63 protein-coding genes (2 of these 63 cut by a window edge) are annotated in these 52,806 nt (G+C 66.1%); 30 read left to right on the top strand and 33 right to left on the bottom strand.

Annotated features, from left to right (window positions below):
* The 5 genes in view from pstC to phoB are tightly spaced (at most 20 nt apart) and all read left to right on the top strand, a layout consistent with a single transcriptional unit that may run on beyond the window.
* Nucleotides 1-898 carry the 3' portion of a phosphate ABC transporter permease subunit PstC gene (gene pstC, locus ACP7BH_RS00265; protein WP_425984668.1) on the top strand. 533 nt of this gene lie to the left of the window's left edge, so 898 of the gene's 1,431 nt are visible here — the last part of the coding sequence; the start codon falls outside the window, past its left edge; its stop codon occupies nt 896-898.
* Nucleotides 891-2,195: a phosphate ABC transporter permease PstA gene (pstA, locus tag ACP7BH_RS00270; protein WP_425984666.1), complete on the top strand. Its 1,305-nt coding sequence runs from the start codon at nt 891-893 to the stop codon at nt 2,193-2,195. Before pstC ends, pstA begins: the two co-directional genes overlap by 8 nt.
* A 4-nt stretch (nt 2,196-2,199) precedes the next feature.
* Nucleotides 2,200-3,150 (top strand): phosphate ABC transporter ATP-binding protein PstB, encoded by a 951-nt coding sequence (gene pstB, locus ACP7BH_RS00275; protein WP_409715866.1) that lies wholly within the window; start codon nt 2,200-2,202, stop codon nt 3,148-3,150.
* Nucleotides 3,151-3,154: 4 nt separating this feature from the next.
* Nucleotides 3,155-3,880, top strand: coding sequence for a phosphate signaling complex protein PhoU (gene phoU, locus ACP7BH_RS00280; protein ID WP_346496427.1), 726 nt, complete (start codon nt 3,155-3,157; stop codon nt 3,878-3,880).
* A 20-nt stretch (nt 3,881-3,900) separates the two neighbouring features.
* The gene (gene phoB / locus ACP7BH_RS00285) at nt 3,901-4,593 is read left to right on the top strand and encodes a phosphate regulon transcriptional regulator PhoB (protein ID WP_135195153.1); all 693 of its coding nucleotides are present in this window, start codon (nt 3,901-3,903) and stop codon (nt 4,591-4,593) included.
* 4 nt (nt 4,594-4,597) lie between these two features.
* Here phoB and ACP7BH_RS00290 read toward each other — a convergent pair whose 3' ends face one another.
* From ACP7BH_RS00290 to ACP7BH_RS00300, 3 genes are read right to left on the bottom strand one after another with little or no spacing between them, the layout of a single operon-like run.
* Nucleotides 4,598-4,897 (bottom strand): type II toxin-antitoxin system RelE/ParE family toxin, encoded by a 300-nt coding sequence (locus tag ACP7BH_RS00290; RefSeq protein ID WP_425984664.1) that lies wholly within the window; start codon nt 4,895-4,897, stop codon nt 4,598-4,600.
* A complete protein-coding gene (locus ACP7BH_RS00295) occupies nt 4,894-5,175 on the bottom strand; it encodes a ribbon-helix-helix domain-containing protein (protein WP_425984662.1) in 282 nt (93 codons plus the stop codon). The genes ACP7BH_RS00290 and ACP7BH_RS00295 overlap by 4 nt, the downstream gene beginning before the upstream one ends.
* 40 nt (nt 5,176-5,215) lie before the next feature.
* Complete coding sequence (locus ACP7BH_RS00300; RefSeq protein ID WP_425984660.1) at nt 5,216-6,139, bottom strand: Hsp33 family molecular chaperone; 924 nt, start codon at nt 6,137-6,139, stop codon at nt 5,216-5,218.
* A 237-nt stretch (nt 6,140-6,376) separates the two neighbouring features.
* Here ACP7BH_RS00300 and ACP7BH_RS00305 point away from each other — a divergent pair, with 237 nt between their 5' ends.
* The 3 genes from ACP7BH_RS00305 (at nt 6,377) to ACP7BH_RS00315 (ending at nt 10,843) form a co-directional block, all read left to right on the top strand.
* Entirely contained in the window at nt 6,377-6,916 is a 540-nt protein-coding gene (locus ACP7BH_RS00305; RefSeq protein ID WP_425984659.1) for a hypothetical protein, read from the top strand.
* Nucleotides 6,917-7,037: 121 nt separating this feature from the next.
* A complete protein-coding gene (serA, locus tag ACP7BH_RS00310) occupies nt 7,038-8,930 on the top strand; it encodes a phosphoglycerate dehydrogenase (RefSeq protein ID WP_425984657.1) in 1,893 nt (630 codons plus the stop codon).
* Between the two features lie 110 nt (nt 8,931-9,040).
* A complete protein-coding gene (locus ACP7BH_RS00315) occupies nt 9,041-10,843 on the top strand; it encodes an autotransporter domain-containing protein (RefSeq protein ID WP_425984655.1) in 1,803 nt (600 codons plus the stop codon).
* Nucleotides 10,844-11,027: 184 nt separating this feature from the next.
* Here the strand turns inward: ACP7BH_RS00315 and ACP7BH_RS00320 are convergent, their stop codons facing one another.
* Nucleotides 11,028-11,591 (bottom strand): GGDEF domain-containing protein, encoded by a 564-nt coding sequence (locus ACP7BH_RS00320; protein WP_425984653.1) that lies wholly within the window; start codon nt 11,589-11,591, stop codon nt 11,028-11,030.
* A gap of 183 nt (nt 11,592-11,774) precedes the next feature.
* On the opposite strand from ACP7BH_RS00320, the gene purE reads away from it, so the two are divergent.
* The 3 genes from purE (at nt 11,775) to ACP7BH_RS00335 (ending at nt 13,873) form a co-directional block, all read left to right on the top strand.
* Entirely contained in the window at nt 11,775-12,266 is a 492-nt protein-coding gene (gene purE / locus ACP7BH_RS00325; RefSeq protein WP_425984651.1) for a 5-(carboxyamino)imidazole ribonucleotide mutase, read from the top strand.
* A complete protein-coding gene (locus ACP7BH_RS00330) occupies nt 12,267-13,349 on the top strand; it encodes a 5-(carboxyamino)imidazole ribonucleotide synthase (protein WP_425984649.1) in 1,083 nt (360 codons plus the stop codon).
* A gap of 272 nt (nt 13,350-13,621) precedes the next feature.
* Nucleotides 13,622-13,873: a hypothetical protein gene (locus ACP7BH_RS00335; RefSeq protein ID WP_425984647.1), complete on the top strand. Its 252-nt coding sequence runs from the start codon at nt 13,622-13,624 to the stop codon at nt 13,871-13,873.
* Here the strand turns inward: ACP7BH_RS00335 and ACP7BH_RS00340 are convergent.
* Complete coding sequence (locus ACP7BH_RS00340) at nt 13,870-14,517, bottom strand: COQ9 family protein (protein WP_425984645.1); 648 nt, start codon at nt 14,515-14,517, stop codon at nt 13,870-13,872. The genes ACP7BH_RS00335 and ACP7BH_RS00340 overlap by 4 nt on opposite strands.
* 187 nt (nt 14,518-14,704) lie before the next feature.
* Between ACP7BH_RS00340 and rpsU the strand changes: the two genes are divergently transcribed.
* Nucleotides 14,705-14,965, top strand: a complete 261-nt coding sequence (rpsU, locus tag ACP7BH_RS00345) for a 30S ribosomal protein S21 (protein ID WP_135195633.1) — start codon at nt 14,705-14,707, stop codon at nt 14,963-14,965.
* Between the two features lie 94 nt (nt 14,966-15,059).
* Here rpsU and ACP7BH_RS00350 read toward each other — a convergent pair whose 3' ends face one another.
* The 7 genes from ACP7BH_RS00350 to ACP7BH_RS00380 form a co-directional block, all read right to left on the bottom strand.
* Nucleotides 15,060-16,418: an ABC transporter permease gene (locus ACP7BH_RS00350; protein ID WP_425984643.1), complete on the bottom strand. Its 1,359-nt coding sequence runs from the start codon at nt 16,416-16,418 to the stop codon at nt 15,060-15,062.
* Nucleotides 16,415-17,362, bottom strand: coding sequence for an ABC transporter ATP-binding protein (locus ACP7BH_RS00355; protein WP_425984641.1), 948 nt, complete (start codon nt 17,360-17,362; stop codon nt 16,415-16,417). Before ACP7BH_RS00355 ends, ACP7BH_RS00350 begins: the two co-directional genes overlap by 4 nt.
* Before the next feature lie 78 nt (nt 17,363-17,440).
* Nucleotides 17,441-19,327 carry a CocE/NonD family hydrolase gene (locus ACP7BH_RS00360; RefSeq protein ID WP_425984639.1) on the bottom strand — a complete coding sequence of 629 codons (1,887 nt, stop codon included), beginning with the start codon at nt 19,325-19,327 and terminating at the stop codon, nt 17,441-17,443.
* 68 nt (nt 19,328-19,395) lie between these two features.
* Nucleotides 19,396-20,037 (bottom strand): M23 family metallopeptidase, encoded by a 642-nt coding sequence (locus ACP7BH_RS00365; RefSeq protein WP_425984638.1) that lies wholly within the window; start codon nt 20,035-20,037, stop codon nt 19,396-19,398.
* A gap of 169 nt (nt 20,038-20,206) precedes the next feature.
* Nucleotides 20,207-20,431, bottom strand: a complete 225-nt coding sequence (locus ACP7BH_RS00370) for a YdcH family protein (RefSeq protein WP_425984636.1) — start codon at nt 20,429-20,431, stop codon at nt 20,207-20,209.
* 36 nt (nt 20,432-20,467) lie between these two features.
* Nucleotides 20,468-20,932, bottom strand: a complete 465-nt coding sequence (locus tag ACP7BH_RS00375; RefSeq protein WP_425984634.1) for a TIGR02444 family protein — start codon at nt 20,930-20,932, stop codon at nt 20,468-20,470.
* Complete coding sequence (locus ACP7BH_RS00380) at nt 20,932-21,531, bottom strand: UbiX family flavin prenyltransferase (protein ID WP_425984632.1); 600 nt, start codon at nt 21,529-21,531, stop codon at nt 20,932-20,934. Before ACP7BH_RS00380 ends, ACP7BH_RS00375 begins: the two co-directional genes overlap by 1 nt.
* 116 nt (nt 21,532-21,647) lie before the next feature.
* Here ACP7BH_RS00380 and ACP7BH_RS00385 point away from each other — a divergent pair, with 116 nt between their 5' ends.
* Complete coding sequence (locus ACP7BH_RS00385) at nt 21,648-21,821, top strand: YdcH family protein (protein ID WP_159845273.1); 174 nt, start codon at nt 21,648-21,650, stop codon at nt 21,819-21,821.
* Between the two features lie 73 nt (nt 21,822-21,894).
* On the opposite strand, the gene ACP7BH_RS00390 is transcribed toward ACP7BH_RS00385, so the two are convergent.
* The gene (locus ACP7BH_RS00390; RefSeq protein ID WP_135195170.1) at nt 21,895-22,560 is read right to left on the bottom strand and encodes a DUF1013 domain-containing protein; all 666 of its coding nucleotides are present in this window, start codon (nt 22,558-22,560) and stop codon (nt 21,895-21,897) included.
* A gap of 220 nt (nt 22,561-22,780) precedes the next feature.
* Between ACP7BH_RS00390 and ACP7BH_RS00395 the strand changes: the two genes are divergently transcribed.
* Nucleotides 22,781-23,395, top strand: coding sequence for a beta/gamma crystallin-related protein (locus ACP7BH_RS00395; RefSeq protein WP_425984630.1), 615 nt, complete (start codon nt 22,781-22,783; stop codon nt 23,393-23,395).
* A 3-nt stretch (nt 23,396-23,398) separates the two neighbouring features.
* On the opposite strand, the gene ACP7BH_RS00400 is transcribed toward ACP7BH_RS00395, so the two are convergent.
* Complete coding sequence (locus tag ACP7BH_RS00400) at nt 23,399-24,370, bottom strand: NAD(P)H-quinone oxidoreductase (RefSeq protein WP_425984628.1); 972 nt, start codon at nt 24,368-24,370, stop codon at nt 23,399-23,401.
* An 87-nt stretch (nt 24,371-24,457) separates the two neighbouring features.
* On the opposite strand from ACP7BH_RS00400, the gene ACP7BH_RS00405 reads away from it, so the two are divergent.
* On the top strand, nt 24,458-24,661 hold the full coding sequence (locus ACP7BH_RS00405) for a DUF1192 domain-containing protein (protein ID WP_425984626.1): 204 nt from the start codon (nt 24,458-24,460) through the stop codon (nt 24,659-24,661).
* Nucleotides 24,662-24,770: 109 nt separating this feature from the next.
* Nucleotides 24,771-25,271: a DUF1465 family protein gene (locus ACP7BH_RS00410; protein WP_346496463.1), complete on the top strand. Its 501-nt coding sequence runs from the start codon at nt 24,771-24,773 to the stop codon at nt 25,269-25,271.
* Nucleotides 25,272-25,280: 9 nt separating this feature from the next.
* Here the strand turns inward: ACP7BH_RS00410 and ACP7BH_RS00415 are convergent, their stop codons facing one another.
* Both ACP7BH_RS00415 and rpmE read right to left on the bottom strand, forming a co-directional pair.
* Complete coding sequence (locus ACP7BH_RS00415) at nt 25,281-26,843, bottom strand: L,D-transpeptidase family protein (RefSeq protein WP_425984624.1); 1,563 nt, start codon at nt 26,841-26,843, stop codon at nt 25,281-25,283.
* A gap of 160 nt (nt 26,844-27,003) precedes the next feature.
* Entirely contained in the window at nt 27,004-27,228 is a 225-nt protein-coding gene (gene rpmE / locus ACP7BH_RS00420) for a 50S ribosomal protein L31 (protein WP_267516044.1), read from the bottom strand.
* A 134-nt stretch (nt 27,229-27,362) separates the two neighbouring features.
* Here rpmE and ACP7BH_RS00425 point away from each other — a divergent pair, with 134 nt between their 5' ends.
* Nucleotides 27,363-29,234 (top strand): ABC transporter transmembrane domain-containing protein, encoded by a 1,872-nt coding sequence (locus ACP7BH_RS00425; protein WP_425984622.1) that lies wholly within the window; start codon nt 27,363-27,365, stop codon nt 29,232-29,234.
* 13 nt (nt 29,235-29,247) lie between these two features.
* Here ACP7BH_RS00425 and ACP7BH_RS00430 read toward each other — a convergent pair whose 3' ends face one another.
* From ACP7BH_RS00430 to ACP7BH_RS00455, 6 genes are all read right to left on the bottom strand, one after another.
* Nucleotides 29,248-30,276 carry a glycerophosphodiester phosphodiesterase family protein gene (locus tag ACP7BH_RS00430; RefSeq protein WP_425984620.1) on the bottom strand — a complete coding sequence of 343 codons (1,029 nt, stop codon included), beginning with the start codon at nt 30,274-30,276 and terminating at the stop codon, nt 29,248-29,250.
* Between the two features lie 216 nt (nt 30,277-30,492).
* On the bottom strand, nt 30,493-31,299 hold the full coding sequence (locus tag ACP7BH_RS00435) for an inositol monophosphatase family protein (RefSeq protein ID WP_425984618.1): 807 nt from the start codon (nt 31,297-31,299) through the stop codon (nt 30,493-30,495).
* Between the two features lie 103 nt (nt 31,300-31,402).
* Nucleotides 31,403-31,969 carry an elongation factor P gene (gene efp, locus ACP7BH_RS00440; protein WP_409715796.1) on the bottom strand — a complete coding sequence of 189 codons (567 nt, stop codon included), beginning with the start codon at nt 31,967-31,969 and terminating at the stop codon, nt 31,403-31,405.
* Between the two features lie 100 nt (nt 31,970-32,069).
* Entirely contained in the window at nt 32,070-32,630 is a 561-nt protein-coding gene (locus tag ACP7BH_RS00445) for a tryptophan-rich sensory protein (RefSeq protein WP_425984616.1), read from the bottom strand.
* A 69-nt stretch (nt 32,631-32,699) separates the two neighbouring features.
* Complete coding sequence (gene bfr / locus ACP7BH_RS00450) at nt 32,700-33,200, bottom strand: bacterioferritin (RefSeq protein WP_425984614.1); 501 nt, start codon at nt 33,198-33,200, stop codon at nt 32,700-32,702.
* A gap of 144 nt (nt 33,201-33,344) precedes the next feature.
* Entirely contained in the window at nt 33,345-33,530 is a 186-nt protein-coding gene (locus ACP7BH_RS00455; protein ID WP_135195182.1) for a (2Fe-2S)-binding protein, read from the bottom strand.
* A 119-nt stretch (nt 33,531-33,649) separates the two neighbouring features.
* Here ACP7BH_RS00455 and thiE point away from each other — a divergent pair, with 119 nt between their 5' ends.
* The 4 genes from thiE (at nt 33,650) to ACP7BH_RS00475 (ending at nt 36,946) form a co-directional block, all read left to right on the top strand.
* Nucleotides 33,650-34,303 carry a thiamine phosphate synthase gene (gene thiE, locus ACP7BH_RS00460; RefSeq protein ID WP_425984612.1) on the top strand — a complete coding sequence of 218 codons (654 nt, stop codon included), beginning with the start codon at nt 33,650-33,652 and terminating at the stop codon, nt 34,301-34,303.
* Nucleotides 34,304-34,366: 63 nt separating this feature from the next.
* A complete protein-coding gene (locus ACP7BH_RS00465) occupies nt 34,367-36,052 on the top strand; it encodes an ATP-binding protein (protein WP_425984610.1) in 1,686 nt (561 codons plus the stop codon).
* A 32-nt stretch (nt 36,053-36,084) separates the two neighbouring features.
* Nucleotides 36,085-36,594: a hypothetical protein gene (locus tag ACP7BH_RS00470; protein ID WP_425984608.1), complete on the top strand. Its 510-nt coding sequence runs from the start codon at nt 36,085-36,087 to the stop codon at nt 36,592-36,594.
* A 118-nt stretch (nt 36,595-36,712) separates the two neighbouring features.
* Entirely contained in the window at nt 36,713-36,946 is a 234-nt protein-coding gene (locus ACP7BH_RS00475; RefSeq protein WP_425984606.1) for a hypothetical protein, read from the top strand.
* 4 nt (nt 36,947-36,950) lie between these two features.
* On the opposite strand, the gene ACP7BH_RS00480 is transcribed toward ACP7BH_RS00475, so the two are convergent.
* The 3 genes from ACP7BH_RS00480 to ACP7BH_RS00490 form a co-directional block, all read right to left on the bottom strand.
* Nucleotides 36,951-37,292 carry a VOC family protein gene (locus ACP7BH_RS00480; protein ID WP_425984604.1) on the bottom strand — a complete coding sequence of 114 codons (342 nt, stop codon included), beginning with the start codon at nt 37,290-37,292 and terminating at the stop codon, nt 36,951-36,953.
* A gap of 246 nt (nt 37,293-37,538) precedes the next feature.
* Nucleotides 37,539-38,624, bottom strand: a complete 1,086-nt coding sequence (aroC, locus tag ACP7BH_RS00485) for a chorismate synthase (RefSeq protein WP_425984602.1) — start codon at nt 38,622-38,624, stop codon at nt 37,539-37,541.
* Nucleotides 38,625-38,632: 8 nt separating this feature from the next.
* The gene (locus tag ACP7BH_RS00490; RefSeq protein ID WP_425984600.1) at nt 38,633-39,367 is read right to left on the bottom strand and encodes a DnaJ C-terminal domain-containing protein; all 735 of its coding nucleotides are present in this window, start codon (nt 39,365-39,367) and stop codon (nt 38,633-38,635) included.
* A gap of 109 nt (nt 39,368-39,476) precedes the next feature.
* Here ACP7BH_RS00490 and pdxH point away from each other — a divergent pair, with 109 nt between their 5' ends.
* Nucleotides 39,477-40,151, top strand: coding sequence for a pyridoxamine 5'-phosphate oxidase (pdxH, locus tag ACP7BH_RS00495; RefSeq protein ID WP_425984598.1), 675 nt, complete (start codon nt 39,477-39,479; stop codon nt 40,149-40,151).
* 7 nt (nt 40,152-40,158) lie between these two features.
* Here pdxH and queA read toward each other — a convergent pair whose 3' ends face one another.
* Entirely contained in the window at nt 40,159-41,364 is a 1,206-nt protein-coding gene (gene queA, locus ACP7BH_RS00500) for a tRNA preQ1(34) S-adenosylmethionine ribosyltransferase-isomerase QueA (RefSeq protein ID WP_425984596.1), read from the bottom strand.
* A gap of 34 nt (nt 41,365-41,398) precedes the next feature.
* Nucleotides 41,399-42,685 carry a D-amino acid dehydrogenase gene (locus tag ACP7BH_RS00505; RefSeq protein ID WP_425984594.1) on the bottom strand — a complete coding sequence of 429 codons (1,287 nt, stop codon included), beginning with the start codon at nt 42,683-42,685 and terminating at the stop codon, nt 41,399-41,401.
* Nucleotides 42,686-42,817: 132 nt separating this feature from the next.
* On the opposite strand from ACP7BH_RS00505, the gene ACP7BH_RS00510 reads away from it, so the two are divergent.
* From ACP7BH_RS00510 to ACP7BH_RS00535, 6 genes are all read left to right on the top strand, one after another.
* Entirely contained in the window at nt 42,818-43,267 is a 450-nt protein-coding gene (locus tag ACP7BH_RS00510) for an Lrp/AsnC family transcriptional regulator (RefSeq protein WP_425984592.1), read from the top strand.
* Between the two features lie 30 nt (nt 43,268-43,297).
* Nucleotides 43,298-43,774, top strand: coding sequence for a hypothetical protein (locus tag ACP7BH_RS00515; RefSeq protein WP_425984590.1), 477 nt, complete (start codon nt 43,298-43,300; stop codon nt 43,772-43,774).
* Nucleotides 43,775-43,835: 61 nt separating this feature from the next.
* Complete coding sequence (locus ACP7BH_RS00520; RefSeq protein ID WP_425984589.1) at nt 43,836-44,192, top strand: RidA family protein; 357 nt, start codon at nt 43,836-43,838, stop codon at nt 44,190-44,192.
* 52 nt (nt 44,193-44,244) lie between these two features.
* The gene (locus ACP7BH_RS00525) at nt 44,245-45,921 is read left to right on the top strand and encodes a lysine--tRNA ligase (RefSeq protein WP_425984587.1); all 1,677 of its coding nucleotides are present in this window, start codon (nt 44,245-44,247) and stop codon (nt 45,919-45,921) included.
* A 66-nt stretch (nt 45,922-45,987) separates the two neighbouring features.
* Nucleotides 45,988-46,377, top strand: a complete 390-nt coding sequence (locus ACP7BH_RS00530) for a hypothetical protein (protein ID WP_425984585.1) — start codon at nt 45,988-45,990, stop codon at nt 46,375-46,377.
* A gap of 77 nt (nt 46,378-46,454) precedes the next feature.
* The gene (locus tag ACP7BH_RS00535; protein WP_346496507.1) at nt 46,455-46,928 is read left to right on the top strand and encodes an SH3 domain-containing protein; all 474 of its coding nucleotides are present in this window, start codon (nt 46,455-46,457) and stop codon (nt 46,926-46,928) included.
* Between the two features lie 64 nt (nt 46,929-46,992).
* Here the strand turns inward: ACP7BH_RS00535 and ACP7BH_RS00540 are convergent, their stop codons facing one another.
* From ACP7BH_RS00540 to ACP7BH_RS00560, 5 genes are all read right to left on the bottom strand, one after another.
* Nucleotides 46,993-47,628, bottom strand: a complete 636-nt coding sequence (locus ACP7BH_RS00540; RefSeq protein ID WP_425984584.1) for a S24 family peptidase — start codon at nt 47,626-47,628, stop codon at nt 46,993-46,995.
* Between the two features lie 42 nt (nt 47,629-47,670).
* Nucleotides 47,671-48,114, bottom strand: coding sequence for a hypothetical protein (locus ACP7BH_RS00545; protein ID WP_425984582.1), 444 nt, complete (start codon nt 48,112-48,114; stop codon nt 47,671-47,673).
* Nucleotides 48,115-48,204: 90 nt separating this feature from the next.
* On the bottom strand, nt 48,205-48,555 hold the full coding sequence (locus ACP7BH_RS00550) for a hypothetical protein (protein WP_425984580.1): 351 nt from the start codon (nt 48,553-48,555) through the stop codon (nt 48,205-48,207).
* Between the two features lie 174 nt (nt 48,556-48,729).
* A complete protein-coding gene (locus ACP7BH_RS00555; protein WP_425984578.1) occupies nt 48,730-49,125 on the bottom strand; it encodes a PaaI family thioesterase in 396 nt (131 codons plus the stop codon).
* Entirely contained in the window at nt 49,122-49,574 is a 453-nt protein-coding gene (locus ACP7BH_RS00560) for a PaaI family thioesterase (protein WP_425984576.1), read from the bottom strand. The genes ACP7BH_RS00555 and ACP7BH_RS00560 overlap by 4 nt, the downstream gene beginning before the upstream one ends.
* Before the next feature lie 84 nt (nt 49,575-49,658).
* Between ACP7BH_RS00560 and ACP7BH_RS00565 the strand changes: the two genes are divergently transcribed.
* Nucleotides 49,659-50,690 (top strand): ligase-associated DNA damage response exonuclease, encoded by a 1,032-nt coding sequence (locus ACP7BH_RS00565; RefSeq protein ID WP_425984574.1) that lies wholly within the window; start codon nt 49,659-49,661, stop codon nt 50,688-50,690.
* 4 nt (nt 50,691-50,694) lie between these two features.
* Here the strand turns inward: ACP7BH_RS00565 and ACP7BH_RS00570 are convergent, their stop codons facing one another.
* On the bottom strand, nt 50,695-52,332 hold the full coding sequence (locus tag ACP7BH_RS00570) for a response regulator (RefSeq protein WP_425984572.1): 1,638 nt from the start codon (nt 52,330-52,332) through the stop codon (nt 50,695-50,697).
* 199 nt (nt 52,333-52,531) lie between these two features.
* On the opposite strand from ACP7BH_RS00570, the gene queC reads away from it, so the two are divergent.
* Nucleotides 52,532-52,806 carry the 5' end (the start) of a 7-cyano-7-deazaguanine synthase QueC gene (gene queC, locus ACP7BH_RS00575; RefSeq protein WP_425984570.1) on the top strand. Its footprint extends 469 nt past the window's final position, so 275 of the gene's 744 nt are visible here — the first part of the coding sequence; the start codon lies at nt 52,532-52,534; its stop codon lies beyond the right edge, outside the window.

The following is a 52,806-nucleotide window of genomic DNA, read 5'->3' on the forward strand; positions in this document are numbered from 1 at the left end:
CCTGACGACGCTTGGCATCATCGCCTCTCTGGCCTTCGACAGCTTCCGCTTCTTCCAGAAGGTGCCGATCCTCGACTTCCTGTTCGGCACGCAATGGAGCCCCCAGATCGCCATCCGCGCCGATCAGGTCGGGTCGTCGGGCGCCTTCGGGGCCGTGCCCCTGTTCGCCGGCACCCTGCTGATCATGGTGATCGCCATGTGCGTCGCCGCGCCCATCGGCCTGTTTTCAGCCATCTATCTGTCGGAATACGCTGGCCGCACGACGCGCGCGGTGATCAAGCCGCTGCTGGAGATTCTCGCCGGCGTGCCGACCGTCGTCTACGGCTTCTTCGCCGCCCTGACGGTGGGGCCGCTGCTGCGGGTCTTCTTCAACGAGATCGGGCTGTTCCTGATCGGCGGGCCGCTGGACGGCTTGGGCCAATATCTGGCGCTGGTTCAGAACCAGATGGCCCTGACGGCCGGCGCCGTGATGGGCATCATGCTGATCCCCTTCGTGTCGTCCCTGTCCGACGACATCCTGAACGCCGTGCCTCAGTCTCTGCGCGACGGCTCGTTCGCCATGGGCGCCACCAAGTCCGAGACGGTGAAGCGGGTTCTGCTGCCCGCCGCCTTGCCGGGCATCGCCGGCGCCCTGTTGCTGGCCGTGTCGCGGGCGATCGGCGAGACCATGATCGTGACCATGGCCGCAGGCCTGGCCGCCAACCTGACCTTCAATCCTCTCGACACCGTGACGACCGTCACCGTGCAGATCGTGACCCTTCTGACCGGCGACCAGGAGTTCAACAGCGCCAAGACCCTGTCGGCCTTCGGCCTGGGCCTGACCCTGTTCCTGGTGACTCTGGTGCTGAACATCATCGCCCACCGGATCGTCCAGACCTATCGGGAACAATATGACTGACGCGACCCCCGATCGGATCGACGGCGTGGCCGCCAAGGGGCGGCTGGATCGTCTGCGCGCGGGCCTGAAGCGTCGGCACGCCAAGGAAACCCGCTTCAAATGGTATGGCCGTCTGGCCATCGCCGCCGCCATGCTGTTCCTGGCGGTCCTCCTGGTCCGCATCGTCGAACAGGGCCACACCGCCTTCTACACCCACACGGTGACGGTGCCGGTCTATATGGACCCGGCGCGCGTCGATCGCACCTATCCCCAAGGCTCCAACTTCGAACAGTTGGCCGCTGAGCAGCAACTGGCCCGTATGGGCATTCAGGACGACGCGGCTGGGACGAGGGCTGCACAGATGAAGCGGCTGTTCTCGTCGGAACTGAAGTTCGTGGCCGCCGATCTGGTCGCCAAGCGCAGTGAAGTCATCGGCGAAACGGTGCCCTTGGCCGTGCCCCTGTCCGACGACGCCGACCTGTATCTGAAGGGCGAAATCTCCAGGGATACGCCCGAGGATCAACGCCGCCTGACCGACCAGCAGATCGCCTGGCTGGACCGGATGCAGACCGAGGGCGTCATAGGCTCGCACTTCAACACCGCCCTGTTCACCAACGGCGACTCGACCCAGCCGGAACTGGCAGGCGTGCTGGGCGCCGTGGTCGGCTCGGCCCTGATGCTGATGGTCACGGCCCTTATCGCCATTCCGCTGGGCGTCGGCGCCGCCATCTGGCTGGAAGAGTTCGCGCCCAAGAACAAGCTGACCGACATCATTGAGGTCAACATCAACAACCTCGCGGCCGTGCCGTCGATCGTCTACGGCCTCCTGGGGCTGGCCCTTTTCATCAACTGGATGCACCTGCCGCGCGCCAGTCCGATCGTCGGCGGTCTGGTCCTGGCCCTGATGGCGCTGCCGACCCTGGTCATCGCCACACGCTCGGCCCTGAAGGCGGTGCCGCCGTCGATCCGCGAGGCCGCCCTGGCCATGGGCGCGTCCAAGACGCAGACGGTGTTCAGCCATGTCCTGCCGCTGGCCATGCCCGGCGTCATGACCGGCGCCATCATCTCCATGGCCCACGCCCTGGGTGAGACCGCGCCGCTGCTGCTGATCGGCATGGTCAGCTTCGTGCCCGGCGTGCCGGCGGCCATAGACCAGCCGGTCGGGGCGCTGCCTTCGCTGATCTACATCTGGGAGAACGCCTCGGAGCGGGCGTTCCACGAACGCACCGCCGCGGCGATCATCGTCCTGCTGGTCTTCATGATCATCATGAACGCGGCGGCCATCATCCTGAGGCGGCGCTTCGAGCGCCGGTGGTAAGAGAATGAAATTCCGTATTTTCCGCTCCGCCGAAGACCAGTCCGGCGCCGGCCCGGTCGATCCGACCGAGACCCCGCGCATGGGCGGCCAGGTCCTGCCCGAAGTCACGCCGTCCAAAGCCCGCGCTGCCGCCGAGCCGCGTCTCGAAGACGCAACGCCCGTGTCGAACGCCACCGTCGTGGACAGCCCGCCGGTCGGCCCGATCAAGATCGCCGCGCGCGATGTCTCCGTCTTCTATGAGGGCAAGCAGGCGCTCTACGACGTCTCGCTGGATATCCCGGACAAGACCGTCACGGCCCTGATCGGGCCGTCGGGTTGCGGCAAGTCGACCTTCCTGCGGACGATGAACCGCATGAACGACACCATCGCCGGAGCCAAGGTCACCGGTCGAATCGCGATGGACGACGAGGACATCAACGACCGCTCCATCGACCCGGTGCTGCTGCGCGCCCGTGTCGGCATGGTGTTCCAGCGACCGAACCCCTTCCCCAAATCGATCTACGAGAACGTCGCCTACGGACCCAAGATCCACGGCCTGGTCTCGTCCAAGGCCGAGATGGACGACGTGGTCGAAAAGGCCCTGAAGCGCGCCGGCTTGTGGGAAGAGGTCGCCGACCGCCTGCAATCGTCGGCCATGGGCCTGTCGGGCGGTCAGCAGCAGCGTCTGGTCATCGCCCGCGCCATCGCCGTGAACCCCGAAGTGATCCTGATGGACGAGCCTTGCTCGGCCTTGGATCCCATCGCTACGGCGCGGATCGAGGAACTGATCGACGAACTGCGCGAGCGGTTCTGCATCGTCATCGTCACCCACTCGATGGCCCAGGCCGCGCGGGTGTCGCAACGCACCGCCTTCTTCCACATGGGCCGTCTGGTCGAGACCGGGGATACGGAAGACATCTTCCAGAATCCGCGCGAACGGCGCACGCTCGACTATATCACGGGACGCTTCGGCTAATCCGATGAACCAGCACACGGTCAAGGCCTACGGTGACGAGCTGAACCAGATCACGGCGGAGGTCGCCCGCATGGGCGGCCTCGCCGAGGCCCAGGTGGCTGACGCCATCGATTCCGTCGCCCGGCGCGACATCGCCCTGGCGCGCGCCGTCGTGGAACGCGACCTGAAGCTCGACGCCCTGCATCGCGACATCGAGAAGAAGGCCATTCGCCTGATCGCCCTGCGCCAGCCGGTCGCCAGCGACCTGCGTCGCACCTTGGGCGCCATGAAGATCGCCACCGATCTGGAGCGCACCGGCGACCTGGCCAAGAACATCGCCAAGCGCGCGCTGATCCTGGCCGAGGGCGAGCCGATGCAGCCGCTGACCCGTTCGATCGAGCGGATGGGCCGGCTGGTCTCGACCCGTTTGCGCGACGTGCTGGACGCCTACACCGCGTCGGAACTGGATCGCGCTGTCGCCGTCTGGCAGACCGACGACGAGGTGGACGAGCACTACAACGCCCTTTTCCGCGAACTGCTGACCTACATGATGGGCGACCCACGCACGATCGGCGCCTGCACCCATCTGCTGTTCATGGCCAAGAACCTGGAACGGATCGGCGACCACGCGACCAATATCGCCGAGACCGTCCACTACGAGATCACGGGCGAAGACATCGTGGGCGAACGCCCGCGCGCCCAACCCACGGCCGAGGATTCCGATCCGACGCCGAACCTTTCGACGCACTGAGCCGAGACCGGAGACACGACGTGCAGCCTTATATCCTTGTGATGGAAGACGAGGACGCGCTGGCGACCCTTCTTCAGTACAACCTCGAAAAGGAAGGCTACGACGTCGCCGTCGCCGCCGACGGCGAGGAAGGCATGCTCCAGATCGATGAGCGCCTGCCTGACCTAGTTCTGCTTGATTGGATGCTGCCCAAACTGTCGGGCATCGAGGTCTGCCGCCGCATCCGCGGCAAGGCCGAGACCCGCAACCTGCCGATCATCATGCTGACGGCGCGCGGCGAGGAGAGCGATCGGGTTCGGGGTCTGGACACCGGCGCCGACGACTATCTGACCAAGCCCTTCTCGATGGTCGAGTTGATCGCGCGCATCCGCGCCGTCCTGCGTCGCATCCGACCCGGCCTGGCCGACGACCGTCTGAACCACGGCGACATCATCATCGACCGCGTCTCGCACCGGGTGAAGCGTTCGGGTCAGGAAGTGCACCTCGGCCCGACCGAGTTCCGCCTGCTGGACCACTTCATGCAGCATCCTGGCCGGGTGTTCAGTCGCGAACAGCTGCTGGACGCGGTCTGGGGCTCGGACGTCTATGTCGAGGCCCGCACCGTCGACGTCCACGTCGGCCGCCTGCGCAAGGCCCTGGCCATCGCCGACGAAAGCGCAAACCCGATACGCACCGTGCGGTCAGCGGGCTATTCGCTGGATCTGGAAGGCTGATCTTTCAGATTTCGATCTGCTGTCCGCGATAGAGCAGGCGCAAAATACGAACCTCGCCTTTGTCTTCATCAACGACAAAGACCAGGGTTACGCTTTTCTCGAAGCCGATCAGACGCACGCCAGGCAAGATATCGTCCCGAACTTCCGCACGCATTGGATAATGCGTCAGGCGCAAGCTGAACGACCGAAGTCTTTCCGCGTAACGGTCGGCGGTCTTCCGCCCTGCGTTTTCAGCGACCCAGTCGTAGATGGCGTCGAGGTCGGTAAGGGCGCGCCTCGAAAAGACCAGCCGCCAAGGCTTCAACCGGCGGCCTTTCGGGCGAGATAGCGAGCCTGCACTCCGTCGAAAGCCTCTTCGGCCGAAATGCCCGGCTCGTCGCCTGACTTCCACGCTTCATACGCGGGCCTGACCTCTTCACGCATCCAGGTCGCGATATCCGGGTTCTGACCCAGCAGATAGTTCTCCACGCTCTCCACCACATAGGCTTCGGCGGTTTCGGAAAAGCCCGAGGCGACCTTTGCGTCGATCTCGCGCGCTGTCTCCTCAGGCAATTCGACGGTGATCTTGCGAGTGGCGGCCATGGTGTGATCCTCTCATGAAACCGCCCATGCCGCTACCGGCTCAGATCTGCTCGGCGACCACTTCGTCGGGGTCCAGCGCATAGACCGTGGCGCAGTATTCGCAGGTGACGTGAATCTTGCCGTCATCCTCCAGCATGTCCGTGCGCTCGGTCGGGTCGAAGGAGGCCAAGACCGAGGCGATGCGGCCGCGAGAACAGCGACAAACGGCCGTCAGTTCGCGCGCGCCCTCCAGCCGAACGCCGTCCTCGTGGAACAGGCGGAACAGCAGGGTCTCAGGCGAGATGGTCGGATCGACCAGTTCGTCATCGCCCAGGGTGCCGAACAGGGCGCGGGTGCGGTCCCAGACTTCTTCCGTGGAGCCGCGTGCGTCGTCGCCGGCGATGATCTGAATCATCGCGCCGCCGGTCCGCCACTGCGAACCCGTCTCGGTCTGGACCTGACCTACGGCCAGCCGCACCTTGGTCGGCACCTGTTCGGACTGCTGAAAGTAATGCTCGGCCGCCAGCGACAGGCTCTCGCCCTCGATCGGCGTGATCCCCTGGGTGCGTTCGAAGTCGGGGCCGCGGTCCAGCGTCATGATGAAGACGCCCTGGCCCAGCAGCGATCGGGCGCCGGGACGCGCAAACCCGCTGGATGCCTCGGCGACCTCGGCCTCGTCGTAGCGGCAATAGCCGCGCAAGGACCCGTCGGTGTCATAGTCGGCGACCACATAGCGCACCGGCCCATCGCCCTGGGCCTGAACCAGCAGGCGGCCTTCGAATTTCAGGCTGGAGCCGATCAGGGCCGCCAGGGCGCAGGCCTCGCCCAGCAGGGCGGCGACCGGCTCGGGATAGGCGTGGGCGGCCAGGATCTTGTCGATGGTCGCGCCCAGGCGGACCAGTCGTCCGCGCACGGGCCAGCCCTCGATCTGGAACGCGGCGGCCAGATCGTCGGAAATGGGGGTGTGAGGCGCGTGATCGGTCACGGCGAGGTCCTTTGGCGACGTCATTTCGGGATCGCGGCTATTTAGGCGCCCGAAGGCCCGATGATAAGGGCCCGATGATAAGGGGTTGTCTGTTCCGGCGCGGGAAGGCGTTCTGCGCGATGATTTCTTCTGCCTCGCCAACACTACGGAACCGTTTCCAGCGCGGTTCGCTCTTTTGGCTCAAGCGGAGCCGTCGCTCTGCCTATCACCACGCCAATCACTGAAGAGGTTCCGCCGATGATCCGCGATATCGATCCGATCGAAGAGATTCGCAAACATCCCGGCATCACGGCCGGCAGCCTTGCCGCCGTCGTTCTAGGGGCGGTCGCGGTCGTCTATCTGACGCAACGCAGCGGCCCGACCCGCTATCAGCGCATCAAGACCCGCATCGACCCGCGCGGATGGGTGGATACGTCAGAACTGCGCGACCGTTTCCATGACGCCGTCGACGCCTTCCGCCATCGGGCTGAAGATGCGGGCGAGCGCGCCAGTGAACTGTCACGCGATGCACGCCATCGCGCCGCCGACGCCGCCTATGATGCGCGTGATCGGGCCGATGAATGGTTCCGTGCGGCCCGCAAGAGCTCCAAAAAGGTGTTGAAGAAGCAGGGCAAGACGGCGCGCCGTTATGCCGACGACGCCGGCGCCTATGCTCGCGATCATGCGCGCGAAGGCGGGGCGATCCTGGCCGTCGCTACCATAGCCGCCGCCATCGGCGCGGCCGTGCTGGAAAGCCGTCGTCCCGACAGCCGCGTGCGCCGTATCGTTCGCTTCTGACATTTTCTTGCCGCCCGCCGTGTGAAAATCGCGACGGGCGGCAAGGTTTAAGCGCAACTCAGCCCAATCATCAGCACGGCTTGGCTTTGCCGCAAGCGCGAAGGCCGCTAAGACGCCGCCCATGAGCGCGCGTCCCACACTGATCTTCGACTTCGATTCGACCCTGGTCGATTTCGAGACCCTTGAGGCCCTGGCCGACATCGCCTTGGCCGATGCGCCGGGCGCGGCCGAGACGCGCGCGCAGATCGCAAGTCTGACCGATCAGGCCATGGCCGGAGAGCTTGAGTTCGGCGAGGCTTTGCGCCGCCGCCTGGCCTTGCTGCCCCTGACGCGCGCCCATGTCGCGGCGCTGGCGCAGACAGCCTCGGATCATCTGACGGCCTCCGTTCGCCGCAATCTGAACTTCTTCCAGCAGAACAAGGGCAAGGTCGTCATCCTCTCCGGTGGCTTCCGCGAGGTGATCGCGCCGGTCGCCGAGGAACTGGGCGTCTCGCCCGACCGCATCTTGTGCAACGATCTGGTCTATGACACGGACGACCGCGTGATCGGCGTGGACGACGCCAATCCGCTGTCGCACGCCAACGGCAAGCCGGCCGCCATCCACGCCCTGAACCTGTCGGGCCGGGTGGTCATGATCGGCGACGGCTGGAACGACGCCGAGGTGAAGATCGCCGGCGCCGCCGACGCCTTCTACGCCTTCACCGAGGTGGTGCGCCGCGCGCCGGTGGTTCAGGTCGCCGACGCCGAGGCCGCATCCCTGGACGAGGTGCTGCACGCCGAGGGTCTGGTCGGCCGCTGGTCCTTCCCGCGCAGCCGCATGAAGATGTTGCTGCTGGAAAACATCCACCCCGCCGCCGTCGAGCGGCTGGAGGAGGCGGGTTATTCAGTCGAGACGCAGAAGGGCGCTCTGGACGAGGACGACCTGATCGCCGCCATCAAGGGCGTCCATGTCTTGGGCATCCGCTCCAAAACCACCGTCAGCCGCCGTGTGCTGGAAGAAGCCGATCGCCTGATGGCCGTCGCCGCCTTCTGCATCGGCACGAACCAGATCGATCTGGACGCGGCGTCGGATCACGGCGTGGCGGTGTTCAACGCCCCCTATTCGAACACCCGCTCGGTCGTTGAACTGGCCATCGGCTTGATGATCGTGTTGATGCGCGATGTAGCGGACAAGTCGGCGGCCATGCACGTCGGCAAATGGAACAAGTCTGCGACCGGCTCCAAGGAGTTGCGCGGCAAGACCTTAGGCATCGTCGGCTATGGCGCCATCGGCAGCCAGTTGTCGGTGCTAGCCGAGAACCTGGGCATGCGGGTGCTGTTCTATGACCTGTCGGAACGGCTGGCCTTGGGCAACGCGCGCCGGATGCGCTCGCTGGATGCCCTGCTGGGCGAAAGCGACGTGGTCACCCTGCATGTCGATGGTCGCAAGGACAACGCCAACATCTTCGGCGCGGCCCAGTTCGCCCGGATGAAGGAGGGCGCGCTGTTTCTGAACCTGTCACGCGGCCATGTGGTCGATGTCGGCGCCCTGTCCCAGGCGATGGGATCGGGCCGGGTCGCGGGCGCGGCCGTCGATGTCTTCCCGGAAGAACCCCGCACCAATGCCGATCCGTTCGAAAGCCCGTTGCAGGGCCTGCCCAACATGATCCTGACGCCCCACATCGGCGGCTCGACCGAGGAGGCGCAGGAAGCCATCGCCGAGTTCGCGGCCGAGCGGCTGCTGGGCTATCTGAACCGGGGCGACACGACCTTCAGCGTGAACCTGCCGAACGTGCAGTTGGCCGAGGTGTCCGGCACGCACCGCATCCTGCACATTCACCGGAACCAGCCGGGCGTCCTGGCCGAGTTGAACCGCGCGCTGGCGTCGGCTGGTCTGAACATTCTGGGGCAACACCTGAAGACGGACGAGCGCACCGGCTATGTCATCACTGACGTGGATCGCGACTACGATCCCGAAGCCTTGCGCGAACTCAAGACGGTGCCGGGCACGTTGAAGTTCCGCACTTTGCAGTAGGCGTTCGTTTTTCCTCCGAAGGCTGACGTTGCGGCATCTTGCGCTCTGCGCCAACTGGCGCATCCTGTCCTCCAACGGCCGCGAACCATGACGGCTGCGGGAGGATTCATATGTCACGCTATCTCACCGGCGGCGCCGTCGCCGTTCTGGCTCTCGCCGCCTGCGCCTTTGCAGGCTCGGCCTCGGCCCAGACCTACAACCGTCTCGTCGTGTTCGGCGACAGCCTCAGCGACAACGGCAATCTGTTCCTGATCTCTGGCGGGACCCAGCCGCCGTCGCCGCCCTATGCCCGTCGGTTTTCGAATGGGCCGACGTTTGTGGAGCTGCTGGGCTTCAACGCCGCCAACTTCAACGGCTCGGTGACGGGCAGCATCAACTACGCCTTCGGCGGGTCTCGCACCGACGCCACGGCCGGCGTGCCGTTCGGCATGTTGAACCAGCTGTCGCGCTATACGGCTGCGGGCGGCCGATTCAGCTCGACCGATCTGGTCAGCGTCCTGGGTGGCGCCAACGACATCTTCCAGGGGCTGCCCGTCGCCGGCGCCTCGGCCAGCCCGGTCGCCGCCATCACGCCTGTGGCGACCACGGCCGCCGCCAACATCAACAGCCTTGTGAACACCGTGGCGGGCGCAGGCGCGGGGACGGTCCTGGTCACCAACCTGCCCAAGCTCAGCCTGACGCCTCAGTTCCGCGGTACGACGGCGGCGCCTTTGGCCGACTTCGCCGTCACGACCTTCAACACTGCGCTTCAGACCAATCTGACCGCAACGGCCGCCGCTCGCCCGGGCAGCAACATCATCATGATGGACCTGTTCAAGGTTAGCGATACCCTGGCCGCCAATCCGGGCCAGTTCGGCATCACCAACATCACCCAGCCCTGCTTCAATGGGGTGACGGTGTGCTCGAATCCGGACAGCTATTTCTACTTCGACGGCGTCCACCCGACCGCGACTGGGCATAGGATCATCGCCCAGCTGGCGACCGACTATCTCTACTACGGCGATATCGGCGCCCAATCGACGCTGCAGGGCGAGACGACCTATCGTCACCGCGAGGATGCCCTGGACGCCGCCGGCGAGGCCCTGTCGGGCCGCGAGGCTTGGGAAGCCGGAGTGTCGATCACCACGGCGGCCCTGATCGACAGCGTGGACACGGATGCGCGCGGCTCAGTCACCGAATCGTCCAGCGACGGCTGGGGCGGACGGATCGCGCTGGAGGCCGGACCGTCGGCCAACTGGCGCTTCGGCCTGGCCGGCACGGCCCGCAATACCGACGTCGAGAGCCAGGCTCTGAACTTCAACGTCGAAAGCTTCGGCCTGGACGTCTATGGCGGCTGGCGCTCGGGGGGCGTCTTCGTCAATGCAGCGATCGGCGTGGCGCGCGACAATATCGACGACATCAAACGCCTGACAAGCCTGGCGCCTATCGTCCATACCGCCGAGACGCGGGCGCTCAGCACAGGCGCTCGGCTTCAGGGCGGGGTGTGGTTCGACATGGGCGGCATCGCCCTGTCGCCCCGCGCGGCCCTGGCCTACGTCTCCAGCGACGTGGACGGCTATTATGAGCAGGGCGTCGCGGCCCAGTATCAGTATGGCGACCGCACGGTGAAGGCCCTGACCGGCGAGGTCGCCCTTCGCGCCGAGGCCGAAATGGGCCGGTTCGGCGTGTTCGCCGAGGGGGGCTATCGTGACGCCCTGGACGACAGCTCCGATCCGGTCCGCGTCGGCATCTACAACAACCCCGCCCAGGTGCTGTCGCGCGAGATCGACGATCCGTTCGGCGGTCAGTTCCTGGCGTCTGCGGGCGTCGAGGGCGCGGTCGGCCCGGTCAAGGTGACTGTCGGCTATCGCGGACGCTTCGGCGACCATGCCGACAGTCACATGGGCGGCATTCAACTGACGTTGCCACTCTAAATCCTTCTTTCTCCCATTGGGAGAAGGTGGCCCGGAGGGCCGGATGAGGGGCGGGCGGTGGGCCAGGTCGCACCGCCCGACCCTCACCCTTTGGCGGCTTCGCGCCGCCCTTCGGGTCGCGCCAGAACGACGGGTGGGCCGTCGTGCGCTCAAGCCCTCTCCCAACGGGAGAGGGACGACTGTTCTAACGCCCCTTCTTGCGCACCCACATGGCGGCGTCCGCCTCGGTCAACCAGGCCTCGGCGTCGGTATGGCCGTCCCAGGCGCGCACGCCGAACGAACCGCCCAGTTCGGTCTTCTGGCCGTCCCAGACGAAGCCTTCGGTCTTCAAGGCCTCGGACAACTGCCGCGCCTTGGCCCGGCCCTCTTCGTAGCCCGCGTGCAGCATCAGCAGCGCGAACTCGTCGCCGCCCAGCCGACCCACGGCGTCCGACTCGCGCAGATTGGCCAAGAACAGCTCCGCCACCGCCACCAGGGCCGCATCGCCGGCGGCATGGCCCAGCCGGTCGTTGACGCTCTTGAACCCGTCCATGTCCAGATACAGCAGCACCGCCGGCACCCCGTGCCGCTGGCAATAGGCCATGGTCCGCTGAAGCGCCGTGACGAAACCGCGCCGGTTCAGGGCAGGCGTCAGGACATCGTGGTCGGCTGCGGCCTCGGCGGCGGCGGCGCGCGTCTTCCACGCTTCCAGCTCGACGCGCAGGCGCTCGATCTCGGCGGTCAGGTCGTGTTCGGCCACGTCGGTCACGGCGCAGGGATGGCTCCGATGGCGCGACTCAGTCTGCGTCGCGCGGTCGAACGATGGTAGAGCGTGATCCGCCGACATTGAAGGCCGACAATAAGGGCCTGGAGGCGTGAAACCGCCCGCGTGCGGTTGCGGGCGTCACCCGCGTGCTGTAACGGGCGCCTTTCCGCGAGGGGCCTTACAGACATGGCGACTTCCGCACCGTCGGTGGCGATCATCATGGGCAGCCGGTCCGACTGGCCGACCATGAAGCTGGCCGCCGACCGCCTGGACCAGCTGGGCGTCGCCTGGCAGGCCAAGGTCGTCAGCGCGCACCGCACGCCCCAACGCCTGGTCGAGTTCGCCACGGGCGCCAAGGCCGCAGGATACAAGATCATCATCGCGGGAGCAGGCGGCGCCGCCCACCTGCCGGGCATGGCCGCCTCCATGACCGAACTGCCGGTGCTGGGCGTGCCGGTCCAGTCCAAGGCCCTGAAGGGCATGGATAGTCTGCTGTCCATCGTGCAGATGCCCGCCGGCGTGCCCGTGGCGACCCTGGCCATCGGCGAGGCGGGCGCCGCCAACGCCGGCATTCTGGCCGCACAGATACTGGCGTTGTCGGACGAAGCCCTAGCAGAGCGCCTGGTCGCCTTCCGCACCGCACAGACCGATTCCATCGCCGAAACCGTCGAGGACTGAGTGCCAGATCTGCCGCTTTCCCCCGGTTCGACCCTCGGCATCATCGGCGGAGGCCAGCTGGGCCGGATGCTTAGCCAGGCCGCCTCGCGCCTGGGCTTTGATGTCGTCATTCTGGACCCCGAGGCTGACAGCCCGGCCGGCCGTGTCTCCGCGCACCAGATCGTCGCCGCCTATGATGATCCTGACGCCCTGACCGCCCTGGGCCGCGCCGCCGACGTGGTCACTTTCGAATTCGAGAACGTCCCCGCCGATTCTATCGAACGCCTGGCCGAGGCCGGCGCCCTGGTCGCGCCCGGCCCGACCGCCTTGCGCGTGTCGCAGGACCGGGTAGACGAGAAGACCTTCCTCAACGCCGTGGGCGCCCCGACGGTCGCCTTCGCCGTCGTCGATACGCTGGACGATCTGGTCGTCGGCCTGACGACCCTGGGCGTGCCGGCCCTGCTGAAGACTCGCCGCGAAGGCTATGACGGCAAGGGCCAGGTCTGGATTCACGCCATCGAGGACGCGCCCGCCGCCCTGGAAAGCCTGGGCGGCCGCCCGGCCATTCTGGAAGCCAAGGCGACCTTCGTGCGCGAACTGTCGGTTATCGCCGCCCGCGACTGGGACGGCCATATGGCTGTCTATCCGCTGGGCGAGAACCGGCACGAGGGCGGCGTCCTGCGCACCACCCTGGCCCCCGCCGCCGTGGACGAAAAGACCCAGGTCCGCGCCCGGGCGATCGCCGAAGCGATTCTGGACGGGCTGGACTATGTCGGCGTGGTGGGGGTCGAACTGTTCGACCTGGGAGACGACGTCCTGCTGGTCAACGAGATCGCTCCGCGCGTCCACAACACCGGCCACTGGACCCAGGACGGCTGCGTCTGCGACCAGTTTGAACAGCATATCCGCGCCGTCGCCGGCTGGCCGCTTGGCCCGACGACCGCCCACGCCCGCATCGAAATGATCAACCTGCTGGGCGACGAGGTCGAGGACTGGCGCAAGCTGTCGGCTAAGTCCGACGAACGCCTGCACCTCTACGGCAAGGCCGAAGCGCGGCCGGGCCGCAAGATGGCGCACGTGAATAGGGTGTTGGGGGCGGTCTGATATTTGAGTTGTGTCCAACACAACTCGTGTCATGTTCGAGCCATGTCGCTGTCACTTGCTCTCTCGCTTGCGCTTCTGCTGGCCTCAACCTCGGCCGCTGGGGTGATCAGTGCGTTGCGTCCCCGCCAATCGTCGCGTTTCGCCGCTCTTGGCGTGTCCTTGGTCGCAGCCGCCATGGCCTTGATTGTCGCTGGCGTGGACCTTGGGTGGCGCCTTGGGCGAGATGCCGCCGAGCGCGACAATCGATCCGCAGTCACCGGGAGCGTCTGAACATGAACACCCCGATGGTCTTGTTTCTCATGGCGACCGCGTTGGCCCTGATCAGTTCGTCGGCGGCTGCATACGGCGCGCGCGCAGACCAGAGGAGCCCAAAAAGCGGCGGCCGCTCACAAGTTGTGGCAGGCGCCACACTTGGCATCGCGGTTTTGATTCTAGGCGTCGGGGTCTACCAACTTGGACATCAATCCGGTCGTGATCAGGCGCTGCGGGACAATCGCGCGGATCTTCGGTCCGCGAAGGTTTAGCTTTTCGCTCCGTATCGCATCCGGCTCAACGCATCGCTCACCCTGCGGAACGGCGCGTCGAAGTCCTTGCCGGACTTCCACTTCTCGAACGCCATGACGTTTTCGATCCGCCGCGCGACGAAGGCTTCGGCTGCCTCGCGGCCGTCGAACCAGCGCATGGTCAGGGCGGGGATCAGGATGCCCGACAGAATCGTCCGCTTCGAATAGTGGTTCCAGTCGGTCGCCTCGTCCCCGGCCCAGCGCCACAGATGGTCCGCGCTTTCCCAGGCGAGTTTCAGCCCCAGGTCGGCGTTGGTCGGCAGGGCCAGGAAGGCGGCGCAGCGGCGCGTGGCCTCCAGGTCGGCGGCGCCGGCCTCCATTCGTTCGGACACGGCGCGGGCGATTCGCTCGCGAATCTTCAGGGACTTGGGGTCGATCTGGCCGAGGGCCGCCAGAGCTCGCGCGTCATGGCGGCGTGACAGCAGGGCGGCGAGATCGCGCGCGCCGTTGGGCAGCAGCAGTTCCTCGTCGCCGCGCGACAGGCCGCACGCCTCGCAGGCCTCGCGCACCAGCCGCGCGTTCCAACCCAGCGCCGGCGCGCGGGCGATGGCGGCGTCCAGCACGCTCTGTTCGGTCCGGTCGGCCCAGTCTGTGGTGTCGATCATGGCCTGATCATACGCCTGTCGCGCCGGGGTTTCGAGCCTTGAAGAATGGTCGCGACGATCTGGACAGGTGCGGGCGGCTGGTGTATCAGCGCGCCTTCATCCGAGGGCCCGGCTTTCGGAAGACGATTTTATTTTGTTCGCCCGTCTCCCTTACAGGACGCGGCGGGCGGCCAAAGGAGAGTTCAACCTGGTACAGATTTTCGTTCGCGATAATAACGTCGATCAAGCGCTCAAAGCCCTAAAGAAGAAGATGCAACGCGAAGGCAGCTTCCGTGAAATGAAGCGCCACGTGCATTATGAAAAGCCGTCGGAAAAGCGCGCCCGTCAAAAGGCCGAGGCGATCCGTCGCGCTCGCAAGCTGGCCCGCAAGCGCATGCAGCGCGAGGGCCTGCTGCCCGCGCCGAAGCCGCGCGTTCCCGGCGCTGGCGCCGGTGGCGGCAGCCGGTAATATCCTGGCGTAAGCCAAAAGATTTGAGGCCGCCTCCTTCGAGAAGCGGCCTTTTTCTTTGTCTCCTCCCCGCAAGCGGGAAGGAGACAAGCTTCTAGGTCCGCCCGGTGATCGCCCGGCCGAACGTCTTCCAACTCAGCTTCACGTCCGACAACGCCCCTGCGCGGAAGGCTCGCCCGGCGATCCAGACCATCAGGGCGGCGGTGGCGAACATGCCCACCAGCGTCAGAATCACCTCGATCAGCGGCGGATCGCTGGGCGCCCGCGCGCTCATCAGGAAGGGGGTGAAGAAGGGGATCCACGACAGCACCTTGACCACCGGCGCGTCCGGGCTGGTCAGGGCCATCTGCATGACCAGGATCGGCACGACCAGGATCATCATGATCGGCCCCATCAGCGTCTGGGCGTCGCGCGGCGTCTCGCAGAAGGCGCCGATGGCCGCGAACAGCACCGCATACATCAGGTATCCGCCGACCATATAGGCGAGGAAATAGAAGATCAGGCCGTCGTGCATCAGCACCTGGCCGACCGTCGCCGCCGTCTCGGGCGAGGCCGACAGCAGGCTGAACGTCCCGATTCCCCCCCACACGCCCATGACCGTCAGCGTCAGCAGCGCCACGCCCAACACCTTGCCTGTCAGGATTTCGGTCGCCGAGGCTGAGGACAACAGCACCTCAAGGATCTTGTTCGACTTCTCCTCCATCACGCTGTTCAGCAGGATTGAGGCGCCGGTGATGACCAGCGACCACAGCAGGAAGCCCACACCCAAGCCAATGAACGACGGAATTCGGTCGCGCATCGACACCTCGCCCCCGCTGGCGGCGTTGGGCGAGAAGGCCTTGACCTCGGGCCGGAAGGTCTGGACCTCCTGGGCCACAGCCGGGGCCACCCCGGCGGCGGTCAGCAGTTCGGTGCGTCGTGCGTCACGCAGGGCTGTGCGGACGAAGCTGGACACGTCGTTGTCGGTGGCGCGGGCGGTCCAGACCTGGGCCGCAGGCTTGCCGTCCACGCGGTTCAGGAAGACCACGGCGTCCAGGCGGCGGTCCTTGGGCGCCGCCTTGTCCAGCGCCGCCTTGATGGCGGCGTCGCGCGCCGGGCCGGTCGCATCGGCGATGGCGGGCGGGGCGGCGACCAGGCGGATTTTGGGCCCGCTGATGGAGGCCACGGCGCGCCCGGCGCCGGCCTGCCCCTTTTCGGCGGCCTCGCGCAGGCGTTCGTTCTGGCGATCCAGATCGGATTGCAGCGAGGCGCGGACGGCGGCGGCCAGGCCCGTCGCGGCCGGACCTTCCTCGATCACCGCCACCAACTTGACCGGCTCGGCCGAGCGGATCAGCAGGGGAATGCCGCCGCCCAGAACGGCGAACAGCGGAAACGCCAGCAGCGACAGCCAGAAGCCGACAGTCTTGGCGTAGGCGACATACTCGCGTCGCGCGATCAGCAGGGTGCGGTTCATCGGGCGGCCTCCGCAGGTGCAGCGGGTTGATCGGGATGGTCGCCGGTCAGGCCGATGAAGGCGTCGTGCAGCGTCGTTTCCTTCAGCGCAAAGCCGCGCACGTCCAGACCGTTCAGGAAGGCCGTTTTCAACGTCTCCTGACCGCCCGCGCCCGGCGACAGGGCGATCTTCAACCGCCGCACGCCGTCCACATCCGACAGGGTCTCGACGCCGGCCACGCCGGGCAGGGCGGCGGCGGCCTGCGCGCTGATCGCGCCTTCCAGATCGAGGAAGCGAGGCGAGGTGGCCCGGGCCTGATCCACCGTGCCCTCGAACGCCTTGCGACCGCGCGCCAGCAGCACGACCTTGTCGCACAGCCGTTCGGCGTGCTGCATCACATGGGTCGAGAACAGGACGGTTGCCCCGTTCCCCGCCAGGTCGCGGATCATGGCTTCCAGACCCTGCTGGTTCATCGGGTCCAGACCCGAGAAAGGCTCGTCCAGGATCACGAACTCGGGCTGATGCACGACCGAGGCGATCAGCTGCACCTTCTGCGCCATCCCCTTGGACAGCTCCTTCATCTTCTTTTTCTGCGCTGCGCCCAGACCCTGCTGCTCCAGCATGGCCTTCGCGCGCTTCTTGCCTTCGGCGACCGGCAGACCCTTCAGGGCGCCGAAGAAGCTGATGGCCTCGACGGGAGTCATCTTCTTGTAGAGGCCGCGTTCCTCGGGCAGGAAACCGATCTGGTCGCGCACCTTGCGCCCGTCGTCGGCGCCCAGGATCTCGATTCGCCCCGACGTCGCCGGCTGCAGTCCCAGGATCATCCGCAGGGTCGAGGTCTTGCCCGCCCCGTTCGGCCCCAAAAAGCCGCAGATCGACCCCTTCTCGACCTGAAAACTCAAATCCCGCACGGCTTCGAAATCGCCGTAACTCTTGCTCACGCCATCCAGCGTCAACGCCGCCATATCGCTCCCCCCCCGTACTGTGGCGCTCAGCCTAGAAGCGCAGGTTGTGCGACGCCAGTGGATTTGGCGTCGCGGCCATCAATCCAGTACGGGCAGCTCGATATAGGAGGCGTCGTCTCCGGCGTGGTGGATGGCGTTGTCGGCGATCACGCTCTGGCTTTCCGTCTCGTTCGGCCCGCCTGTATTCAGGTTGCGAACGAACTTGGGGAAGTTGGAGCTGGTGACTTCGATCCGAATGCGGTGCCCCGGCTGGAAGGTGTTGCTGATCGTCATCGGCGTCGGTTGGAGCGTCGCCACCTGGCCTGGCGTCAGCGGCGTGGGGCGGTCGTATCCATCCCGGTACCGGGCGCGCATGATGGTGTCGCCGAGGATATAGGCCGTGCCGTCCGGCGCCACGTCAACCAGCTTGACCGCGAAATCGGTATCGGCCGCCGAGGACGACACTTTCAGCACCGTATCGATGAAGCCCGTGACCTGCATCGGTTCAGTCAGCGGTTCGGACGTATAGACCAGCACGTCGTTTCGCGCCTCGATCTGACGTTGGTCGAACGCTCCGGCGGTGACCAGGCCGCCGTTGCAGCAGTCGCCGCCGCCGATGGTCTGGACCGGGTTCATGGGGTCATAGCGATAGCGGTCGGTCTGTTCGCCTGTCGGCGGCGCTTCCCGGCTGAGCATGCCGTCACCGTTGAGGCTGTTGGCCGCCCCGCCAGAGCGCAGGTACATCCGCACGGTCTTGACCCCCGCCGGCGGCCACTGGGCGGCGGTGCGCCATTCGTTTTCGCCCATGTTGAAATACTGGACGTGCGGCGTGCTTTCAGGGAAGGCGCGACGCTCGCCCTTCAGCCAGCGGTCGAACCACGCGTGGACCAGGGCGTCGCTGTCGAAGCTGGCGTCGCCCAATGGCCGCTCGCCCGACTTGTAGTTCGGCCCCAGGCCACCGAAGGCGCAGTGATTGTTCGGCCCCACCACCACATACTGGTTCTCGGCCGCCTCGCGATCCTGCGTCGTCGAGCGGGCGTGGTTGAACAGTTCCATGTTCGGGCCGATCGACACGTCGTACCAGCTGTTGAACCACAGCGACGGCACGCCCCAGCCCATGTCGTCGTGATAGAGGCCGCCTTGACGCCAGGCTGGGTCGGCCGGTGTGCGGGCGATCAAGTCCTCGAACGTGCCGGCCGGCTCGCCCAAGTCTTTCAGCATCTCGTTGACCGGTAGGTGGCGGATCTGGCTGGGCCAATTCACGTCCGGCTTCTTGGCGTCCAGGTCGTTGTAGCGGACCAGCCGCGCGCGCGTTTCCTGGTCGATGTCCATGGGGATCTGCGCGCGCTGCGGATTGTCGACGCCATACAGCCAGACGAAGAACAGGTTGCGGGGCACGCCGCCGGTGTACCAGTTGCCCTGTTCCTGGAACCGGCCGACCTTGCCGATGCCGGCCCCCGACGCTTGGGGCACCATGGCGGCGTGGGCGGGGTGGTTCTGGGCCGCCAGCGCCAGCTGCCATTCCGCCGAGGACGAGCATCCCAGCGTGCCCACCTTGCCGTTCGACCATGGCTGGGCGGCGATCCACGTCAGGGCGTCATAGCCGTCGGTCTGCGGATAGCCCAGGATCTGATAGTCGCCGCCGGAGAAATACCGCCCCCGTTCGTTCTGGATCACGAAGGCGTAGCCTTGGCTGACCCAGCTCAGGGCCGAGCGAGTGGTCCGGGCGTTGTAGGCCAGCTCGTTGTACGGCGTTCTAACGAAGACGGTGGGTAGTGGACCGTCCACATTCTTGGGACGATAGACATTGGTCGCCAAGCCCACGCCATCACGCATTGGAACCATCACGGCCATTGTCACATCGGCGATGCGCGACAGCTCGGTCTGGGCGGCTGCGTCGCTGTAGCGTCCATAATCTTGAGCCGAGACAGTGATCGGCGTGGCCGCCAGAACTCCTGCGACGACAGCGGCGACGAACCTGTTCATTCCCAATCCCTCCAGAAAGCAGGGATGGATCTAGGACGATTGTAGCCTGGGTCGCAATGTCGCGGAGCTTAGCTCTTCGGCTTCACCGTCACTTCGAAATGGCGATCGACGACCTTGGTCGGATTGACCTGTGCGCCGTTGCGGCGGACTTCGAAATGCAGGTGGGGACCGGTGGAATAGCCGGTGGAGCCGACCAGGCCGATGCGCTGGCCCATCGTCACGGCGTCGCCGTTCGCCACGTCGATGCGGCTGAGATGGCCATACAGGGTGCTCATGCCGTTGGGGTGGCGCACCTCGATGAAGTTGCCATAGCCTTCGGCTTCATAGCCCGTGCGGACCACCTCGCCCTCGGAGGCGGTGAAGACGGTGGTGCCTTTCGGGGCGGCGATGTCGACGCCCTTGTGCGCACGGGCCTTGGCCTCGATGACCAGTTTGCGCAGTCCAAATGCGGAGTTGATCGCATAGCCGCGCACGGGGGCGGTGAAGGCGATCTGGCGCGTGATCGGACCGGCCTTCTCGACCTCGGCCTTGACCGGCGGGGCGACGGGGACGGCGATCGGGGCGGGCGGCGGCGTCGCGGCTTCACGCGCCGCATTGGGCGCAGCCGCCGCGGCGAAGACGGCGACCGCAGCGAAGGCGGCCGTCTGGCCGGAATGGATCAAGAGGGTCTTGCACCGCGCCAATGGCGCGTTGGTAAGCAGGCGTCGCATTCGGCGGCGTCTCCAGCGTTTTACGCTCTGGAATGAAGGCCCGCCGCGTCCGACGACGCACGGCGTTCCGTGGAAGCGCCGGCTTATGCCCTCGGGCTGGGGCGACTTTGGGGCTGAGGCAGGGCGGCGGATGGTCGCACTGGGGAACCGGCCGCTCGCTGTCGTCCGATCAAGCGATGATGTCGGGCAGGATATCGTCTTCGATCTTCACGATCTCGTCCTTCAGCGCCAGCTTCTTGCGCTTCAGCCGGGCCAGCATCAGCTGGTCGGGAATGACGGCCAGGCTCAACGCGTCGATGGAGGCGGCTAGGTCGGAGTGTTCCTGACGCAGCAGCTTCACCCGTGCATGAAGCTCGGCCATCTCTGCGGTGGTTTCAGGCGTGTCGTCGTTCATCGTGTCGTCCCCAAGCCGCTTATAGCCACGCAGGCCTCAGGTCGGAAGGGCGTCTGCGAGCCGGATCAGCGCCGGTCGCGGCGTGACGTTGGCCCACACACGCGCCGTCGCGACGAGAGCGTCGACGGCAGGACGCGGCGGGCCGGCTGGCGCGGGCGCCAAGGCCTCCAACGCCTCCAGCAAATGTCTTTCCGCCTCAAGTTCCAGCGCCTTGATGCGGTTGCGCACCGCCTCGCGCGGGCCGTCGTCGATGTCGGGAACGGGAGCCTTTAAGGTGCGGCGGATCGAGCGTAGCGGCGCGACCACGACGCTGTCCCAGGCGCGAGCGGTGTCACAGGCCGCTTCGACCGTCTCTTCGTCCGGCTTGCGGCCGGTCGCGGCGACCCAGCCAGACCAGAGCAGCACAGGCACATTCTGCTCATGGCTGTCCTGCAATGCCAGGCACGCCTCGCCGACCCCCGGCGCGGCATAGGCGGCGACCGCCCAGTCCCACAGCCGCATTATTTCAGGCCTTCCCAGCGGCGCACCGCGCCCCAGTCCAGGCCGAACAGATCCAGCGTCCGTCCGACCGACTGATCGACTATCTCCATGATCGAAGACGGCCGCGTATAGAGGGCGGGCAGGGGCGGGGCGATGATCGCGCCCATCTCGGTCAGGGCCGTCATGGTGCGCAGGTGGCCCAGATGGAACGGCGTCTCGCGCACCATCAGCACCAGCGGTCGCCGCTCCTTCAGCGTCACGTCCGCCGCGCGCGTCAGCAGGGTCGAGGTCACGCCGGTGGCGATCTCGCTCATCGTCTTGACCGAACAGGGCGCCACGATCATGCCCAGTGTGCGGAACGAGCCGGAGGCGATGGTCGCGCCCACATCAGCCAGTTTGTGCACGACCGACGCCTTGGACGTCAGGTCGTCGGGCGACAGATCCGTCTCCTGCGACAAGGTCAGCAGGGCGGCCTTGGTCACCACCAGATGGCTCTCGACCCCCAGATCGTTCAGCGCGTCCAGCATGCGCGCGCCGTAGATCGCTCCGGACGCCCCTGAAATTCCGACCACCATCCGGGCGGGCGGGTTCCGTATGGCTCCGTTCACATCATCGACCATTTTGGGGGTCAGCCTCCGTGGGGTCCGGCGAGACGGGCTGTCACTGGAAAGTGATTACACAGCTCGCCAAACCGGGCGCTCACTCTACTGGTCCCTAACCTGAGGAGGCGCAAGCCATGACCATCGAGGCTCGTATTCGCGAACTGGGTAATCGTCACCGTAGTCTGGATGAGACCATCCAGAAGGAGCTTACCCGTCCGTCCACGGATCCGTTGCAGGTCAGGGCGCTGAAGCAGAAGAAGCTTCGGCTGAAGGAAGAAATCACCAGTCTGGAGGCGCGGGCGCACTAGCGTCCCACCGCCCGAAAACGACGACGGCCCCGGAGATCGCTCTCCGGGGCCGTTTTCGTTCGTGAAACGAAGATCAGTCCTTGGTGCCGAATACCGAGGCTGCGGTCGGCTCTGCGGTCGGACGCTGACGGGCTTCCGGTACGAATTCGGGCTCGGCCTCGACCTGTTCGACCGGCTGGATGGTGCCGCCGCCCTTCTTGAGGTCGTCCTTGGTCTTCTTGTCGGCGGCCTTCTTGACGATCTCGTCCAGGGCCAGCTGGCCGACCAGGCCCAGGGTCACGGGATCGACCGGCTTGATGTTGGCGCTGTTCCAGTGGGTGCGGTTGCGCACGCTCTCGATCGTGGACTTGGTGGTGCCCAGCATCTTGGCGATCTGGGCGTCAGTCACTTCCGGGTGATTGCGCACGAACCAGGCGATGGCGTCCGGGCGGTCCTGGCGACGCGAGACCGGCGTATATTTCGGGGCCGGCTTGGCCGACTTCATCAGTTCGGCGTGACGGCTGACGATGGCCTTCATCCGGTAGTTCTCGTCGCCCTGGGCCTTGTCCAGCTCTTCGCGCGTCAGCTGGCCGCCCGTGACGGGATCGACGCCACGGATGTCGCGCGCCACGTCGCCGTCGGCGATGCCGCGGACTTCCAGCGGGTGCAGGCCGCAGAAATCAGCGATCTGCTCGAAGCTGAGGGAGGTGTTGTCGACCAGCCAGACCGCAGTGGCCTTAGGCATCAGAATGTCGCTCATGGGGCGTTCGTCCCGGTGTTGTTAAGCCGCCGAATGAGGCTTCGGCTGGCGTTGGATACGACGGCGCCCGGCCTTTCGACCGGGCGCGTAGTGTTTCGATATAGGCCTATTCGCCTGAAAAGAAAACGCCGACCGACAATCCTATACAGCAACGGTTCATCTGCTCCGGCGCAACCTTCGCGGTAGTGAAGACTTACAGCCTTGGGAGAGGAGAACCATCATGTCACTGCTATTCGCTGCGGCCCTTGCGGCCGCCATGTCGTCCCCGGTCGAGCCGCAACAGCAACGTGTCGCACCGAGAGGCGGCTACGCTCAAAGTTGCACCGAAGCCTATGTGAACCAGGGTCGGCTCTACGCCGATTGCCGAGACACGCGCGGCCAGATGCGCGGCACCTCGATCGAGCTGGCGCGCTGCGGCAATGAGGACATCAACAACGACAACGGCCTGCTGGTCTGCGGTCGCTTCCGTGGCGATTACGAGGGTGCCCAGCCCGGTCGTCCCGGCGGTCCTAGCAATGGCGGCCCCGGCAACGGCGGTCCGGGTTGGGGCGGCGGAAACGGCGGCGGCTGGGGCCGTTCGTCCATCACCGTCTATGAAAACTCCAACTTCCGCGGCGCCTCGCGCGAGTTCACCAGCGAGGATCGCAATCTCGGTCGCACGCCCTTCAACGACCGGATCAGCTCGGTCCGCGTCCAGGGTCGTTGGGAAGTCTGCACCGACGCCGAGTTCCGGGGCCGTTGCCGCGTCGTCGAAGGCGACGTCCGCAATCTGAGCGGCGGCTTCAACGACAGCATCTCGTCCATGCGCCCCGTGCGCGGCGGCGGGCGCTACTAGGCCTCAGACTGTCAAGACGATCTTGCCGATGTGCCCACCGGCCTCCAGTTCGGCGTGCGCATCGGCAGCTTGCGCCAACGAGAAGACCGCCTGAACCGGCGGTCTGACCGCGCCGGACGCCACCCAAGGCCAGACCGTCGCCTCGACGGCGGCGGTTAGTCGGGCCTTTTCGTCTGCGGGACGGCTACGTAGCGTCGATCCCGTCAGCGTCAATCGCTTCAGCATGATCCGCTGCAAATCCATCTCGACCTTGGCGCCGGTCAGGGACGCGATGACGACCCACCGTCCTCCGGCGTTCAAGCTGTTCAGGTTCAGGGCGGCGTAGTCGCGCCCCACCATGTCCAAAACCACATCGGCCCCGCCCGCCGCCTTGATCTGCGCTTCCAGATCGTCGGCCGAGGCGTCCAGGCTGATATCGGCGCCCAACGCTTTCGCCGCCTTGGCCTTGTCCGCCCCGCGCGACGTGGCGATCACCTTTGCGCCCGCCGCCTTGGCCATCTGAATCGCCGTCACGCCGATGCCGCTGGTCGCGCCGTGGATCAGCAAGGTCGCGCCGGCCTTCAGCCCGCCACCCTCGAACACATTGGCGAAGACGGTGAAGACGGTCTCGGGCAGCACGGCCGCCTGAACGAAATCGAGACCCTCGGGGATCGGCAAGACATGCCGCGCGTCCACAACCGCCTGTTCGGCATAGCCGCCGCCGCCCAGCAGGGCGCAGACCCGGTCACCGACCTGCCAGCGCCTAACGCCTTCGCCGACGCCTGCGATCTCGCCTGCGATCTCAAGGCCCAAAACGTCCGACGCGCCAGGGGGAGGGGGGTATCCGCCGTTCCGCTGCAACAAGTCCGGTCGGTTCACGCCCGCCGCCCGCACCCGAATCAGCATCTGTCCTGGGCCCGCAACGGGATCGGGGCGTTCGGCGATCTTCAGCGCCTCGGCCGGGCCTGAACCGCCTTCGATCTCGATCACGCGCATCGCACTTCCCTTGCATTCGTCCGTATCCGGGCGTTCAGATAAGGGTCCTGGGCCGCCTTGGCCATGACAGCGCGGAAGGCGACGACGATGTTCGAAGATATTGAACCCCGCCCGCAACGCGGCGAACCCCTTCGTTCCCTGTCGCGCGAAGACTTGGACGTCTATTCCATCGAGGATTTGCAGGAGCGGATCGCCGCTCTGGAGGACGAGATCAAAAGGTCCGGCAACGCTATCGAGGCCAAACGCTCCAAGAAAAACGCCGCCGACGCCCTTTTCAACTTCGGTTCCTGATCGCGAATGGCACGTCTGCATGGCATGAGCGTTGCATCTTTCCTGCAAACGGTTCCGTCAGGCGCCGATTGCAGGACGGACTCGCATTTTCCTCATGATCAAAGCTCAAATGACCTCCGCTCCGTCCTTCGCTGACCGCAGCCGCACCGTGCGCGATTTCGCCCGTTCGGAACTGTTCGACCGCACCTTCCGTGAAGGCATGGAACTGGTCGAGGAGACCGCCGCCTATCTGGACGGCGAGGGGCGTCGCGATTCCAAGATGCTGTCGCGCGCCGCCGCCCTGGCCTATGCGGCCGAGAGCATGAAGCTGACGACGCGCCTGATGCAGATCGCCTCGTGGCTGCTGGTCCAGCGGGCCGTGCGCGAGGACGACATGACGCCGGAAACGGCCTGCGAGCCGCGCTATCGCCTGAACGAGCGCCGCATTGAGGCCGAGCCCAGCCACGCCGAACTGCCCATCGCCCTGATCGAATATCTGGTGCGGTCGGAAAAGCTGTTCGACCGCACCCTGTATCTGGATCGCCGCATGTATATGGACGATCAGGACCAGGCTCCCGAGAACCCGGTCCTGAGCCAGATGGGTCTGCTGGAAGCCGCCTTCAGGGGCTAACCGCCCCTGTTACGGCCCGACGTCGTTGGCGTCGGTACGGCCGTCATCGACCGGCTTGGGCAGGTTTACGCCGATGCCTAGAGCCTCAGCCAGCTTGTCGTCGCGGCCATAGACGTCCTCGCGGAACGCCACACGGCCCTGACCGTCCACGAAGGCGGTCCAGTACAGCAGTCGCACCGAGATCTCGCGCCCGGTGGTGACGCGCGTCGTCTCGCGCGTGTCCTGGGCCGTATCGAACTGGGCCAGCTTGGTCGGGTCGGGCGCCAGCAGCAGGCGCGCGAACTCCACCGCATTCTGCACCCGCACGCAGCCGTGGCTGCGCTGGCGCGTGGACAGGTTGAAGGCGGCCTTCGACGGCGTGTCGTGCAGGAAGATGGCGTAGCTGTCGCGCAACTCGAACTTCACATAGCCCAGGGCCGAACGCGGCCCGGCGCGCTGGATGACCGTGCCGTCCTTCACATACATGTCGTTGGCGGCCAGATAGCCCGGCCCCTTGGGCAGGATCTCGCGGCGCGCGATGCCGGCTGGCACGTACCAGGGCGGATTGGCGACGACCGAGGCGAAGGGCTTCTCCAGGCTGGGCGTCTGGTTCTCGGCCGAACCGACGACGACGCGGTTGGAGTGGACCGGCTTGGCGTCCTTCCAATAGACCATGATGGCGGCGGCGGTGTTGACCTCGATCCGCTCGGGCGCGACATCGCGTTTCAGCCAGCGACGACGTTCCAGGTTCAGGGCGATCTGGCGGGCGCGGTCCTCGGCCGATGCGCCCAGCGAGCGCTGGGTGCCCGTGCCAATGCGGCCGTCGGCGCCCAGGCCGTGACGGTTCTGGAAGCCCTGCACCGCGCGCTGAAGTTCGGCGTTGTAGGTCAGGCCTTGGGCCTTCAGTCGCGCGCCGTCGGCGGCCGACAGGTCGCCCTCGGCCGTCAGCCGGTCGATCAGGGCGGGGATGCGGCGATCGCTGTTGCCCGGCTCGATGGTGCCGCCCGGCGCGAACGCGGGCCAACCGCCCTGCGCCGCCAGACGGCGATAGCGCACATAGCCGGCCGACAGGTTCTGATAGCCGATGTCGGTGGGCGCTAGGCCGTCGTACCAGTTGGCCAGCACATTGCGGTTCAGGGCGTCGCTGAGGCCGCGCGGCAGATCGACGCGGTTCTTCTGCATCTCCCACAGGTCTTCTACCGTCTCGGGCCGCACCTTGCCCTCGGCCAGGACGCGGGCATAGGCGAGGGCGGCCGTGGTGGTGCGCAGGTCAGCGCTGGCCGGATCGGCCGCCAGTCCCACGAAGTCGAAATAGTCCGCAGCCGACAAGCCGTGGCGGTCGGCGCGGGCGGCGGCGGCGTTCAGGGCGCGCATCCGATCTGCGTTCCAGACCGGCCGCCAGCCGTTCAGCTCATAGAAGGCGCGCACGTCGGCCTGCTGGGTGGGGGGCAGGCGCGAAATCTGATCGTTGAAGCTGTTGTAGAAGGCGGTCGCCTCCGGGCCACGCTGCACGAAGACCTGCTGCGCGCGCGCCGTGGAGCCGAGGGCCATGGCCGCCGTCGCGACGCCCAGACCCAGTTGCCGTCTATTCATATCCAGTCCGCTTCTTCGAATGCTTCGGCCAGCGTGGCCAACGCCCCTGGTACCCGAACGCCGCCACATTATCGGTGTTCCGGCCAAACAAAAAGCGCCGGCCTTGCGACCGACGCTCTTGTTAGGCTCTTTGCTGCGACATGTCGCAGCCAAGACGCGCTTACTTCTTGATGAAGCCGGCGAACTTGTTGTTGAAGCGCGAGACGCGACCGCCGCGGTCCAGCAGGTGGGCGTTGCCGCCGGTCCAGGCCGGGTGGGTGGACGGATCGATGTCCAGGTTCAGCGTGTCGCCTTCCTTACCATAGGTCGAACGGGTCTGGTAGGAAGTGCCGTCAGTCATCACAACATTGATGAAGTGATAGTCGGGGTGCGTGTCCGCTTTCATGGTCGTCGTCCGGTCTCTGCGCGATGACGATGCCGACCGTCTGTGCGCGTGAAATGAGAAACCCGCCAGAAATCCGGCGGGAATGAGGGGCGGCGTTTACACCGGGGGGCGTTCCGGGGCAAGAGGCGGGCGCAATGACCGACCAATCCAACGCCGCCGCCCCTTCCGCAAACCGCGCTTCAGGCGTGGCCTCGATGGAGGGCCGTCCCAGCGCCGGGGCCCTGTTGGCCGATCAGATGTCCGAGGCGGGCGCCAAGCGCGCCAAGCGCCGCGACATCCGCCCGCTGGCGCGGCTGATTCCCTTTGCGATGCGGCACAAGGGCCATGCCCTGATGGCGGTCTTCTGGCTGTTGCTGTCCACCGCCGCCTCTCTGGGTCTGACCGCCCTGGCGCGCGGGGCCATCGACCATGGGTTCGAGGCCGGCGGCGCCAATCTGAACATCTGGTTCCTGCTGCTGGGCGCCAATGCCCTGTTCCTGGGTCTTGCGACGGCCGCCCGCTACTATTTCGTCACCCGCACGGGCGAGCGCGTCATCGCCGATGTGAGGAAAGGCCTGTTCGGCCGCATCCTGACGCTGGATCCCTCCTTCTACGCCCATATGCGCACGGGCGAGGTGCTGTCGCGCCTGACCACGGACATCGCCCTAGTCGAGACGTTGATGACGACGTCCATTTCCTATGCGCTGCGCAACTTCCTGACCTTGATCGGCGGCGTCGCCTTGCTGTTCTTCGTCAGTCCCAAGCTGACCGGCTTCGTCCTGCTGATCGTGCCCTTCCTGCTGGGGCCGATCTTCATCTTCGGTCGCAAGGTCAGGAAGCTGACCGTCACGTCCCAGGATCGGTTCGCCAACGCCGTCGGCTTCGCCGGCGAGAGCGTGGACGCCATCGAGACGGTTCAGGCCTTCGGGCGTGAAAAGAGCGCCATCGCCCGCTTCGGCGCGGCGGTCGAGGACGCCTTCTCCGCCTCGCTGACCCGGATGCGGGCCCGCGCCTGGATGACCGCCCTGATCATCGTCGTCATGTTCGGCGGCGTGACCCTGGTGCTTTGGCTGGGCGCCCAGGACGTGGTCGCCGGCGTCATGTCGCCAGGCGCCCTGCTTCAGTTCGTGCTGCTGTCGGTCTTCGCCGCGGGGGCCGTCGGCGCCTTGGGCGAAAGCTGGGGCGACGTGCAAAAGGCCGCCGGCGCCATGGAGCGGATCGAGGAGTTGATGCGGGCCGTGCCCGACATCGCACCTCCGGCCCACGCCACGGCCCTGCCGTCGCCCCCGCGCGGCGAGGTTTCGATGTCAGCCGTCGGTTTCTCCTATCCCGGCCGACCGGATCTACCGGCCCTGAAGGGCTTCAGCCTGACCGTGCGTCCGGGCGAGACCGTCGCCTTGGTCGGCCCATCCGGCGCGGGCAAGTCCACCGTCTTCCGTCTGCTGCTGCGCTTCTATGATCCGCAAACCGGCATGGTTTCGGTGGACGGCGTCGACGTGCGTCAGGCCGATCCCGTCGATGTGCGCGAACGCTTCGCCTGGGTGTCGCAGGAAACGCCGCTGTTCTCGGGCTCGGCCCTGGAGAACATCCGCTTCGGCCGCGAGACCGCCACCTTGGAAGAGGCGCGCGCCGTCGCCGAAAAGGCCCAGGCTTTGGGCTTCATCGACGCCCTGCCTGAAGGCTTCGACACCCCCTTGGGCGAGCGCGGCAAGAGCCTGTCGGGGGGCCAACGCCAACGCCTGGCCATCGCCCGCGCCTTGGTCCGCGACGCGCCGATCCTGTTGCTGGACGAGGCCACCAGCGCCCTGGACGCCGAGAGCGAACGCCTGGTCCAGGTCGCCCTCGACCAGGCCATGGAGGAGCGCACCACCATCGTCATCGCCCACCGCCTGGCCACAGTGCTCCGCGCCGACCGCATCGTCGTCATGGACGACGGCCGCGTGGTGGAGGAGGGGACGCACGACCAACTGGTGGCCAAGGGCGGCCTCTATGCGCGTCTGGCCGAACTGCAGTTCCGGGCGAGCTAAGTCTGCGCTTGGACTAAAGGCCTGCGCGCGCCAGCGCCGGGAAGTCGCTGAAGATCGCGTCCACTTCCGCCTCGGCGAAGGCGGCGGCATAGGCTGCCATGTCGCCGTGCTGGGCCAGGCCTTCGCCGCGCCGCCGTTCGGCCGGCAGGAAGGCGTTCTCAGCCCGCAGCGTCCAGACCACCACTTTCAGCCCCGCCGTATGGGCGTCCGTGACCAGCGCGCTGGGCGCAGTCGTGCGGCCCTCGGCGTCGCGCGGCAACACCAGGATCATCTCCGGCGCAACCCATGCGGCATAGGCGGCCATGGCCTTCAGCCCCTCGGGCGTGATCATCTGGGCATAGGTCATGTCCGGTCGGTCCGCCGGTCCACCCGCGCCGGCGACCAACTGGGCCAGAGGGGCGTCAATGCGCGCCGCCAGCCGCTCCAGCGGCCCGACCTCGAAGCACTGGATGATTATCGATGCATCCGCGCCCGTCAGGTCCAGCCGTTCCAGCTCGGCGACGAAGGCGTCCTCCATCGGCAGGCCGATCCCGGCGAAATAGGTCGGGTGCTTCAGCTCTGGCGCCACGGCGATGGTCCGTCCCGTGCGGGTTGAAGCCGCGCGGGCGATGGCGACCACCTCGTCGAAGGTCAGGATCGGCTCTCGTCCGTCATAGGCGGCGCTGCCCGGTCGAAACGCCGGCAACCGCTCCCTGGTCCGCAGCGTCTTCAGTTCGGCCAGGGTGAAATCTTCGGTGAACCAGCCGGTGGTCTGGACGCCGTCGATGGTCTTGGTCGTCTTGCGATCCGCGAACTCGGGCCGGTCGCCGACGTCGGTCGTGCCGCCGATCTCGTTCTCGTGCCGATCCACGAAGACGCCATCCCTTGTCAGCACCAGATCCGGCTCGATCACGTCCGCGCCCTGTTCGACCGCCAGCTCATAGGCCGCGCGCGTATGCTCCGGCCGTTCGCCGGACGCGCCGCGGTGGGCGATGATCAGGGGCTGGGCCAAGGCGGGCGTTCCGACAAGGAGGGCGAGGGCGGTGACGATGGCGCGGATCATGCCCGATGGGTAGGGCAGGGCGACGACAAGCGAATGACGACGGCGTTTCTCCCTCCCCCTGCGGGGGAGGGGGGCGTAGCGGAGCCGGGTGGGGCGGGCAGGGCGACGTCCCACAGACCTGATCGCCTCAGTCCGTGCACCCTGGCCTTGCCGCCCCCACCTCGTCGCTTCGCGACGCCCCTCCCCGGTCGGGGAGGGAGAGGCGGCTATGCGGTTTCAGGACGCCTGCAGCACCTTGCGCAGCTGCGGATGCAGTTCGCTGTTGCTCGCCAGGATCGACACACCCGTCTTCGGATCGCCGTCGTTCTCGATGGTCGTCACCTTGCCACCGGCCTCGGTGACGAACAGGATGCCCGCCGCCACGTCCCAGGGCTTCAGATTGCGCTCATAGAAGGCGTCATAGCGACCGGCCGCGACCCAGGCGAAGTCCAGCGCAGCCGAGCCCAGGCGGCGCATGCCGGCGACGCGCTGGCCCACGGCGTGGATGTCCTTGATGGCCTGGGCGTGGCCCGACTTGCCGATGAAGGGCAGGCCGGTGGCGACCAGGCTTTCCGACAGGTCGCGACGACCGGCGACGCGGATGCGGTGATCGTTCAGATAGCAGCCCTTGCCCTTTTCGGCCCAGAACAGCTCGTTCATGACGGGGTTGTAGGTCACGCCGGCGACGATCTCGGAAGAACCGTCCGGCGCGCGCCGCTCCAGCCCCACCGTGATGGCGAAGTGGGGCATGGCGTGCATGAAGTTGGTGGTGCCGTCGATCGGATCGACGATCCAGGTGTGGGACTTGTCGGTCCCCTCCATCATGCCGCGCTCCTCGCCCAGGAAGCCGTAGCCGGGGCGGGCCTTCATCAGCAGTTCGTAGAGGGTGTCCTCGGCCTTCAGGTCGGCGGCCGTGACGAAGTCGCCGGGGCCCTTGCGCGAGACCTGCAACTGCGAGACCTCGCCGAAGTCGCGGAGCATGGGGCGGGCGGTCTTGCGCACCGCGTCGAGCATGACTTGGAGCAGGGCGGAAGCGAGGGCCATCGGCGGATCTCCTGGTCCGCATGTCCTGAAAAGGCGCTGACTGGCCCGGAGATGCGGAGAAGTTCAAGAAAGGGACGGCCTCGAATGAGGCCGGTCGTCGGTATCAGTCCGCGCGGCGGACGTATTCGCCGGTCGCGGTGTCCACGACGATGCGCTCTCCGGCCGACATATAGGGCGGGATCATGATGCGCACGCCGTTCGACGCCATGGCGGGCTTGTAGGAGGAGGAAGCGGTTTGGCCCTTCACGGTCGGCTCGGTCTCGGCGACTTCCAGCACGACCTGATCCGGCAGCGACAGGCCGATCGGACGCTCTTCGTGCATCTCGATGACGACCTTCATGCCTTCTTGCAGATAGGGAATGCGGTCCTCGCCGACCCAGTCCTTTTGTAGTTCGATCTGCTCGTAGGTGCCGTCGTCCATGAAGACCAGGCTGTCGCCGTTGTCGAACAGATAGGAGAAGTCCTTCTGCTCCAGCGTGACGCGCTCGACCTTGTCTTCCGACCGGAAGCGCTCGTTCAGCTTGTTGCCGGTTTCGAGGTTCTTGGCCTCGACGTTGGCGAAGGCGCCGCCCTTGCCTGGCTTTACGTGGCTGGCCTTGGTGACGACCCACAGGCCGCCATTGTGCTGCAGGACCATGCCGGGCTTGATGGTGTTGCCGTTGATCTTCATGGGGTCACATCGGAAATGGAGTTGCGCTCACGCGCCCGGATGGGGCGTGGCGAATAGGGCGCGATCCCTAGAGTAAGCCCTTGCAAAGGGCAAGGCGGGCCTAATGCAGGGTGCGCTCTCGCGACGCCTCGTCCGCCTTGCGATGCAGGAAGTTGCCGAGCCGCACGCCTGATCCAGTCGGAGAGGCCATCTTGCCTGCGCCCTCGTTCAGCTTGCGGGCCTCGTGCGCAAAGGCCGCAGCCAGACCGGCTGACGACATGGCGGCGATAACCTGACGCGCCATCGACGACGGGCGCAGGCCAAGCCAGACGGCGTTGACCGTCTGGGCCGCGACCCAGAGGCCCATGGCCGTGGTGCGCTCGCGCTGCGGCGGGGCGTTCCACACCCTCACGGCAGACAGGGTGGTGGCCGAAAACACGGCGGGCAGGATCAGGCTGAACGCCCCCCGAGGCTTTTCGGTGATCGGCAGATCCTTATTGCGGACCTGTTTCAGATTGCGCTTCGGCTTCATGGCTCCCGAGGCGATGCCGTGAGCCAAAAGGGCGAAACCGACGGTCAGGGCGATGCCGGCGAGGACATGTCCAGCGCTGCGGCCTTCGCTGTTCAGCAAATCCTTGGCGGCGTCGCGCACGTCGTCGATCGCTTCGTCGATATCGGTCATGGTCCGCTCCAGCTTGGCCCTAACAGGCTAATGACCAGAGCGGACCAGAGTTCCGTCAGAGGTCTGAGCTTAGTTGCCGGTCGCGGCGCTATCGGTGACGATCTCTTTCATGGCCGACTGCAGATAGTTCTGCGCGCCCATCAGTTCGATCAGCTTGTGCTGGTTTTCCAAGAAGTCGATGTGCTCCTCGGTGTCAGCAAGGATCTTCATCAGCAGATCGCGGCTGACGTAGTCGCGGGTCTCCTCGCACTGGGTCACGGCGGCGGCGGTCGTGGCGCGGCTGTCCAGTTCCAGTTGCAGATCGGCGCCCAGGCATTCGATCGGATCCTCGCCGACCTTCAGCTTGTGCAGATCCTGAAGATTGGGCAGGCCGTCGAGGAAGAGGATGCGTTTGATCAGCATGTCGGCGTGCTTCATCTCGCCGATCGATTCTACGTAGATCACGTTGCCGAGGTGCGACAGGCCCCAGCTTTCGAACATGCGCGCATGCAGGAAGTACTGGTTCACGGCCGTCAGTTCGTTGGTGAGCACTGCGTTCAGCGTGCGCAGGATTGCGGGGTCGCCCTTCATGGCCATGGTCCTTGGTCTCGCCACGGCGCATTCGCCGTCTGTCGAGCGAGGCAATACCACAGTAAAACGCGCGTTGTTTATTTGCGAGTTTTTATCACTGCATTGATAGTGCGAGTGATTTTCGGCCGCGAGCGCAGCTGAGGACTATTCGGCTGCGAGTGCGAACGCTTCGCGGCTGTCCTGAATCATCTGGCGCATTTCGCAGACGCATTTGGCGCACTGGGCCTGGCACTGATTGCGCGCGAAAATGTCGCGTGGACGGCAGGCCCCGGCCTCGATGGCCTGGGCGACATCACGCTGGCGAAGACCGTTACAGTTGCAGACGTACACGAGGCGCTACACGTTCCATCGACTGAGAATGGTTCGCTATAGCATGGGTTAAGGCGATTGCAAGTCGTTCGCATGGCTCGAACGTTGACGGATCGTCGCGGTGGGAGGCAAGGACGCGCATGGCCAGAACACCCACCGTCCCCGCCCGCCCGCCCTGCCGGCTATATCTGATCACGCCGCCCGCGATCGCGGACCTGAACGCCTTCGCCGAGACGCTGGATCAGGCCTTGGCTGCCGGCGATGTGGCGGCCCTGCAGATCCGGCTGAAGCCTGCGGACGACGCCACGATCCGCGCGGCGGTCGCGGCGCTGGCGCCCGTCGCGCGTCGTCACGACGTGGCCGTGCTGCTGAACGACCGGCCCGACCTGGCGCGCGACACAGGGTGTGACGGCGTCCATATCGGTCAAGAGGATGGCTCGCTGGCCGAGGCCCGCCGCATTCTGGGGCCGGACGCCATGATCGGCGTCACCTGCCACGACGACCGCGACCTGGCCTGGGACGCAGCCGAGGGTGGGGCGGACTACGTCGCCTTCGGCGCCTTCTATCCCACGGACACGAAAGAGACCGTTCATCGTCCGGGGCTGGAGATTTTGACGGTCTGGCAGGAAACGGTCGAGACCCCCTGCGTCGCCATCGGCGGCGTCACCGTCGACAATGCCGCCGACCTGGCCCGAGCGGGTGCAGACTTCGTCGCCGTCAGCAACGGCGTCTGGGGTTACAGCGAAGGTGCAGCTGAGGCGGTTAAGTTGTTCAATCAAAGATTGAATTTCTGACTTCAGGGGATATTAGGAACCCTGTGGTTTTTTACCCCGCCTCTATTTGGTCGGGACGGTTCCATGATCCTGAGCCGCGCGCTCAACAGTAACGACCCATCGGTGTCGTCATCGACGACGTCGCCAGAGGTTGTCCAACAACCGGGTGATCTGACCGACAGCGTTCATCCGTTTCAGCCTCTGGCTCCTGTACTGACGGGTGTAGCCGTCGCGATCCTCGTCGCCCTGGCCATCGCCTATGGCCGGTCGGCAGGACTGGTCGCGGGGCTATGGGGCGCCAGCGGCGTCGCGGTGGCCGTATGGTTGCGGACCAGCCGTGGTCGCCGCAGCGACATGACGTTTGCGGGGGGCCTGACAGTCAGCATCCTGATCGGAGAGATCATCGCCGGCAACAAGCCGGCTTTGGCGCTGGCCTTCACCATCGTCAACATGATCGAGATCGTGGCTGCGGTCCTGTTGGCGCGGCGGTTCTCGCCGACGTTGAACCTGTCCAGCCTTAACGGCGCCGTCAACTTCCTGTTCTTCGCCGCCGTCCTGGCGCCGATCCCGGCGGCCCTGGCCAGTTTGGTCATCCTGAATCAGATGGGACAGGGGGAGATCTGGCAGGGATTCCAGACCTGGTGGTTCGGTCATGCTCTCGGCATTGCCGTCCTCGGCTCCATGGGACTTTCGCTGACGCGCACCACGGTCAAGAAACTTCTTCGACCGTCGAAGATGATCGAGGCCGCCATTTTGTTGGGGCTTGTTCCCCTTTTCTACTATGTCGCCTTTGCGGGAAACATTCCCATGGGGTTCGTGCTGCTGCCCTTATTGCTCGCGATCGCCGTGAGGTTGGGTGTGGCGGGCATAGCCTTCACCCTCGTCGTCGTCAGCTTCTTGCTGGTGGGCGGGGCGATGATCGGTCATGGCCCGTACAACCAAGGAACGCTCTCCGAACAGGTTATGATGGCCCAGATGCTGGTCCTGATCGGCTACATGCCGGTTCTGCTGGTGGCGTCTCTGCTGGAAGAACGCGATCTATTGGCCGACCGCGCGCGACTGGGGCGAGAGCGCGCGGAAAAGGCGTCCGAAGCCAAGTCTCGCCTGCTCGCGAATGTCGCGCATGAAATCAAGAGCCCCGTCGCCGGCATCATCGGCATTGGCGATCTGTGGCGTCAGGGTCATCTGGGACCGATCACGGCTCAACAGACCGAAATGTCGGAGATGCTGGTCACCACGGCCCGTCAGGTCGAGACCTTGGCTCACGACCTGCTGGACGTCGCCCGCGCCGAATCCGGGGCGGTCAGGGTGGATCTGCGCCCGACAGACATTCCTGGTCTGTTGGAGGATGTGCGTCGCATCTGCTTGTTGCGACCGGACGCTGAAAAGATCGCCATGGAGGTCGTGTGTGAAGGCGATGGTTTGATTGCTGTCGCGGATTCCCAGCGCTTTGCTCAGGTGGTGACCAACCTGACAGTCAACGCCTTGAAATACGGCGGCTCTGGCGGTCGGGTCATCCTGCGGGCACGGCGCGAAGACGACAGCGTGCGTGTCGAGGTCAGCGACTTCGGGCCCGGCCTGTCCGTTCAGAAACAGGCGCAGTTGTTCGAGCCCTTCAACCGCCTGGGCCTGGAACGTTCGACGGTCGAGGGGCACGGCGTAGGCCTGGCCCTGGCCAAGCGGCTGGTCGAGTTGCAGGGGGGATCGATCGGCGTGATTTCTGCGCCAGGCGAGGGCGCCACCTTCTGGATCTTGTTGCCCAAGGCATAGGTCGCGCTTGCGGTCGAAGCCTCGCCGCGCGATTGTCCGATCATGTCCATGATTGCCCTCGCCGCCGCTCTCGTGATTTCAGGACAGGCGACGACGCCGCCTGCACAACGGCCTGCATCCGATCTGACGCGCGACCTGAACAGCGCTCCGCCATCGGCTGCTGCGCCTGCATCATCCACAACCCGTCCGACATCGACGCAGGCCCCGGCCCGCGCGACCACGCAAACCTTGCCTCCGATTGGTCAAAGTCCAGCCGCGACGCCTCGCCCGGCGCCGACGACATCCCCCGCCCAAACGCCAGGCCAGACGCCCAGCAGAGCGACCACGCAAGCTCTGCCTCCGATTGGTCAAAGCCCGGCTGCGACGCCGCGTTCGTCCCCGACGACATCGTCCCAACGACCGGATCAGACACCCGACCGAGCGACTACGCCTCCCGCTACGGCACCGCGTCCAGCGCCGACCACCAGTGCGCCTCAGGCCACAACGCCTGCACCCGCTACGGCGACGCCACCGTCCGCAGCGCCTGCGCCGACCGCGCTTAACGCCGCAGCCATCGCGGCCCTGCCATTCAGGATTGAACTGCCGGCGGGTCTGACCATCACGCCCGCGCGGGCGGGAGCAGACGCCAACATCTACCGTGTCCAGCGCGGCGATCAGACCTTGCTGATGATCTACGCCGGGCCGTCGTCGCAGTTTCCGATCTATGACGGCGAGATGGTGCGCGCCGGCGGCCGCGCCTCGGTGGTGGTGACGGAGGTCGGACGGCGCCTGGCGATGGAGCATCTGTTCCAAAGACCGACCGCCCCCAAGGAAATCCACGTCTGGATCACCAGCGTCACCGGCGCCGACCGTGATCTGGCCGAACGGATCGGCCAGTCCATCGACGTCCGCTAAGCCGTCAGCCCTCGGACCAGACCGCCATTTCGGTTCCTGCGGGATCGGCGAAGTGGAACCGGCGACCGCCGGGGAAGGCGTAGATCGGCTTCAGGATTTGGCCGCCGGCCGCCTCGACCTTGGCCAGCAGGGCCTCCAGGTCATGGGCGTACAGAACGGGCAGGGGCGTCTTGGTGCGTTCGGTCTGATCGGCGTCGAAGCCACCGTCCAGCCCCTGATCGAAGGCTGCATAGGTCGGGCCGTAGTCCACGAAGGTCCAGCCGAACGCCTGGCTGTAGAATTCCTTGGTCGCGGGCAGGTCTGCGGCGGGCAGTTCGAGATAGTCCAGCTTTCCGTCTTCACGCACGGTTGATCTCCTCAGTTCGACGCCACCGACCGATCCCTCTTGCACGACGCCCGAACATGCGCAAACCTGCAAACGGTTCGCAGTTGCAGGAGTCGGCGATGATCGTGATGACGACGGGATTGTCGGGCCTCGTCGCCCTGATGCGGCAGGAGGAGCGCGCGGTCGAACCGCCGCCCAGACCGCAAGCCGGTCACCCGCAAAGCCTTCAATCCATTATTTCGGTGCGCAGACCGAGGCGATAAGCCGTCAGCCGACCTGGGCGCGATGCCTCAGGAAAGCGTCGGCCAGGACGCAGGCGGCCATGGCTTCCACCACCGGCACGGCCCGCAGGGCGACGCAGGGGTCATGGCGACCCTTGGTGCGCAGGTCCGTTTCCTCGCCGTCGCGCGTAACCGTCTGGCGCAGGGTCAGGATCGAGGAGGTGGGCTTGAACGCCACGCGCGCCGTCACCGGTTGCCCCGTCGAAATCCCGCCCAGCACCCCGCCCGCCTTGTTCGACAGGAAGACCGGCTGGTTGTTCAGGTCCAGCCGCATCTCGTCGGCGTTCTCTTCGCCCGTCAGTTCGGCGGCCTCGAAGCCCGCGCCGATCTCGACCCCCTTGGCGGCGTTGATCGACATCAGGGCCGACGCCAGTTCGGAATCCAGCTTGCCATAGATTGGCGCGCCCCATCCGGCCGGAACGCCTGTGACCTCCAGAGCGACCACGGCGCCGACCGACGACCCAGCCTTGCGAATACCGTCCAGATAGGCTTCCCACGCAGGCACGACCTCGGCCGAGGCGGCGAACAGCGGATTGTCGGATACGGCGTCGAAATCGACCTGATCGGGTGCGATCCGGTGGGGCCCGATCTGCACCACGCCTGCACGAATCCTGACGCCTTCGCCCAGCACCTTGCGGGCCACGGCGCCGGCCGCGACGCGACTGGCGGTCTCGCGCGCCGAGGACCGTCCGCCGCCCCGGTGGTCGCGCACGCCGTATTTGGCCTGATAGGCGTAGTCGGCGTGCCCCGGCCGATAGGCGCGGGCGATCTCGCCATAGTCCTTGGATCGCTGGTCCTCGTTCTCGATCATGATCGAGATGGGCGTGCCGGTGGTGACCGGGCCGTCACCGTCATCGAAGACGCCCGACAGGATGCGCGCCGTGTCGCTTTCCTTGCGCTGGGTCACGAAGCGGCTGCCGCCAGGTTTGCGCTGATCCAGCCACGGCTGGATGTCCGCCTCGGTCAGCGGGATCATCGGCGGGCATCCGTCCACGACGCAGCCGATGGCCGGCCCGTGGCTCTCGCCCCAGGTGGTCACGCGAAACAGATGGCCGAAGGTATTGTGCGACATGCGGTGACTTATGCCGCCAGACGCTCCTGCGTCCAGACCCGCGTGAACCGCAACAGCAGGTCTTCCGCCGCCGAAGGCGCGTCCGACGACGGCGTCAGGGTCACGAACAGATGCCCCGCCTCGAGCGATCCGCGCGCCGGCAGACCCAGGCCTTTCAAGCGAACCCGCACCGGCGCGGCCATGTCCGCCGTGATCCAGGCCGAGCGCGTGCCCGCATGGGTCTCGATCTCGACCCGCCCGCCGTCAGTCATAAGGCGCTGTTCCGTGGGCCAGGTCATGAAGATGTCGTCGCCGACGACCGACAAGCCGTCCTCGGGTCGGATCAGAACCGACAGATACAGGTCGCCGCCGTCCGCCGCGCCGCACCGTAGCCGCAGATGATCGCCGCTCCGCAGGCCAGCCGGCGCCGTGACCCGCACCACCCGCGCGCCCAGCCGCAGTTCGACACGCGCGCCGGCGATGGCCTGCATCGGGCTGAGCACCAGAGCCGGCGCAGGCGCGGGACGCAGCTGGGGCGCAGACAGGGCCGGCCGGGCGGGCTGATGCGCCTGGATCAGGCGATAGGCGGCGATCACGCGCCGGAACCGCTCGGCGTCGCCTCCGGTCTGGTCGGGGCGCGCTGCCTTCACCGCCGCGCGGAAGGCGGTCTTCAGCGCAGCGGCGTCGACATCGCCGCTGAGGCCCAGCGTCGACAGGGCCTCGCGGACGCCGGAAACATCGGAGGGGTGACCATGCGCGCTCATCCCGTCACCGTTCGCCCATCAGGGTCAATGGGCGGTTAACCGTGCTGCGCAAACGGCCGTTTTGACCTCGATCATTTCCAGAACGGCTCACAGGGATTAGATCACTGACATGACCGCATCCGTGATCCCCCCCAGCCCGTCGCGTGAGGAATACGCCCGCGACTATGCCGCCGCCCTGGCCGCCAATGGCGACGAGACCATCTTCGCGCGCGCCGAACCCATCGGGTTGTTCGTCGAGTGGCTGGCCGACGCACGGGCGCATGAGCCGAACGATCCCAACGCCATGACCCTGTCCACCGTCGATGCGGATGGCCTGCCGGATGCTCGGGTCGTGCTGTTGAAAGACGTCGATGCGCGCGGCTTCACCTTCTATTCCAACAGCGAGAGCGCCAAGGGCGTGGAACTGGCGGCCTGCGCCGCCGCCGCCCTGACCTTCCACTGGAAATCGCTGCGTCGTCAGGTGCGGGTGCGTGGCGCGGTCGAGCCGGTGTCGGCGGCAGAGGCCGACGCCTATTTCGCCAGCCGCGCCCGCGAAAGCCGGATCGGCGCCTGGGCCTCGGACCAGTCTCGGCCCCTTTCGGATCGCACGGTGCTGGAAGAAGCCGTCGGTCGTGAAACCGCGCGGTTCGACGGGCAGGACGTGCCCCGTCCCACGCACTGGACAGGCTGGCGGGTCGCGCCGCAATCGGTCGAATTCTGGCGCGATCGGCCGTTCCGCCTGCACGACCGGCTGCGGTTCGAGCGCGACGGCGAGGCCTGGCGGTCGGGACGTCTTTGGCCTTGATCCGCGATCAGTCGCGGAACAGCAGAGATCCGTCGCCGTAGGAATAGAAGCGATAGCCGTCCGCGATCGCGTGGGCGTAGGCCGCCTTCATCGTCGCGCTGCCCGCAAAGGCGCTGACCAGCATGAACAGCGTCGACTTCGGCAGGTGGAAGTTGGTCATCAGCACATCGACCGCCCGGAACCGATAGCCGGGCGTGATGAAGATGGCCGTGTCGCCGTGGAAGGGCTTGATCTCGCCGTCCTCGGCCGTGGCGCTTTCCAACAGTCGCAAAGACGTGGTGCCGACGCAGACGATGCGGCCGCCGTTTGCATGGACGGCGTTCAGGGCGGCGGCGATCTCAGGTGAAACCTCGCCCCATTCGCTGTGCATCTTGTGATCCGCCAGATCGTCGGCCTTGACCGGCAGGAAGGTGCCGGCGCCGACGTGCAGGGTCACGGCGTGGGTCGAGACGCCCTTGGCGCGGATGGCGTCGAGCAGGGCCGGGGTAAAATGCAGGCCCGCCGTGGGGGCGGCGACCGACCCGTCATGCTCGGCGAAGACCGTCTGATAGTCCGCACGGTCGCGGTCGTCCTCGGGCCGTTTGGCGGCGATATAGGGCGGCAGGGGCATGACCCCCACGTCGCGGATGGCGTCATCCAGCGCCGGGCCGGACAGGTCGAATGTCAGGGTGATCAGACCGTCGTCGCCCTTGGAAACGACAGTCGCTTCCAGCGTCCTTCTCCCCTCGGGGGAGAAGGTGGGCCCGGAGGGCTCGGATGAGGGGGCTGTGTCCACGATCTCTGCGGTTGAGGTTGAGTCCGCGTCGGGCAACCCCCTCATCCGTCTCGCTTCGCGATCCACCTTCTCCCCCGAGGGGAGAAGGGATGAGAAGGCGATCCGGTCGCCCGGCTTGATGCGCTTGCCCGGCTTCATGAAGGCGGACCAGACGTCGGGCGCGTCGCGGTGATGCAGCGTCGCCTCGACCTCGACCGTCAGGGTTTCGCCTTCCGAACCGACGCGCTGCCGCACCCCCGACAGACGGGCGGGGATGACACGTGTGTCGTTGAACACCAGGGCGTCGCCGGGGCGCAGGAAGTCGGGCAGGTCCCGGATGACCCGATCCTCCAAGGCGCCGCCCTTCACGACCAGCAGGCGGGCGGAATCGCGCGGATCGGCCGGACGCAGCGCAATCCGGTCTTCAGGCAGGTCGAAATCGAAATCGGCGGTCTTCATCAGACGGCGCAAAGACCGCAGGCCTCTGATGCGGTCAAGTGTAACCCGGCGCGAACGCCCCCGCCCAGGCGCCGTAGCGGTTCAGGGACAGGTCGTGCGTGTCGATCTCGGGCGACCGGCCGTCGATCATGTCGGCGAGGACGCGGGCCGAGCCGCACGACATGGTCCAGCCCAAGGTGCCGTGGCCGGTGTTCAGATAGAGGCCTGGGATCTTGGTCGCGCCGATGACGGGCGTACCGTCTGGCGTCATCGGACGCAGGCCGGACCAGTAGCTGGCGCCCGCCAGATCGCCGCCGCCGGGGAACAGGCTGCCGACGGAATGGGCCAGGGTTTCGCGGCGCAGGGCCGGCAGGGTGTTGTTGTAGCCCGACAGTTCCGCCATGCCGCCCACCCGGATGCGGTCGCCCAGGCGGGTGATCGCCACCTTGTAGCTTTCGTCCATGACTGTGGAGACCGGCGCGCGGTCGGCGTCCAGGATCCGGGCCGTGATCGAATAGCCCTTCACCGGATAAACCGGCAAATCCAGGCCCAGGGGCTTGGCCATCATCGGCGAATAGGAGCCCAGCGCCAGGACGACCAGATCGGCGGTCATCGCCCCCTTGCTGGTCAGGGCGCCGGTCGCGCGGCCGTTCGCTGTCTTGATGGCGTGGATTTCGGTCTCGTGATGGAAGACCACGCCCCGCTCCGCCGCCAGCTTCGCCAGGGCGTTGGTGAACAGGAAACAGTCGCCGGTCTCGTCATGCGGCAGTCGCAGCCCCCCGACGAAATCGACATCGGAGGCGGCCAGACCCGGCTCGGCGGCGATGCATCCGGCGCGGTCCAGAACCTCGCACGGGACGCCTGCGGCCTTCAGCACGTCCACATCTTTGTGCACGTCGGCCAGCTGTTTTTCGGTGCGGAACAGCTGAAGGGTGCCCTGCTGGCGGCCCTCATAGGCGATGCCGGTGTCGCGGCGCAGCAGGTCCAGCTGGTCGCGGCTGTATTCCGCCAGACGCACCATGCGGCTCTTGTTCAGCGCATAGCGGTCGTGGGTGCAGTTGCGCAGCATGGCCAGCGTCCAGCGCACCATGGCCATGTCCAGACGGGGGCGCACGATCAGCGGGGCGTGGCGCATCAGCAGCCACTTCATCGCCTTGACCGGGATCGACGGCGCGGCCCAGGGCGCGGAATAACCGGGGGAAATCTGGGCTGCGTTGGCGAAGCTGGTTTCCAGCGCCGGACCCGCCTGGCGATCCACCACCGTCACCTCATGCCCCGCTTGGCTGAGATACCAGGCGGTGGTGACGCCGATGACGCCGGAACCCAGAACCAGAACCTGCATGTGACGCTTCCGAACCGTGTTGATTGTCGGCGAAGTTACCCTCGCATCGTTCGATGATCCTGCCTGTTTGCGCAATGATCTGCGGCTGATAGATATGATACGCAATAATCTGCGGTCGAAAGGCGGAAACTTGTGGCCCTGCTTGATCCCACCGACCAGCGCATTCTTCAACGGCTTCGCGCTGATGGCCGCGTGAGCAATGCAGACCTGGCCATGGCGGTCGGTCTGTCGCCCTCGGCGTGCCTGCGCCGGGTGCGACGGCTTGAGGAACGCGGCGTGATCCGGGGGTATGCGGCCGTTCTGGCCAACGACGCCGACGACGGGGTGGTGGCCTACGTCGAGATCACGCTGGAGAAACAGACCGACGACCATATGCGCCGGTTCGAGGCGGCGGTGCGCAACCATCCCGAAATCCGCGACTGCTATCTGATGGCGGGCGAGGCGGACTATATCGTGCGGGCCGTGGCCCCCGACATCGCGGCCTATGAGGTGATCCACAAGGACGTGCTGTCGCGCCTGCCGGGCGTCTCACGCATCCACTCCAGCCTGGCGATCCGGAACGTTCTGGCGGCGCGCGGCTGAACCCTCGCCGTCTTGCAGTGTTCAGACGGGATGAAGATCACCGAACTCTTGCCCTCCGCTCTCATCGGCGCTGTCGCCAGCGCCCGCTCCATGACCCCGATGGCGGCCATTGCGGCGGCCGAGTTGGCGCACAAGCCGATGCCGGGCCGGGTCTTCCTGTTGAACCAGCCGCTGTTCAAGTTCGGCGCCCTGGCCATGGGTGTAGGCGAGCTGCTGGGCGACAAGATGAAGTCGGCGCCCGACCGCACGGTCTTTCTGGGCCTGCTGGCGCGGGTGATGAGCGCCGGGATCGCGGGATCGGCCCTGGCGCCGCGCGGCAAGGAAAAGCTGGGCGCCGGCGTCGCCGTCGCGACCGCCGTGCCGCTGGCCTATCTGACCCTGGCCGGTCGCAAGAAGGCCATGGCTCGCATCGGTCAGACGCGCAGCGGTCTGATCGAGGACGCCCTGATCGTCGGAGCGGGCGCTCTGGTCGTCGGCCTGACGGTCGCCCGGTTCAGCCGCCGCTAAGCGCTCGACAGGCGAGGGGCGGGCGGCGATAGATGCGACAGCATCTCCACAGGAACCCGCCATGATCACCCGCATCCAGCCCGGCGCCCGCATGAGCGAAGCCGTCATCCACGGCGACACCATCTATCTGGCCGGCCAGGTCGGAGAGCCGGGTGACGACGTCATCGGCCAGACGAAGACGGCCCTGGCAGAGGTCGAGGCCTTGCTGGCCGAGGCGGGCAGCGACAAGTCAAAAATCCTGATGGCCCAGATCTGGCTGGCCGATATCGGTGATTTCGACGCCATGAACAGCGTGTGGGACGCTTGGGTCGACACTGCCAATCCACCCGCCCGCGCCACAGGCGAGAGCCGGCTGGCGTCGCCCGAGTATCTGGTGGAAGTGATCGTCATTGCTGCAACTGGGGCCGCCAAGGGCTGATCGCTGCGGCTAATCGGTTGACCGGGCGATATGCAGACTGCAAACCGCCGACATGTTGCAGAACCTCGAAACCCTCGCCCGCGAGGCCAAGTCCTGGCCGTTTGAACAAGCCCGCAGTCTGCTGGCCCATGTGCTGAAGAAGCGCCTGACCGACGCCGAGCGGGACGCGGCGAAACTGTTGATCGACGCGGGCAAGGCGGACGAGGCGTTGACGACGTTCCCGGCGCTGCAACGGCCGGTGATCCTTGAGACAGGTTATGGCCCGTCGGGCCTGCCGCACATGGGCACTTTCGGCGAGGTTGCGCGCACGACCATGGTGCGCAACGCCTTCCGTGCCCTGACCGGCGACCATTGGCCGACGCGCCTGATCGCCTTCAGCGACGACATGGACGGGCTGCGCAAGGTGCCCGAGGGCATCCCGAACCCGGAAATGCTGCGGGAAGATTTGCACCTGTCGCTGACGCGTGTGCGCGACCCGTTCGGCACGCACGACAGTTTCGGGGCGCACAACAATGCGCGGCTTCAGGCCTTCCTGGATTCGTTCGGCTTCGACTATGAGTTCATGAGCTCGACCGAGACCTACAAGTCCGGCCGGTTCGACGCGACTCTGCTGACGCTGCTGGAGCGGTTCGACGCGGTCATGGCCATCATGCTGCCGACCCTGGGCGAGGAGCGGCGCGCCACCTATTCGCCCTTCCTTCCGGTCAGCCCCATCACCGGCCATGTGCTTCAGGTGCCGACCCTGGCGCGCGACGTCGAGAAGGGGACGATCACCTTCGAGGATCCGGCCGGCGAGCCCGGCAACCGCACCGAGGTTCCGGTCACCGGCGGCCATGTGAAGCTGCAATGGAAGCCCGACTGGGCCATGCGCTGGGTCGCGCTGGACGTCGATTACGAGATGTCGGGCAAGGACCTGATCGAGAGCGTGCGCGAGTCGTCGAAACTGTGCCGCGCCCTGGGCGGCACGCCGCCGGAAGGCTTCAACTACGAGCTCTTCCTCGACATCGAGGGCAAGAAGATCTCCAAGTCCAAGGGCAACGGCCTGACGATGGACGAATGGCTGCGCTACGGCACGCCCGAGAGCCTGAGCTGGTACATGTTCCAGTCTCCGAAGTCGGCCAAGAGCCTGCACTTCAACGTCATTCCCCGCGCCATCGACGACTACCTAGCCTTCATCGAAAGCTACAAGACGCAGGAGCCGGCCAAGCGGATCGACAACGCCGTCTGGTCAATCCATGCGGGCGATCCGCCGACCCACACCTCGCCAGTGTCGTTCGCCCTGCTGCTGAACCTGGTGGGGGTGGCCAACGCCTCGACCAAGGAGCAGCTGTGGGCCTATTTCGCCAAATACCTGCCCGAGGCGACGCCTGAGAATGAGCCGCTGCTGGACCGGCTGATGGGGTCGGCGCTGAACTATTACGAGGACTTCGTAAAGCCCTCGAAGTCATACCGCCTGCCGGACGACAAGGAGAAGGCGGCGCTGCTGGACCTGGCGGAAAGGCTGAAGGCCCTGCCGGCGGACACGACCGACGGCGAACTGATCCAGAGCGAAGTCTATGCGGTCGGCAAGGCGCACGCGTTCGAGCCGCTGCGGGCCTGGTTCGGGGCGCTGTACGAGGTGCTGCTGGGCGCCAGCCAGGGCCCGCGCTTCGGCTCGTTCGCGGCCATCTATGGCCTGCCGCAGACCATCGCACTGATCGAGGCGGGGGCGAACGGCGAACTAGCGTAACCTTGATTTTGGTCAAGATTCTTAACCCGGACGTTTTTGGATGGGCGCGTAGCCGGGGAGGCGACGTTGCGTTACGAAATCGACGAGGCTGCGCGGATACTGTGGCTGGACCTGATCTCTGCCGGGTCAGCCGACAAGGTGCTGACGGCGACGGTGAATCTGATCACCGAGCGGCCGGAGCTTTGTAGCTGGGATTGGATCGTTGAATGCGAGCCGATGCCAGATGATGCAACGATCCAGCATCTGGGCAAGCTCGCAGAGGCGTGGGGGCCGCCGCCAAGAGACGAGGCTGTGACGGTCTTCGTCACTCATGACAGTCTGCTTTATCTATGGGCGCGTGTGCTGGATTTTCAGTTCGTGCGTCGCAAGCATCTGATCGAGCAGGACGTCGAGGCGGCGCGACGGCTGGTCGAACGTCGGCGAAGGGCGCAAGCAACCAAGATGAACGGAAAATAACGGCGAAGCTCCGGGAGCCTTCAGGTTCGTCCAGGCATTCTCCCGTCATCGGCAAACGCGCTGACAGGAGAAGAGTTATGTCGAACAAGATTTTCAAGACCGGTCTGGCCACGGCTGCCGCTCTAGCCGCCATGGTGACGGCCGCCCCGATGGCCGCCCAGGCCCAAGCCAATGGCGTGACCAACTGCGACGCCCCCGGTGGTCGCCAGCGCGCAGGCGCCCTGATCGGCGCCGTCGTCGGCGGCGTGGTGGGTTCCAACCTGGCGCGTAACGAGCGCACGGCCGGCACCATCGTCGGCGCCGGCGCTGGCGCAGCGGCGGGTTCGTACATCGGCTGCAACCAGCAGCGCGCGCGTGCGGCGTCGGTGTCCAACGGCTCGCAATATCGCGCCTCGTCCAACCTGCGTATCCGCAGCGGTCCGGGCACCAACTATCGCCAGGCCGGCACCCTGTCGGCCGGCCAGCCCTTCACCGCCGTCGGTTCGCAGGGTGAATGGGTTCAGATCGCCGGCGGCGGCTGGGTGAACGCCCACTACGTCACGGCCAACTAGGTTTAGACCGAAGACCATCGAAAGCCCCGTCCGGTTCGCCGGGCGGGGCTTTTGCCTTGGTCGACTACTGGCTGACCCAAAGAATACGGGCCATCCACTCAATTTCGCGGCGAGGGACGACGCGGGGTGGATAGTCGGGATTGATGGAGGACAGGGTGACGGTGCGGCTGGTCAGGCTGGTCACCTCTTTGGCCAAGGTCTCGCCGGTCGTCAGGCGGGCGACGACACGGTCGCCGCGCCGCACGCGCGTCGCTTCCTGATCGACGATGACCCGGTCGCCCTCGCGGTAGAGCGGCGACATGGAATCGCCGGTGATTTTCAGGCTGAACAGGGTGTCCTTGGCGCGAGGGAGGTCGGTCTGATCCCAGCCCTCGCCGATCGGCAGACCCGCATCGTCGAAGAAGCCGTCCTGTCCCGCCTTGGCCAGCCCCAGCAACGGCACGCTCGCCGGACGTTCTAGCGCGTCGTCGGCAAGGATGGCGAAATCGGACAGAGATATGCCGGTCGTCTGAAGCACCAGGGTCATGCTCTCGGTCGATGGCCAGCGCGGACGCGGCGGATCGCCGGGGCCAAAGCGCTTGGACGGATTGAAGCTGGTGGCATCCAGACCGGCGCGGCGCGCGAGGCCCGACGGCGTCAGACCTTCACGCCGCGCAAGATTGTCGACGGCCTTCCACAGTTTGGCGTGCGATAGCGGCATGGAGTCCCGGCGACCGATTCGCCCACAGGATACGATGCGTGATTAGGAATTTCTACCTAGGTGCGCGGTGGCGGCCTTTCGGTTTTGCCATGCCCAAAACGTGCCCATGGTTAGGCAGCCGATAATCAGATAGCCGGTAAAATTCATGACGGTGTAGAGCGACGCCACCGACACAGGCTGCCCTGTCAGGATCATGATGTGAGACATCACAACGATCAGCTGAAGGCCGCTCGCCCAAACGGGCCAGGATCCACGAGATCGCCAGGCGATCGTGACGAAAGCGGCCAAAAGCGCCAAATCGATCACGAACATTCCCAAGGGAACGCCACGGAAGCCGCTATTCTCCTGCATGACGATCGTGGCAAACCAGGCGAACAGATAGGCTCCCGCGCCAAGCCGTTCCGGCTTTTCGCCTTTCAGAAAGGCGAAAAGCGCCATGCCAACCATGAAGACCGCGCCTACGACGGCGTAGATCATGTTCACCATGCGAAATCGCCCCCACGCAGAATGCGCAGGGGCGATAATGACCTAAGTCAGCCCAAACTGAAATCTCAGCAAGCTAAGCTTACCAAGAATTCACGCCACGCGGAGATGGCCCATCGGACGGGTCTGCTCTTGCGGATCCAGCCAATCATCAGGCTTGCCCACAGGACCGGCGGCATAAGTGCCGTAGCCGAGGCGGCGGTGATCTTTTTGGAGTTCGGCGTGGCAGGCCACGATGGACTCGCGCGCGGCCGACAGGGCGGCGATGGTTTCCATGGCCTTGGCCTGGGAAATCGTGCCGCTGACCGGCGAAAGCGAAAGCGCGGCGCGGGCGCCGATGAAGGATTGAACCAGCGTCGTCGCCTGGGTGATCGCGGCGTCAATCGCGAGTTCGGTAGCATGCAGATCGCCAGCAACGCTGGTGACGACTTCAGTGCGGTCCATGAAAGCCCCTCAGATAAGGTTACGTGAGGCTTATAGTTATCACGTCTTAACCATGCTTGGTAGAGGTATCTTCATAAGTGCGGCAATCGCGCGTTGAAGCGCCGCCATAAGGATGGCGTTGAAGTTCAGCATCCGTGGGGATCCAGGCCGAGTCGGCGCCAGGGCCAGCGGTGACTAGCCCTGGTTGTCCAAGAGGAAGTGTGCGGTCAGGGACGCGATTGGCTGTGCACGTTCTTCCTGCCAGGCCTCGGCCTGAACATGGGCGACGCGGCGGCCGGCGCGGCTGATGCGGGCGCGGGCGAAGACATCTATAGGTCGGCCAGTGCGCAGATAGGCGACCGTTACATTGATCGGGCGCGGCAGGCGAGAGCTGGGGAAGGTGATCGCAACCTGGGCCATGGCGGTCATTTCCAGCAGGGCGGCCGTCGATCCACCGTGCAGGGCGGGCAGCATGGGATTGCCGATCAGTTTGTCGGCGAACGGCATGATCACCGTGATCTCGTCGCCGCTGACCAGGGTCTGAAGGCCCAGGAAACGGGCATAGGGCATCCGGTCCAAGATGTCGGTCATGCGCCGGCTCCGGTCGAACGCTCACGGGTCTGGTTGAGGATATAGGCGGACTGGGCGGCAGCAACGGGATCTGAGGGATCGTCCTCGAACGCCCAGGCGCGCACGAAGGCGATGGTCGGCGTCAGGCGATAGCAGAGCCCCTGGGCCAGCAAATCCTGACGGGACCGCGCCGCGCGCATGTAATCGACCCGGAGGTCAAGGGTGGCGATGGGCTGGAAGGTATCGAGCGCCGTCCAGACCGCCAGACCGCCGATGTGATCGAGCAGGGTGGTGACCAGGCCGCCGGCTAAGACGCCGCTGTCGGGATCGCCCACCAGATCTTCACGCCACGGCACGCGAATGCGCGGCTCACCGTCGTGCAGTCCATCGAAGGCGAAACCCAGCGCGCCGGTGTGGGCGGCGCCGGCCGCCAGTTGCGGCAGGATGGTGGTCAGGAAGCTCTCTTGCATCGTGCGGGCTGAACCTTTTGAGCCGATTTTCCGATCATCTTGTATGAGGCGGCGACCTGACGGCGTCGAGAGCGTTACCGCAACATGATCCGCCCCGAAGACCTGCTGCACCCGACGCCTGCCGGCCTCTATTGTCCGCCTGGAGACTTCTATATCGACCCGGTTCGGCCGGTGGATCGGGCCGTCATCACCCACGGCCATGCGGATCATGCGCGCGCCGGACACCGTGCGGTTCTCGCCACGCGTCAGACGCTGGCGATCATGGCCGAGCGCTATGGCGCCGATTTCACCGGTCAGCCCCAGTCTGTCGAATATGGCGAGGCGACCGCGATCAACGGCGTGGACTTGCGGCTGGTCCCGGCCGGCCATGTCCTGGGGTCTGCCCAGGTCGAGGTGCGGTGGAAGGGACTGACCATGGTGGTCTCGGGCGACTACAAGCGTCGCCGCGACCCGACGTGTGCGCCTTTCGAGCCCGTGCCGTGCCACGTCTTCATCTCCGAGGCGACGTTCGGCCTGCCCGTCTTCAGCCATCCTCCGGCCGAGGAGGAGGTCGGGCGGCTGGTGCGGTCGCTGGGTCAGTTTCCCGAGCGTGCGCATCTTGTCGGGGCCTATGCGCTGGGCAAGGCGCAACGGATCATCCGCCTGTTGCGCGAGGCGGGCTGGGACCGCACCATCTATGTCCACGGCGCGATGGAGCGGCTGAACGTCCTGTACCAACGCGAAGGTATCGATCTGGGGCCGCTGGCGCCGACGCGCGACCTGCCCAAGAATGCGCTGGGCGGCGAGGTCGCCATCGCCCCGCCGTCCGCCATCCAGGACCGATGGGCCCGGCGGTTCGCCGATCCGGTCACGGCCTTCGCCTCGGGCTGGATGGGGGTGAAGGCGCGCGCACGCCAGCGGGGCGTGGAGTTGCCGCTGGTCGTGTCGGACCATGCCGACTGGAATGAGCTGACGGCGACCTTCAACGAACTTAAGCCCGAGGAAATCTGGATCACCCACGGCAGGGAAGAGGGTCTGCTTCGATGGGCCGAGATCAACGGCCAGAAGGCGAGGGCGCTGCGTCTGGTCGGTTACGACGAAGAGGACGAGGAGGCGCTGGACGTCCGTCCAGACTGAAGATTCATGCGGCGGACCGGTCGCCGTCTTCTTCAGAGAGCCGGTCGGCGTGGCCGGCCTCTTCCTGGGCCGCTGATAGGGCGGCGTTCATCGCCATACGCAAACGTTCAGGTTTGATCGGCTTTTCCACCACGGCGGCCATGCCTATGGAGAGGTAGTGTTTGGCGTCCTCGGGATCGGCGTTGGCGGTCAGGGCCACGATGGGCACGCGGCCGACGGCGCCGGGCAGGGCGCGGATCGCCTGGGTGGCCTGAACACCGTCCATGCGCGGCATCTTGATGTCCATCAGCACGAGGTCGTAGCGGCTTTCCTGAACGGCCTGAAGCGCCTCAAGGCCATCCTCGGCCAGCTCGGAGCTGCAGCCGAACATCTCGCAAAGGGCCTGGGCCACGACGCGGTTGGTAGCGTTGTCGTCCACAATCAGAATGTGGGGCGCCGACTTGAGGTCGAATCCCGACAGATCGGACACGTTGGATTGAGTTTCAGCCTCGACCACCGCGCGCGGGGCGGTCAGGTCGAAGGCGAAGGTGGCGCCGCGACCCTTATTGTTCTCGGCCCAAATCCGGCCGCCCATGCGGTCGATGACCTGGCGGCAGATCGACAGGCCCAGGCCCGCGCCATCGGGGCCGGAGCCGTGAACGAAGGGTTCGAAGATCGAGTCGACGCGGTCGGCCTCGACACCGGGGCCGTCGTCGCGGATGCGGGCCTCCATATGAATCTGGTCGCCCTCGACCCAGGCTTTCAGCCCCGCTTCGACCACGCCGTTGCGGGCGAACTTCAGTGCGTTGCCGATCAGGTTGTTGAACACCTGCTTCAGTCGCGTGCCATCGATAACGGCCGCCAGTTCGGTGTCGCCTTCATAACCGACCAACAGGGTGACGCCATCCTGAGACGCGCGCGGCTCCCACATCGACTGGATGTCGTCCATCACGGCGCGAAGGGCGGTGGGGGTATTGTTCAGCTCCAGTTCGCCCGCCTCGGCCTTGGACAGATCGACCGCGTCCTGAAGAATGCGCAGCAGGGTTTCGGACGAGTCCATGATCGTCTGGACGTGCGCCTGGGCCGCTGCGTTCAGCGGCTGACGTCGCAGCAGTTCGGCGACGGCCAGCACACCGTTCATCGGCGTGCGCAGCTCGTGGCTCATGATCGCCAGGAATTGGCTCTTGGCGCGGGCGGCGGCGATGGCCTGGGCGCGGGTGTCGCTGAGGATCGCGGCCTGTTCGGCCAGCTCTTCGTTTTGTTGGCGCTGACGCGTGTTTACAGCCTGCAACAGGGTCGCGGCCGTGCCTACGCCTAGATAGGCGCCGTTATGCGTGACGATGAAGCCGCGCAGCAAGGCGGCCGGGCCGCCCTTCAGCATGATGTCGCAGAAGGCGTCGATGCGAACGCCGGCCTCGACCACCGCCGGCTCAGAGTCCATGGCGTAAGTGATGGGGCGCAGGTCGTAGAGGGCGTGGCCGAAACGGGCGGCGATTTTTTGCAGGAAGGCGGTGCGTTCGACCAGTCCGACCGGTCGATTTCCATCGACCACGGGGATGACGAGCGTGTCGGGCTCGCGCTCGAAGCGCGCCAGCACCTCGCACCCGAGCGTCGTCGGAGCCACCGGCTGGGGACGCTCGGAAAGGGTTTCGATGGTCGGCATACTGCCTGGAACTCCTACTCGTTGGGACTAATGCCCAAAATCGCTTGCGGATTTGTTAAGCTGGCTCAGCTTGATGCATATCGCTGCAAACGGTGATTTTGCACCGCATCCGGGTCTGGTGTATGAGGCCCGCCTGACCCATCTGGGTCCCCATCCCTTTATGCATGCGCGCGGCCGACCGGCCGACCGCAGATTCGTCATGAGCGTCATCCTGGAAAAGACCTCCCCCACTGCCATAAAGACGGCCCTCGTCCTCTTCTCCGGCGGGCAAGACAGCGCGACCTGTCTGGCTTGGGCGCTGGAGCGGTTCGACCGGGTGGAGACGGTCGGCTTCGACTACGGCCAGCGCCATCTGGTCGAGATGGAGGCGCGCCAGGCGGTGCGTGCGGGCATGGGGGCGGCCCTGCCGCAATGGGCTGACCGGCTGGGCGACGACCATGTGGTGGACCTGACCGGATACGGCCGGATCGCCGA

This window comes from Brevundimonas sp. TWP2-1 (genome assembly GCF_049897645.1).
Lineage (GTDB): Bacteria > Pseudomonadota > Alphaproteobacteria > Caulobacterales > Caulobacteraceae > Brevundimonas.

Excerpts from the sequence above, each read along its gene's own strand:
- pstA (WP_425984666.1), top strand. The coding sequence starts at position 891 with ATGACTGACGCGACCCCCGATCGGATCGACGGCGTGGCCGCCAAGGGG.
- pstB (WP_409715866.1), top strand. The coding sequence starts at position 2,200 with ATGAAATTCCGTATTTTCCGCTCCGCCGAAGACCAGTCCGGCGCCGGC.
- phoU (WP_346496427.1), top strand. The coding sequence starts at position 3,155 with ATGAACCAGCACACGGTCAAGGCCTACGGTGACGAGCTGAACCAGATC.
- ACP7BH_RS00295 (WP_425984662.1), bottom strand. The coding sequence starts at position 5,175 with ATGGCCGCCACTCGCAAGATCACCGTCGAATTGCCTGAGGAGACAGCG.
- ACP7BH_RS00305 (WP_425984659.1), top strand. The coding sequence starts at position 6,377 with ATGATCCGCGATATCGATCCGATCGAAGAGATTCGCAAACATCCCGGC.
- serA (WP_425984657.1), top strand. The coding sequence starts at position 7,038 with ATGAGCGCGCGTCCCACACTGATCTTCGACTTCGATTCGACCCTGGTC.
- ACP7BH_RS00315 (WP_425984655.1), top strand. The coding sequence starts at position 9,041 with ATGTCACGCTATCTCACCGGCGGCGCCGTCGCCGTTCTGGCTCTCGCC.
- purE (WP_425984651.1), top strand. The coding sequence starts at position 11,775 with ATGGCGACTTCCGCACCGTCGGTGGCGATCATCATGGGCAGCCGGTCC.
- ACP7BH_RS00335 (WP_425984647.1), top strand. The coding sequence starts at position 13,622 with ATGAACACCCCGATGGTCTTGTTTCTCATGGCGACCGCGTTGGCCCTG.
- ACP7BH_RS00340 (WP_425984645.1), bottom strand. The coding sequence starts at position 14,517 with ATGATCGACACCACAGACTGGGCCGACCGGACCGAACAGAGCGTGCTG.
- ACP7BH_RS00350 (WP_425984643.1), bottom strand. The coding sequence starts at position 16,418 with ATGAACCGCACCCTGCTGATCGCGCGACGCGAGTATGTCGCCTACGCC.
- ACP7BH_RS00355 (WP_425984641.1), bottom strand. The coding sequence starts at position 17,362 with ATGGCGGCGTTGACGCTGGATGGCGTGAGCAAGAGTTACGGCGATTTC.
- ACP7BH_RS00360 (WP_425984639.1), bottom strand. The coding sequence starts at position 19,327 with ATGAACAGGTTCGTCGCCGCTGTCGTCGCAGGAGTTCTGGCGGCCACG.
- ACP7BH_RS00365 (WP_425984638.1), bottom strand. The coding sequence starts at position 20,037 with ATGCGACGCCTGCTTACCAACGCGCCATTGGCGCGGTGCAAGACCCTC.
- ACP7BH_RS00370 (WP_425984636.1), bottom strand. The coding sequence starts at position 20,431 with ATGAACGACGACACGCCTGAAACCACCGCAGAGATGGCCGAGCTTCAT.
- ACP7BH_RS00375 (WP_425984634.1), bottom strand. The coding sequence starts at position 20,932 with ATGCGGCTGTGGGACTGGGCGGTCGCCGCCTATGCCGCGCCGGGGGTC.
- ACP7BH_RS00380 (WP_425984632.1), bottom strand. The coding sequence starts at position 21,531 with ATGGTCGATGATGTGAACGGAGCCATACGGAACCCGCCCGCCCGGATG.
- ACP7BH_RS00385 (WP_159845273.1), top strand. The coding sequence starts at position 21,648 with ATGACCATCGAGGCTCGTATTCGCGAACTGGGTAATCGTCACCGTAGT.
- ACP7BH_RS00390 (WP_135195170.1), bottom strand. The coding sequence starts at position 22,560 with ATGAGCGACATTCTGATGCCTAAGGCCACTGCGGTCTGGCTGGTCGAC.
- ACP7BH_RS00395 (WP_425984630.1), top strand. The coding sequence starts at position 22,781 with ATGTCACTGCTATTCGCTGCGGCCCTTGCGGCCGCCATGTCGTCCCCG.
- ACP7BH_RS00400 (WP_425984628.1), bottom strand. The coding sequence starts at position 24,370 with ATGCGCGTGATCGAGATCGAAGGCGGTTCAGGCCCGGCCGAGGCGCTG.
- ACP7BH_RS00405 (WP_425984626.1), top strand. The coding sequence starts at position 24,458 with ATGTTCGAAGATATTGAACCCCGCCCGCAACGCGGCGAACCCCTTCGT.
- ACP7BH_RS00410 (WP_346496463.1), top strand. The coding sequence starts at position 24,771 with ATGACCTCCGCTCCGTCCTTCGCTGACCGCAGCCGCACCGTGCGCGAT.
- ACP7BH_RS00415 (WP_425984624.1), bottom strand. The coding sequence starts at position 26,843 with ATGAATAGACGGCAACTGGGTCTGGGCGTCGCGACGGCGGCCATGGCC.
- rpmE (WP_267516044.1), bottom strand. The coding sequence starts at position 27,228 with ATGAAAGCGGACACGCACCCCGACTATCACTTCATCAATGTTGTGATG.
- ACP7BH_RS00425 (WP_425984622.1), top strand. The coding sequence starts at position 27,363 with ATGACCGACCAATCCAACGCCGCCGCCCCTTCCGCAAACCGCGCTTCA.
- ACP7BH_RS00430 (WP_425984620.1), bottom strand. The coding sequence starts at position 30,276 with ATGATCCGCGCCATCGTCACCGCCCTCGCCCTCCTTGTCGGAACGCCC.
- ACP7BH_RS00435 (WP_425984618.1), bottom strand. The coding sequence starts at position 31,299 with ATGGCCCTCGCTTCCGCCCTGCTCCAAGTCATGCTCGACGCGGTGCGC.
- efp (WP_409715796.1), bottom strand. The coding sequence starts at position 31,969 with ATGAAGATCAACGGCAACACCATCAAGCCCGGCATGGTCCTGCAGCAC.
- ACP7BH_RS00445 (WP_425984616.1), bottom strand. The coding sequence starts at position 32,630 with ATGACCGATATCGACGAAGCGATCGACGACGTGCGCGACGCCGCCAAG.
- bfr (WP_425984614.1), bottom strand. The coding sequence starts at position 33,200 with ATGAAGGGCGACCCCGCAATCCTGCGCACGCTGAACGCAGTGCTCACC.
- thiE (WP_425984612.1), top strand. The coding sequence starts at position 33,650 with ATGGCCAGAACACCCACCGTCCCCGCCCGCCCGCCCTGCCGGCTATAT.
- ACP7BH_RS00465 (WP_425984610.1), top strand. The coding sequence starts at position 34,367 with ATGATCCTGAGCCGCGCGCTCAACAGTAACGACCCATCGGTGTCGTCA.
- aroC (WP_425984602.1), bottom strand. The coding sequence starts at position 38,624 with ATGTCGCACAATACCTTCGGCCATCTGTTTCGCGTGACCACCTGGGGC.
- ACP7BH_RS00490 (WP_425984600.1), bottom strand. The coding sequence starts at position 39,367 with ATGAGCGCGCATGGTCACCCCTCCGATGTTTCCGGCGTCCGCGAGGCC.
- pdxH (WP_425984598.1), top strand. The coding sequence starts at position 39,477 with ATGACCGCATCCGTGATCCCCCCCAGCCCGTCGCGTGAGGAATACGCC.
- queA (WP_425984596.1), bottom strand. The coding sequence starts at position 41,364 with ATGAAGACCGCCGATTTCGATTTCGACCTGCCTGAAGACCGGATTGCG.
- ACP7BH_RS00505 (WP_425984594.1), bottom strand. The coding sequence starts at position 42,685 with ATGCAGGTTCTGGTTCTGGGTTCCGGCGTCATCGGCGTCACCACCGCC.
- ACP7BH_RS00515 (WP_425984590.1), top strand. The coding sequence starts at position 43,298 with ATGAAGATCACCGAACTCTTGCCCTCCGCTCTCATCGGCGCTGTCGCC.
- ACP7BH_RS00520 (WP_425984589.1), top strand. The coding sequence starts at position 43,836 with ATGATCACCCGCATCCAGCCCGGCGCCCGCATGAGCGAAGCCGTCATC.
- ACP7BH_RS00525 (WP_425984587.1), top strand. The coding sequence starts at position 44,245 with ATGTTGCAGAACCTCGAAACCCTCGCCCGCGAGGCCAAGTCCTGGCCG.
- ACP7BH_RS00535 (WP_346496507.1), top strand. The coding sequence starts at position 46,455 with ATGTCGAACAAGATTTTCAAGACCGGTCTGGCCACGGCTGCCGCTCTA.
- ACP7BH_RS00540 (WP_425984584.1), bottom strand. The coding sequence starts at position 47,628 with ATGCCGCTATCGCACGCCAAACTGTGGAAGGCCGTCGACAATCTTGCG.
- ACP7BH_RS00545 (WP_425984582.1), bottom strand. The coding sequence starts at position 48,114 with ATGGTGAACATGATCTACGCCGTCGTAGGCGCGGTCTTCATGGTTGGC.
- ACP7BH_RS00550 (WP_425984580.1), bottom strand. The coding sequence starts at position 48,555 with ATGGACCGCACTGAAGTCGTCACCAGCGTTGCTGGCGATCTGCATGCT.
- ACP7BH_RS00555 (WP_425984578.1), bottom strand. The coding sequence starts at position 49,125 with ATGACCGACATCTTGGACCGGATGCCCTATGCCCGTTTCCTGGGCCTT.
- ACP7BH_RS00560 (WP_425984576.1), bottom strand. The coding sequence starts at position 49,574 with ATGCAAGAGAGCTTCCTGACCACCATCCTGCCGCAACTGGCGGCCGGC.
- ACP7BH_RS00565 (WP_425984574.1), top strand. The coding sequence starts at position 49,659 with ATGATCCGCCCCGAAGACCTGCTGCACCCGACGCCTGCCGGCCTCTAT.
- ACP7BH_RS00570 (WP_425984572.1), bottom strand. The coding sequence starts at position 52,332 with ATGCCGACCATCGAAACCCTTTCCGAGCGTCCCCAGCCGGTGGCTCCG.